Here is a 57,671-nt window from a genome sequence, read left to right on the forward strand (position 1 = left end):
ATAAATTATTTACATAGATAATACTAAATTTATCAGCGGATAGGAGACAATTATGATCAAAATTTCAGCAACTCTTATAAAAGAACTGCGATCTTTGACTGGCGCAGGATTTATGGAGTGTAAAAAAGCACTTTTAGAAGAAAAAGGAGATATTGAAAAATCAATTGATCATTTACGAAAATTAGGACATGCCAAAGCTCAAAAAAAAATACATAATATTACAAATTATGGTGTGATATTTGCTCATACTAAAGATAATTGCAGTGCTTTATTGGAATTAAATTGTGAAACAGATTTTGTGGCTAAAGACACTTTGTTTCAATCTTTTGGAAAAGAGGTAATTTCTACAGCTCTATCTCAGAACATAAGAGAGATTAATGAATTAAGATCTTTATTTAATAATAAAAGAATAGATTTAATTAATAGAATTAATGAAAATATAAATATATGTAATTTTTCTGCTATATATAATCAAAATGTTACTTCTTATGTGCATGATAATCGGATTGGTGTGTTAGTTTCTGTAGATAATTTGAACACAAAAATTAGTAAAAATATTGCAATGCATATTGCTGCAAGTAAACCAGAATATTTATGTGCAGAAGATGTACCACATTCTATTTTTGATAGAGAATATCAAATACAATTAGCATTGTTAAAAAATATTAACAAGCCCGATAACATATTAAAAAAAATTATGATAGGAAGAATGCAAAAATTTACTAATAGTATTTCTTTAATCGGTCAAGATTTTGTTATAGATCCTACAAAAACAGTAGGTCAATTGTTACAAGAATATAATGCAAAAGTAATATCTTTCATACGATTTGAAATAGGAGAAAAAGTTATTAACAGTCTTTTTATATAGTTATTTTATATAAAGACAATATTTTCAATATTAAAAAATTTTTTAAAAAAAAGATTACATTTATTTTTTATTTTTTTTTTTTTTTTTTTGCATACTAATATAACAATATATTTTGAGTTGATAAATATGTCTACCAATATGAATCTTATATACCAACGTATTTTATTAAAAATAAGCGGCGAAGTATTGCAAGGCATTAATAAATTTGGTATTGATATAAATTCTTTTATTAGAATAGCAAAAGAAGTGAAATGTTTAGTAGACATGGGTTTACAAGTTGGTTTAGTCATTGGTAGTGGTAATTTATTTCGCGGTGAAAAATTATCTAAAATAGGAATGAATCGAATAACATCTGACCATATCGGTATATTATCAACCGTCATTAATAGTCTCACAATGCAGGATATTATGCGTTCTATATCATTAAAGTCTTGTGTAATGTCAGCTATACCCATTCATGGTATATGTCAAATATATAATTGGGAAAAAGCTATTAATTTGTTGCGTAAAAACATTGTGGTTATTTTTTCAGCTGGAACTGGTAATCCTCTTTTTACTACTGATTCTGCAGCTTGTCTACGAAGTATTGAAACAAAAGTAGATATTTTATTAAAAGGTACAAAAGTAGATGGCGTTTATTCTTCAGATCCTCAAAAAAATAAACATGCTATTTTTTATAAAAAATTACAATATGAAGATGTTTTAAAGCGCGAATTAAGAGTCATGGACTTAACTGCTTTTACATTAGCTCGAGATCATAATTTACCCATGCGTGTTTTTAACATTAACAAACCAGGTTCTTTATACCGAATTCTTATAGGAAAAGATGAGGGCACATTAATCACTATATAAATTTTTTGATGACGCCACGACATCCATAAAGATTTTATGTTTATATTTAATATATCTTATAGGTATTATATATGCTTGATCAAATTCGCGAACAGAGTCATAAAAAAATGCAAATCTGTGTACAAACTTTTCAAAGTCATGTTAATACTATTCGGACAGGGCGGGCATCTCCCGATCTTCTAAATAGCATTTATGTTGAATATTTTGGTGTAAAAACCCCATTAAGAAAAGTGGCTAATATAATAGTAGAAGATTTTCACACGTTAAAAATTAATGTTTTTGATGATTCAATGACTAATATAATAAAAAAGTCTCTTTTGAATTCTAAACTCGATTTAAATCCCATATTACATGGCAAAGATATTCGAGTGCCTTTACCTGCACTGACAGAAGAAAGAAGAAAAAAATTAATTAAATTAGTTCGTGGAGATGCAGAAAATAGTCGTATTGTGATTCGTAATATTCGTAGAGATGCAAATGATAAAATTAAAAAATGTTTAAAAAATAAAATAATTAGTATAGATCAAGAACGTTCTGTACAAAATGCCATTCAAACAATAACAGATAAATTCATTCAAGAATTAGAAATTATTGTATTAAAAAAAGAAAAAGAACTAATGCAATTATAGTTAATATATTTTTAATGATGATTTAATAATTTATTTTTTATAACATAAGACTTTTTTTAATAATAAATAATAACGTAAAAAATCAATGATTTTAAAATTTTAAATTGATTGATATGCATATATATTTCTTAAGAATAGCTATTGTATACAATAGTATTAATATACGAGATTAACAATAGTAATTTTTATCTTTTAATTTTAATAAAATAAAAATAATAATCAATTAAAAAAAGAAATAATTATTGGTGATCAATAATGTTTTGAGATAATGCAAAGAATAATCATTGTTTCCGATTATCAAAATACAGTATTAATTTTATATGCATAAAATAGCTAATATTAGTATAGCTGCCAATGATAAAGAATAATATTAATGCATGGCTTATAGATGTAAAAAATCAGCATGCATTTTTTTAGAACAGTGTTTTATAAAAAATATTATAAAATATTACTATTTTATAAAAATTATTTTTTATTAAATATCTCTATTAATTATTATTTGCTCGTCTAATATGATCGAGACAAAATAATTCTAAAAATTAAAAAGGATTTAAAAGATAAAATAACATAAAAAAGCATTTTTTGATCTATTTTTTATTTATGAATTGATTAATAGCAAGATTTTTAAAAAATTAAGTAATTTTTTATCGTAGAAAATAAAATATGTTTTATTTTATTATTACTTATTTAAAAAATTAATTTTTAATAAGTATATTTTTAATATTGTCATTTTTATTATACGAATATCATTCGTACAGTGTTTATAAAAAGCATTGATGTTAAAAAATATTTTAAAAAATTACATTTTATTTCAATAATCAAATAATATTAAAATTTAATTTTTTAATAACTCTCACCGCGAGTATTGTTTCATTATTTTTTGTATTGCATAATATTTTAAATATATCAATGTCATTAATATATTATGTTCAATTATAGAGTATATCAGTAGGAATAAATGTAATCACAATGTTAATAAAAAATTGTATTGTAGCTTTTTTTATATTTTTAAGTTTTAATATTTGTGCAAATGAAATAGGAGTAATAGAAAAAATTCAGTTTCAAGGATTAAAATCTATTACCAAAGATGAGGCATTAAAGAATATTCCATTAAATATTGGAAAAACAATATCTGATGATGATATTCAAGAAAGTATTAATCTTTTATTTCAAACGGGTATATTTCAAGATATCCAAGTCTTTTATTCGGGAAAGACTGTTACTTTTAAAGTAAAAGAAAGACCTATTATTGCTGATATTATTATAGAAGGGAATAAAACTATTAGTACAGAAATACTCAATAAATATTTAACTCAATTAGGAATTAAAATAGGTAGTATATTCAATCCATTTATTAATCATATTTTTTTGAAAAAATTGGAAGATTTTTATAAAGATTTTGGTAAATATAAAGCCAATATTCAAATATTAACGAAAATTTCTTCTAGCAATGCGGTGTATTTAAAAATTATTATTCAAGAAAATTTAGCAACTAAAATTAAAGAAATAAAAATTATTGGAAATCGTATGTTTTCTGATAAGAAATTAATATCGTTATTTTACTTAAAATCTTGTAATCATTGTTGGAATATATGGGATAATTGTATTTATTATGCTAAAAGATTTCAACAAGATGTAGATAATTTAAGAAATTTTTATTTAAATCAAGGATATTTTTATTTTCATATTAATGAAGAAAAAATAAATTTTACACAGGATAAAAATAACGTGAATATTGTTCTTAATGTTTCTGAAGGAGAACAATATAAAATTTCTAAATTATTTGTTCATAGCGACTGTTTTGATCATAAAAAATTAATTAGAGATATTATTAAAATTCATAAAAATGAATTATATAGTAAAGAAAAAATTAATTTTTCTATTAATATGATAAAAGATATATTATCTAACTATGGATATATTAATGCTCAAGTTAATGTATATCTAGAAATGAATCATTCTAAAAAAACTATTGATTTAAAATTTTATATTTATAAGAAAAAACGTTATATTGTACATAATATATCTTTTAGAGGTAATGTAATTACTCAAGACATTACATTACGTCGCGCTATAAAACAAAAAGAAGGTGTATGGTTTAATAAACACTTAGTTGATCTTGGCAAACAATCATTAGAAAAAACACAATATTTCAGTGATATACAAATATTAACCAATTTAATTTCAAATGAATCTAATCAAATAGATATAATTTATGTAGTGAAAGAAAACCAGACAGGTGCAATAAACTTTAGTATGGGATATGGATTAGATACTGGCGTAAATAGTCAAATATCTTTTTCTCAAAATAATTTATTTGGATCTGGAAATTCTATTCAAGCCAAGATTATTAAAAGTAGTAATCAAAAATATTTAGATATGATAATAGAATATCCTTATTTTATATCTAATAATATCCATCTAAAAAGTCGTCTTTTTTATAATGACTATAAATATAATGCACAGAATATATCTAGTAGTATAAATAATAATTCTGGTATTGAAGCTAATTTAGGGTTATTTATTAATGATTTTCATGAATTAAATTTAGGTCTAGGATATACTCATAATAATATTTTTCAGCTTGTAAATAAAGCCAAAATTCAAAAATATACAAAAGTATCATATGAAAAATATTTTAAAAATGTTATCGAAAATGACATTACTTTACATTATTCATGGATATACGATGATTTAAAATATTTTTATTTTCCTATATCTGGTAAAAAAATTAGTATTAGTGCGAAAAATACTATTTTTAGTTCTGATAATTTTTTTTATAAATTGATGTTAGATAGTACATTTTTTACGCCCTTAAATAAAGACAATACATTTTTATTTTTAAATCATTTTTATTTTGGACTAACAAATTTTTTTAATTTAGAAAAATTACCTTTTTATGAAAAATTTTATGCTAACAATATCAATAATATCCGTGGTTTTAAATTAAATACTATTGGTCCAAAAAATGTAGATCATTGGTATGATAAGAATCTATGTCTGGGATATAAAAATAATAACTCTTGCGAATCTATTGAATCTGTAGGTGGTAATGCCATGATGATAATGAATGTAGAGTGTATTTTTCCTATGCCATGGATAGATAAAGAATATAGTAATTATTTAAGATCTTCTTTTTTCTTAGATTTTGGTAGTATCTGGAATACATCTGATAATCCAACACATCCCGTCAATACAGACAATCTTTTTAATCAAAATAAATTCAAAAATAATATTCATTTCTCTTCTGGTATAGCATTACGATGGTTATCTCCAATAGGACCTTTAGTTTTTTCTTATGCACATCCATTTTTCTTGCAAAAATATCATCATTATCAGATACAACCATTTCAGTTTAATATTGGAAAAGTGTGGTAATTTATATATTATTTTATAGTAAATGATAGTACTGATAAAAATTATTGTTGAAGAATATACTATATTAGTAATTATTTAAATAAGGATAACATTTCTTGTCTCTTCAAGACTATTCTTTAAGTATAAAAAATATTTTAAAGATTTTACCTCATCGATATCCTTTTTTACTTGTTGATCGTATTTTACATTATAAAAAATTAAAATATCTATATGCTCTTAAAAATTGCACTTTTAATGAATCTATTTTTCAGGGACATTTCTATAATGAGCCTATTTTTCCCGGTGTTTTAGTCTTGGAATCTATGGCGCAAGCATCTGGTTTACTTATTTATAAAAGCACAGGTGAATTAGATATTCAAAAATTATATTATTTTGTAGGTATTGATAGCGCTCGTTTTAAAAAAATAGTTATTCCCGGTGATCAAATAATTTTAGAAATTCAATGGTTTAAAAATACTAAAAATATACAAAAATTTAAAAGCATTGCTAGAGTAAATGAGTGTATTATTTGTCGAGCTATAATACTGTTTAATAAAAAATAATATTGTAAAATAATTTATTTTTAAAATTTTTATACATTTTCAGTTTAAATAATTTATCTACATAAAATTATCCTTTATAAATTACAATGTAAAACAGATGGAAAGCATATGATTGAATCAAAATTTGTTCATCTTCATGTACATACGGATTATTCTATGGTTGATGGTCTATCAAAGCCTGAAGATCTCATTAAGAAAGCTTTTTCTCTCAATATGTCTTCCCTTGCTATAACTGATTGCAATAACTTGTTTGGAGCAATCAAATTTTATAATGCAGCACATAAATTAGGCATAAAACCAATTATAGGTGCCACAGTACAATTTATTTCTGAATTTATTAAATTAGAATTAACAGAAATGACAATCTTAGCAGTTAATCAACAAGGATATAACAATCTTATTATATTAATTTCTCGTGCATATGAAAAAGGATATTTTGATCAATATAATGTGACTATAAAAAAAAAATGGTTGTTAGAACATCATCAAGGATTAATTTTGCTTTCAGGAGGGTGTCAAGGTGAAATTGGAAAAATATTATTAAAAGGTGATTGTTCTTTATTATCTAATTGTTTGCTTTTTTATAAAAAATATTTTGCTAATTATTTTTATTTAGAGTTAATGCGTACCGGGCGTACTGATGAAGAAAAATATTTAAATTTAGCAGTAGACTTATCATTAGTTCATGATATTCCAGTAGTAGCGACCAATGCTGTATGTTTTTTAAATAAAAAAGATTTTTCCATTCATCAAATCAGAGTAGCTATTAATAAAGGTCAAATATTAAATCATTCAAATATTAATAGTAATTATAGTGATCAACAGTTTTTAAAAACTGCAGAAGAAATGTGTGATTTATTTTCAGATATTCCAGAAGCTTTAATGAATAGTGTAGAAATTTCAAAGCGTTGTAATGTTTTTATAGAATCCGGTAAATATTTTTTACCACAATTTCCAACAGGTAAACAAAGTACAGAAAAATATTTAATTGCACAAGCAATAACAGGTCTACAAGAACGGTTAAAAAAAAATTATACAGATAAAAAAGAATATCATCGTATGTATAATATTTATAGAAATCGATTAGATGTAGAATTAAACATTATTAATAAAATGGGTTTTCCTGGTTATTTTTTAATTGTTATGGAATTTATACAATGGGCTAAAGATAACAATATACCTGTTGGACCGGGTAGAGGATCTGGTGCTAGCTCCTTAGTTGCTTATGCATTAAAAATTACAGAAGTAGATCCTTTTTTGTTTGATCTTTTATTTGAACGATTTTTAAATCCTGAACGCGTTTCTATGCCAGATTTAGATATTGATTTTTGTATGGATAAACGTGATAAGGTCATTGAACATGTTTCAGAAATATATGGTAGAAAATCTGTAGCACAAATTATTACTTTTGGCACAATGACAGCTAAAGCAGTAATTAGAGACGTAGGTAGAGTTTTGGGATATCCATATGGTTTTATTAATAAACTTTCAAAATTAATTCCTTTAGATCCGGGCATGACTTTAAAGGAGGCGTTTTCTAAAAATTCTGAATTGTTTCATTTGTATAACAGCAATGAGGATGTTAAAAGACTTATTGATATATCTAAAAAATTAGAAGGAACAAATCGAAATGTTGGTAAGCATGCTGGGGGAGTGGTAATTTCTCCCACTAAAATCAGTGATTTTTGTCCTTTATATTGTGATGAAAAAGGTGAAAATCCGGTTACACAGTTTGATAAAAACGATATAGAATATGTGGGATTAGTAAAATTTGATTTTCTTGGTTTAAGAACATTAACAGTGATTCATGATGCTGTAAAAATGATTAATATTAAATTAAAATTAAAAAATTGTTCATTACTAGATATTAATGCTATATCTTTGAATGACAGTGTATGTTTTGAATTATTAAAAAAATCAGAAACTAATGCGGTATTTCAGTTAGAATCGTATGGAATGAAAGATTTAATAAACAGACTACAACCAGATTGTTTTGAAGATATAGTAGCTCTAGTTGCTTTATTTCGGCCTGGTCCATTGCAATCTGGCATGGTAGATAATTTTATTAATCGTAAGCATGGAAGAGAAGAGATTTCATATCCTGATAAAAAATGGCAACATATATTACTAAAACCCATCTTAGAATCAACATATGGAATTATTTTATATCAAGAACAAGTAATGCAAATAGCGCAAGTATTAGCAGGTTATACTTTAGGAAGTGCAGATATTTTACGTAGAGCAATGAGTAAAAAAAATTTTAAAGATATGCAAAAACAACGATTTATATTTGAAAAAGGTGCTCAAAAAAATAATATCCGCAAGGAATTAGCAGTAAAAATATTTGATTTACTAGAAAAATTTGCAGGATATGGATTTAATAAATCTCATTCTGTGGCTTACGCATTAGTATCTTATCAAACTTTATGGTTAAAATATTATTATCCTTCTGAATTTATGGCTGCTGCAATGAATTCAGAAATAGACAATACAGATAAAATAGTAAATCTAGTTAATGAATCATTAAATATGGGATTAAAAATTATTCCGCCTAATATTAATTTAAGTCGATATAAATTTTATATACATAGTAAAAATAATATTATTTATGGTATGGGTGCTATTAAAGGTGTTGGAAAAAGTTCTATACAAAATATTGTTCAAGAACGTCAAAAAAATGGAAATTTCTCTGATTTATTTGATTTATGTATGCGTACCGATCCTCGAAAAATTACCCATAGAGTGTTAGAAAAGTTGGTAATGTCAGGAAGTTTTGATTGTTTTCATATGAACAGACAATATTTAATTACACAAATTGATAATATTATTAAATCGGCTAAAGAATATGTTAAAGTTAAAAAATGTAAGCAAAAAAATTTATTTGGTATATTAAAAAATGAGTTAAATCCATTAGAAAAAGATGCTTCTCTAATGAATTCATTGATTAATATGAGTAAAGTTTCATTAGATCAAGAATATCAAGTATTAGGTTTATATTTAACAGGACATCCTATTAATCAATATTTGTATGAGTTAAAACATTATGTCAATGGCATAAGGTTATCGGAATTAAAATTTTTTAAAAAACCCACAATAATATCGGTATCTGGAATTATTATATCGATTAAAATAAAAATAACAAAACATCAAAATCGCATTGTATTATTAACCATAGATGATAATACCAGTCATTTAGAAGTAGTAGTTTTTTCAAAATTATTCATTATATGTGAATCCTTTTTAAAATTAAATGAGGTTATCATTGTCGAGGGTAATGTTAGTATAAATAGTGTGAATAAAAAAGTTACCATGATCGCCAATACTATAATAAGTATGAATATGGCTCGAAAAAAATATGTACATAGATTAATAATTTTTTTAGATGTATCAACTACTGATCATTTATTATTAAATAAATTATATCAATTTTTAAAGAATGAAAAAAAAGGGTCTATTCCAGTTTTTATTTCATATTCAAAAAAAAATATTGTATTACATGCTAAATTAAATAGAAAATGGTCGGTATCTATCACAGATAATTTGTTAATACAGTTACATACAATCATTGGATTAAAAAAAATCAAACTAGATTTTCATAAAACGTCAATATAGTTTTATTTAACAACATGTCATCATCAATTTTAATCATTTTTTTAATATTTGGCTAATGAAAGACACTATTTCACATTGTGGAATTAGGGTGCTAAATTTATTTCTTCTTTGACGATATTCAATATTGCCATCTTTTATACAACGTTGACTGATAATGATTTGATGAGGTATTCCGATAAGATCAATTTCACTAAACATGATACCTGGTCTTTCGTTACGATCATCTAAAAGAACATCAATGTTTTTTATTTTGAAAATTTTATATAACATTTCTGAAGTTTTTTGAATTTGAATATTATTTTTAATATTAATAGGTAAAATAGCCACTTCAAACGGTGCTATTTCAACAGGCCATATAATACCATCATTATCGTGATTTTGTTCAATAATAGCAGCAATGATGCGTGTTATACCGATACCATAGCATCCCATATGCATATTTTTTTTATTTCCATTTTTTTCTTTAACAAAAGCATTCATTTTATTGGAGTACTCTTTACCAAGCTGAAAAATATGACCAATTTCAATACTTTTTCGAATTTTTAATTGCCCTTTACCATCAGGGCTTATATCTTTTTCTGTTACTTTTCTAATATCCTTGATAATAGGTATAGGTAAATCAGTATTCCAATTAACATTAGTAAAATATTGATTCTCAATATTTGATCCTATAGAAAAATTTTTCATTTTTATAACAGATATATCGGCAATAATAGGCATGATCAATCCTATAGGTCCTAAAAATTTCTTTTTTATGCCTAATCTCGTGAAAATTTCTTTTTCATTGATTAATGTTAATGGTTTAAAAATAATATCAATATTTTCTATTTTTTCTATATTAATTTCGTGATCTGCACGTATAAGTAAAGCGGCAATATTATTTTTTTTATCTATCTTTGTTTTAACTAAAATAGTTTTTATTTGATGATCAAGAGGTATATTTATATCATTTTTGTTTTGTAATTTTTTTGTACTAATTATATTGTTATTTATTTGATCTAATTTTTTTTTATCTTGAATAAATTCTATTACTTCCATAGATTTAGCTAAATGTATATTAGATGAGTATGATGAACGATTAGAAAAAACTATTTCATCTTCACCATTAGGAGATAATGCTTGAAATTCATGTGAAATATTACCTCCTATAGATCCTGAATTTGCTTTCACAATATAAAAATTGATTTTTATTTTTTTAAATATATTACAATAACTTTGATGCATTATATTGTATGTTTTTTCTAAACATGATTGATTAATATGAAAAGAGTAAGCATCTTTCATAACAAATTCTCGTGCTCGAATTACTCCACAGCGAGGTCTTATTTCATCACGAAATTTTTCTTGTATTTGATATATGATGATAGGTAGTTTTTTATATGAATCTATTTCATTACGAATAAAATGCGTAATCACTTCTTCGTTTGTTGGGCTGAGTACAAAAATATTTTTTCTTCGGTCAGATAATTTTAATAATTCTTTTCCATATATTTTTAAACGTCCACTTTCTTTCCATAAATATTCTGGTTGTATAACAGGCATAGATATTTCGTATGCATTAATTTTTTTCATTTCTATTTTTATAATTTTTTTTATTTTTTCTAATACTCTTATCCCTGTTGGAAGCCAAATGTATAAACCAGTAGATAACTGTCTAATCATACCACTTCTAAGCATTAATTGATGACTAATAATTTTTGCATCGTGAGGTGTTTCTTTTAAGGTATATAACAAATATTGAGTTGTGCGCATTGTAATTTTATTCTCATAGGAATATACATTTACTAAAAATATTTTTAATATTGAATATTTTAAAAATTGTACTTAGATTAATGAAATTTAACTTTGATGTATAATAAAAAATTTTTAAATATTTTTAAATAATAAGTACAAAAAATATTTAATATAGTGATAAAAATGTTCTTGTTTTTTTAAAAGATAGAAGTTTAATATATTTATATATATAAACAATTATGAGATATAATAAATATGAATGATAACATAAATGAAGACAAAACAGAGAAGCCTACCGAATATCATATTAAAAAATTTCGTAAAAAAGGAGAGACTAAATATTCTCGAGAATTAAATGCAGTACTTATTTTATTATGTAGTTCTGTTATTTTGTGGTGGTGTAAAGAAAAAATTTTTTTTCAGTTTTGTCAAATTATGTTACATAGCTTATCTTTTAATTCCGGTATTATTAAAAATAAAAAAGATATGATATTAGATTTTTTGTTTTATCTTAAAGAAGTCATCATTTCTTTTTTTCCTTTTTTTTTATGTATAGTATTAATTATTATATTTCCTTCAATATTTTTCAGTGGTATACAATTTAATTTTCGATCCTTAAAGTTTGATTTAAATAAGATTAATCCAATATTAGGTTTTAAAAAAATATTTTCTTTTAAAATAATAATAGAATTCTTTAAATTAATATTTAAAATACTTTTAATTGGTAGTATTGCTTATTGGTATTTATTTATATGTTTTTCTCAAGTGTTTATATTACTTTCAGAATATCCTCAAGATTCATTTTTGCATGGATTCCGTATAATTTGTAATTGCTGTGTGTTTATGATATTAGGATTAATTCCTATTGTTATTTTAGATGTTATATGGAAAGAATTTAGTTATTATAAAAAATTAAAAATGACTCATCAAGAAAAAAAAGATGAATATAAAGAAACTGAAGGTAATCCTAATATTAAAATGCGTATTCGGCAAAGAATGAAATTAATAGCAAATCGTAGAATGATGGCAGATATTCCTAAAGCAGATGTAATTATAACTAATCCTATACATTATTCTATTGCATTAAAGTATGATTACGAATGTATGAGTGCCCCGCAGGTTATTGCAAAAGGCACGGGAATAATAGCTGTACAAATACAAAAAATAGGTATGAAATATGATATATCTATTATTTCTGCCCCCTCTTTAGCTCGTTCTTTATATCGTTATTCTGAAATAGGACAGTATATTCCGGGTCCTTTGTATAAAGCAGTTGCGGAAGTTTTAGCATGGGTATGGAAAGTCAAGCAATGGAAAAAAGAAGGTGGAGTTGTTCCGAAAAAACCTAAAAATATATCAGTTCCATCGGATTTAAATTTTACAGGACAATATAAAAAGAATGGTTAATTTTTCTTATTTTTTTAGAATTATAAAAAATTTAAATATTTTTAAATGGCAAATATTAGCAGGGCCGATACTTATTATAATTATTTTATCTATGATGATATTACCATTATCACCATTTATATTAGATGTATTTTTTACTTTTAATATTGCATTATCTATTATGGTTTTGCTGGTTTCGATGTTTACTCGGCACACTTTAGAATTTTCTGCTTTTCCAACGATTTTACTTTTTTCTACATTATTACGATTAGCATTAAACGTCGCATCTACACGTATTATTTTTTTAAATGGACATACTGGAACAAATTCAGCGGGTCAAGTCATTGAATCTTTTGGTCACTTCTTAGTAGGTGGCAATTTTGCTATTGGAATAGTGGTATTTATTATTTTAGTAATCATTAATTTCATGGTTATTACAAAAGGGGCGGGTCGAATTGCAGAAGTAGGAGCTAGATTTATATTAGATGCAATGCCAGGAAAACAAATGGCAATAGATGCAGATTTAAATGCAGGTCTAATTGGTCAAGAACAAGCGAAAAAACGTCGCATTCAAGTTACACAAGAATCAGATTTTTATGGTGCAATGGATGGTGCTAGTAAATTTGTTCGTGGAGATGCTATTGCGGGTATATTGATTATGGTATTAAACGTTTTTGGAGGATTAATAATTGGATTGTTTCAACATGATATGTTGTTAGAAAAAGCAGCTGAAGTTTATACATTGTTAACTATTGGAGATGGTCTTGTGGCTCAAATTCCATCATTAGTCGTCTCTACTGCAGCAGGTGTAATAGTGACTCGAGTTAGTACTAATAAAAATGTAGGCGAGCAGATGATTAGTCAATTGTTTTGCAACTATCATATTATTTTATTAACTGGAGTAGTAATCGGTATATTAGGTTTAGTGCCTGGAATGCCTAATATTATTTTTTTAACGTTTACAATATTATTATTTTTTATCTCTTGGCAATTATATATAAAAAAAGATTACATGATAGAAAGAAAAATTCTATCTAAAGATAAAAAAACTTTAATAAAAGACTCTTTTGTAGAAGCCTCTTGGAATGATGTGGTATTAGAGGATCCTATTCGAATTGAGATCGGAAATAGTTTAATTCCCATGGTTGATATAAATCAAAAAGGTGATTTATTATATAAAATTCGTATTATGCGAAAAAAAAATGCTCAAGTTATTGGTTTTTTGCCACCTTTAGTACATATAAAAAATAATACAAATTTAGATGCATCCATGTATCGAATTCTTGTTCACGGTGTAGAGGTTGGACAAGGGCGGTGTTTTTATGAAAAGCTTATGGCTATTAATTCTGGACGAGAAGTAGAATCTTTACCTTTTAATAAAGTGCATGAACCTGCTTTTGGTTTATCTGGTTACTGGATTGATCTATCTTTTAAGCAAACAGCACAGAAAAAAGGCTATACCGTGATAGAGCCGAGCGCAATTATTTCAACTCATTTGCGTTTTTTGATAAATAAACATGTACATGAGTTATTTGGGCGTCAAGAACTTCAGCAGTTATTGGAGCATATTGAGAGTAAAATCCCTAAACTTACAGAAGATTTAATTCCTAATATCATCAGTTTAACGATACTGCATAAAATTCTTAAAAATTTATTATCAGAAAATATTTCTATACGTGACATGCGAAGCATCTTGGAGGCATTAACAGAGCATGCTGTTGTACAAAAAGATCCCAATGAACTTACTAGTATTATTCGTATAACTTTAGGAAAGTCGATTGTACAAAATTTGTTTTCTAATAATGAACATATTACTATTATTGGTTTAGATATGACTCTAGAAAATTTATTATTAAACAGTTTAAAGGGTGGTTCTAATGCAATCGAACCAAATTTATCTGATTCATTATTAATAAAAACGAAAGAAGCTATTACAAAACAAAAATCTTTAGGATATCCAATAGTATTGGTTGTAGCTCATCCTTTAAGACATTTTCTATCTTCTTTTTTGCGACAAAGCTTTCCGGAATTGAGTGTCTTATCACAATTAGAAATCATCACTGTTAAAACTATAAAAATGACAAGCGTTATTGGTTATACTGCATAAATATATCAGTTTTTTTAATACAAAAATAGTATTCTTGAAATTTACATTATAAAATATATATTATTTTTATATTTTTATACAATATTATAATAATATATATTATTATTAATAATAAAAAATTTTTTGTTATTAATATTTACATTTTTTTTACTGTCTTTATACCTAGTATATGTAATCCTTTTTTTATTGTTTTTGCTGTTAAAAAAGACAGTTTTAATCTGCTTTTACGAATGTTGATTTTTTCAGAAAATAAAATTGAACAATTTTCATAAAAGTTTGAAAAACTAGTTGCAAGATTATAGAGGTATTGGCATAAGATGTGAGGTGTTCCAAATTTAGATATCAATATAATAATTTCTTCAAATTCTAATATTTTTAAGGCTAATTTAATTTCACTATTGTGTGTTAAAAGAATATTTTCTTTAATTTTTAAAACAGAAATATTAGATTTTTTTAAAATAGACATAATTCTAGTGTAAGCATATTGTATATAAGGAGCTGTATTTCCTTCAAAACTTAATATTTTCTCCCAATCAAAAACGTAATCCGTATTTCTATTTTTTGATAAATCAGCGTATTTTATTGCACTAATACCTATAATATTAGATAATTTTATTTTTTTTCTTTTAGATAATGTAGGTTTTTTATAATTGATAATTTTTTCTGCTTTTTTTTGCGATTTATTAAGCAATGCAGTTAACTTAATAGTATTTCCATCACGAGTTTTAAAAGGACGTTTATCTTTATTTAACATCATCCCAAACATATGGTGTTCTAATGTTACTGTATTGGATACATAATTTGCTTTTTTTGCAATAGTCCATATTTGTATTAAATACTGATGTTGACGCGAATCGGTATAATATATGATACGATCTGCGTTGAACGTTTCACATCTATATTTTATACAAGCAATATCAATTGTAGAATATAAAAATCCTTTATCTTTTTTTTGTATTATCACCCCCATAGATTCGCCTAACCGGTTATTAAATTCCTTTAAATGAACAACAATTGCTCCATTTTTTTCTATAGCTATTTTTTTATTTTTTAAATCCATAACGATATCAGGTAGCATATCATTATATAAACTTTCTCCCATTACATCGGTATCTTTTAATGTAACATTTAATTTATTATATATTTTTTGGTTTTCTACCAGAGTAATATGTACTATTTTTTTCCATATAGAATAGCAAATAGGATCTTTATATTGTAATTTTACAACATAATATCGTGATTTTTTTGCAAACCACACATCATTATCATATTTTTTTTTGGCTTTAAAGTAGAATTGTTCTAATTGTATTAAAGAAATAGTATTTTTTTCTAATTTTTTTATAAGTTTTTTATGTTTTAAATATGCTATTAACATTCCAAATTGAGTACCCCAATCACCAACATGATTTGCTCTAATCACGTTATGACCTAAAAAGATTAAAACTCTTACCATAACATCACCGATTATTGTAGATCTTAAATGTCCTACGTGCATTTCTTTTGCGACATTTGGAGAAGAGTAATCTATTACAACATTTTTTTTATTACTATCCTGCGGAATACCTAAACGAAAAGAATGAAATATATTATTTAATTTTTTAGATAACCATAATAAATTAAGAAAAATATTAATAAATCCAGGCTGAGAAAATGTTATTTTTTGATATCGTTTCTTTTGTTGAATGTGAAATATTATTTTTTGGCTAAGTTCAAATGGTTTTATTTTTAATATTTTAGATATTTTTATTAGGTTATTTATTTGATAATGTCCTCTTTGTATTTTATTATTTAACTTAATAAAAGGGTCATAATCATAAACTTGTACAATTTTTTTTAGTGCATTTTTTATATCTTTTTTGATAATATTTTTAATATGCATAATAATCACTTAATTTTAAAAATGGATATAATAAAATCTTTTTGAAATTCTATGTAATAATATTTTTTAAACATTATACATTAGATAAGAATCTTTATTCTAATCATATATCTTTAACTTGAATAATAATTAAAAATTATTTTTGTAAAAAAGGTTGACAGAATAATAAAAAAAATGTAATCTCTTATTAAGTTTTAAATATAAATGCTCTTTAACAAAATATTAGATAATCTGTGTGGGCACAGAAAATTAAGTACAAAACGTCTTTTTATTTATTTATTAGTAATATTAAAGAAAATTATTATTTTTCTTTAATAATAGCTTTTTAAATTGAAGAGTTTGATCATGGCTCAGATTGAACGCTGGCGGCAAGCCTAACACATGCAAGTCGAGCGGCAGCGAAAGAAAGCTTGCTTTCTTGTCGGCGAGCGGCAAACGGGTGAGTAATATCTGGGGATCTACCCAAAAGAGGGGGATAACTACTAGAAATGGTAGCTAATACCGCATAAAGTTGAAAAACCAAAGTGGGGGACCTTTAGGCCTCATGCTTTTGGATGAACCCAGACGAGATTAGCTAGTTGGTAGGATAATAGCCTACCAAGGCAACGATCTCTAGCTGGTCTGAGAGGATAACCAGCCACACTGGAACTGAGACACGGTCCAGACTCCTACGGGAGGCAGCAGTGGGGAATATTGCACAATGGGCGAAAGCCTGATGCAGCTATGCCGCGTGTATGAAGAAGGCCTTAGGGTTGTAAAGTACTTTCAGCGGGGAAGAAAAAAATAAAACTAATAATTTTATTTCCTGACGTTACCCGCAAAAGAAGCACCGGCTAACTCCGTGCCAGCAGCCGCGGTAATACGGAGGGTGCTAGCGTTAATCAGAATTACTGGGCGTAAAGAGCGCGTAGGTGGTTTTTTAAGTCAGATGTGAAATCCCTAGGCTCAACCTAGGAACTGCATTTGAAACTAAAAAGCTAGAGTATCGTAGAGGGAGGTAGAATTCTAGGTGTAGCGGTGAAATGCGTAGATATCTGGAGGAATACCCGTGGCGAAAGCGGCCTCCTAAACGAATACTGACACTGAGGTGCGAAAGCATGGGGAGCAAACAGGATTAGATACCCTGGTAGTCCATGCCGTAAACGATGTCGACTTGGAGGTTGTTTCCAAGAGAAGTGACTTCCGAAGCTAACGCGTTAAGTCGACCGCCTGGGGAGTACGGCCGCAAGGCTAAAACTCAAATGAATTGACGGGGGCCCGCACAAGCGGTGGAGCATGTGGTTTAATTCGATGCAACGCGAAAAACCTTACCTGGTCTTGACATCCACAAAATTTCTTAGAAATAAGAAAGTGCCTTCGGGAATTGTGAGACAGGTGCTGCATGGCTGTCGTCAGCTCGTGTTGTGAAATGTTGGGTTAAGTCCCGCAACGAGCGCAACCCTTATCCCCTGTTGCCAGCGGTTCGGCCGGGAACTCAGAGGAGACTGCCGGTTATAAACCGGAGGAAGGTGGGGACGACGTCAAGTCATCATGGCCCTTACGACCAGGGCTACACACGTGCTACAATGGTTTATACAAAGAGAAGCAACTCTGCAAAGACAAGCAAACCTCATAAAGTAAATCGTAGTCCGGACTGGAGTCTGCAACTCGACTCCACGAAGTCGGAATCGCTAGTAATCGTGGATCAGAATGCCACGGTGAATACGTTCCCGGGCCTTGTACACACCGCCCGTCACACCATGGGAGTGGGTTGCAAAAGAAGCAGGTATCCTAACCCATTTATGGGAAGGCGTCTACCACTTTGTGATTCATGACTGGGGTGAAGTCGTAACAAGGTAACCGTAGGGGAACCTGCGGTTGGATCACCTCCTTAAAAAAATATACTTTTTTGAAAGTGCCCACACAAATTATCTAATAAATCTAAACAGGCTTGTAGCTCAGATGGTTAGAGCGCACCCCTGATAAGGGTGAGGTCGGTGGTTCAAATCCACTCAGGCCTACCAAAAAGATAATACTGGGGCTATAGCTCAGATGGTAGAGCGCCTGCCTTGCACGCAGGAGGTCAGCGGTTCGATGCCGCTTAGCTCCAAAATATTTTTTAATATAAATTTTTCATCAATCTTAATTTCACAAATGTTTCAAAAGAATTAGAATTTTTATCCATTCCAATTGATTGTTTTAAAAAAAATTCTCCAGTTCTTAAAAATAAATTAATTTTTTTTTCATAAAAAATTAAAGACGGTAAAGTGCATTGGTCAATTTTAATTTTTTTTTCAACCGATAAGTAGTATCTATTTAGTTCAATATCATTTGGTAATATAGATAAGGAAAACTTTATATTTGAAAAAGTATACTCATGTGTACAACATAAAAAAGTACTATTAGGTAATGATGAAATTTTTTTAATAGAATTATACATATCTAAATAATTATTTTTTTCAACATTACCACACCCTCCTGAAAAAAGAACATCTCCACAAAAAATGTATGGTGGACTATAATAAGAAACATGACCCATCGTATGTCCTGGTGTGAAAAAAACAAAAAAATTTCTTTTTAATATTCTTATAACTTCCCCCCCATTAACAATAATATTAATGTTATATTTTCTTGTTTCATAAGGGCCGTATACAATAATATTAGGATATTTTTTTTTAATGTTCAATACTCCGCCGGTATGATCAATATGCGCATGAGTAAGTAATATAGCCACGGGATGCCATTTATTTTTTTTAATAGTTTCTATTACACGATCAGAAGATCCCGGATCTATAATGATACAATATTTATCAGAGTCATAAAGAACCCAAACGTAATTATTATTTAGTATAGGTATTTTTTCTAAAATCATTCTTTTTATCTCTTTTAATAAAATATATTTTTTATATAGAAATATTTATATTTTTTCATAATAAAGATCTTTCATATATGGATTTTGAGCAGATTTACGAGCTATTTGATCACATCTTTCATTGTCTATATGTCCTTTATGAGCTTTTATCCAAAACCATTGAACCTTATGATATATTAAAATAGAATTTAAACGAATCCATAAATCTTTATTTTTTACAGGTTTTTTGTTAGCTGTTTTCCAGTGTTTTTGTTTCCATTTAAAAATCCAAGATGTTATGCCTTTTTTTACATATTGACTGTCAGTTGTAATATATACTAAACAGCGCTGATTCAGAGATTCCAAACCTACTATAACAGCCATTAACTCCATTCTATTATTTGTTGTATATATAAATCCGGCAGTTAATATTTTTTCGTGTAATTGATAACGTAATATTATACTATATCCTCCCGGGCCTGGATTTCCTAAACATGAACCATCTGTAAACATTTGAATTAATTTTAACATATTATTACTCTTCTAAAGCTCTTAAAATTATAGTGGAATAAATTTTATTATGATTAATAATAAAAGATTAGTTGTTCTTGATACTGAAACTACAGGTATTAATAATATAGGTTTGCCACATTACAATCATCGCATTATTGAAATTGGTGCTGTTGAGATCATGAACCGTCATTTTACAGAAAAAAATTTTCATGTTTATATTCAGCCAAATCGAAAAATAGATTCTAGTGCTTTTAAAATACATGGCATTACAGATCATTTTTTATTAAATAAACCAACATTTAAAGATATAGTTCAAGATTTTTTAAAATATATTAAAGATTGTACTCTAATTATTCATAATGCTACTTTTGATATTGGTTTTATAGAACAAGAAATGAGTTTTTTAAATATGAATATAAAAAAAATATCAGATTATTGTTCTGTAATTGACACATTAAAAATCGCACGAGAATTATTTCCAGGAAAAAAAAATACATTAGATGCCTTATGTACTCGATATAAAATTAATATATCTCAGAGAAATGTACATAGTGCAATTTTAGATGCTAGACTTTTAGGTAAATTATATCTTTTAATGACTGGTGGTCAAAAGTCAATGTTTTTTTTAGATAAAATAAACAATATAGACATTAATTTTTCAAAAAAAATGATGCGAAAAAATAATAGTAAATTAAAAGTAATTCATGCTAATGCAGAAGAAATCAAAAAGCATCGAGAATATATGAATATGATAAAAAAAATATTTTTATAAAATTAATTTTTTTTAATTAATTATTAAAAGATGATTGACTGATTTTTTGAAAATATGTACAATAAAATATAATAAAAGGTGCGGTAGTTCAGTCGGTTAGAATACCGGCCTGTCACGCCGGGGGTCGCGGGTTCGAATCCCGTCCGCACCGAAAAATATATTCAAATAAAAAGTTGTTATTATAAAAATTTATTAAAAATATTTATATGCTGTATATATGTAACTCGTAAATAATATTTATATTAAAAGTACTATTTAATAGTAATAAAAAAATTATATTTTTTATATAAAATATATAGTAATAAAAAATTATTTCTATTTTCCTAGTAAATATTGTTTAAATAGTTTCGGAATATTCTTTTATGAGTGAAAAATACGTTGTCACATGGGATATGCTGCAAATTTATACCCGAAAATTAGCTGTTCGATTGCTAGAAGTTAGATCATGGAGTGGAATCATTGCTGTTAGTCGAGGCGGGTTAGTGCCATCAGCATTATTAGCAAGAGAATTAGGTATTCGTTGTGTCGATACAGTTTGTATTTCTAGTTATAATGATAATTATTTACAGAAAAATAGAAAAATTATTAAAAAAGCAAATAGTCATGATGAAAAAATAATAGTAGTAGATGATTTAGTTGATACCGGCGGAACTGCAAAAATTATTCGAAATTTATATCCTAAGGCATATTTTGTTACTATTTTTGCTAAACCTATGGGTCGCCCGCTAGTTGACGATTACATTATAGATATTTCTCAAGATATATGGATAGAACAACCATGGGATATGTCAATATCTTATATTACTCCTCTCGTCAATAGTCACAATATCAAATAAAAAACACTCAATATATATGATTTTATTTATAAAATTTTGATCTAATCATTGCAATATAATCATATAGATTTAAAAAATTTTATTTTTATAAAATACATGTACCAAAAGGGTATTATTATGAAAAATAAAGAAGAAGATAATATAGAAAAAAAAATAGAAAATAATTTAGATATTAAAGACAATTGTATAAAAAATGATGAAAAAAATTATAATACTAGTGATTTAATAAAATTAAATTTGTTAAATTTTTTAAATCTTCAATGGCAAGAATATGCTTTAAAAGTAGAAGAAGAAAAAATAAATTTTCAAAAACAAAAGACACAATTAAAAAATAGATCCGAAAAAGATATTGATAAAAATAGAAAATTTTGTTTAGAAAAAATCATTCTTTCTTTTCTACCCACAATAGACAATATCGAGCGTGCATTGGATTTGTTAAAAACAAAAAAAGAAGAAGAAAAGTATATTTTAATTATTAAAAAATTAAATTTTATTCTTATTTTGTTTCAAAATATTTTTAGAGAATACAGCATAAAAAAAATAAATGATACAAATGTTTTATTTAATCCATCAATACATCAAGCCGTTTCAGTTCAATATAACAATGAAATACCATCTAATCAAGTAATAACAATAATGCAGTCCGGCTATATCTTCCATAATACTCGTTTATTACGCCCAGCTATGGTTGTTGTATCACAAAAAAAATGTTAAAAAAGAGTGTTTTCTATAAAAATTCAATAGTATTTGAATATTTTATAATACTATTGAATTTTAAAAAATAATTTCTATTTTATGACTTTTTTAAAAAAATTATTCTGTTACGTCTACGTTCTTTTGGATCTATAATTAAATCTCTATAAATTTCAATTCTATCTTCATTTTTAACTACATGTTTTAGTTTTACTATTTTATTATAAATTCCAATTTTGTTTTTATACAGACTAATTTCTTTAAATATATTTAGAACATTAGAATATATAATAGCTTCTCTAACTGTAGATCCCATTATTATATCTACTTTATGTATAAATTGATGATTAGCGCGAGCATAAATAATTGTTACTGAAATTTTTTTCATGATTTATATATGATATAATTTTTTTTAATTATTTATTTTCAAAAAACAAATTTTTTTTAAATTTCTTTTTTTCTATTATTAATATTTTTAAAATTAAGAGAAACTATGCTTAATAAAAAAAAACATCCTATAAAATTATCTAAAATTATTGTTAATAAAAAAGCATATTATAATTATAATATAGAAAAAAATTTTTTTTCAGGTCTAGTATTAGAGGGTTGGGAAATAAAATCGATTAGGTCTAAAAAAATAAATATTTCTGAAAGTTATATTCATTATTATCAAAATGAAATGTATCTTATGAATGCAACATTTCAGCCTTTGCATATTTCTTCACAATCTATTTTTTGTAACCCTACTAGAAAAAGAAAATTATTATTACATAGGCATGAAATTAACTTTCTATCCGCTCGAATAAAGAATACAGGATATACTTTAATTACACTATCTTTATTTTGGAAAAAATCTTGGTGTAAATTAGAATTTGGTATAGCAAAAGGCAAAACATTACGAGATAAAAGATTACATATCAAAAATAATGAATGGAAGAAAGAAAAATTAAATATTTTAAAAAAAAATAGGATAATAATATAAAACATAATGACATATTTTCAAGATAAAAAATGGATGGTAATAGCTTTACAATATGCAAATTATGCTAAAAATATCGGCGAAGTACCCATAGGCGCTGTATTAGTATTAAAAGAAAATATTATTGGAATCGGTTGGAATAGTTGTTTAACATATCATGATCCTACTGCTCATGCAGAAATTGTTGCATTGCGTAATGCTGGTCAATATTTAAAAAATTATCGTTTAATTAATGCTACACTATATGTTACATTAGAGCCATGTATTATGTGTTGCGGAGCTATCATACATAGTCGAATTAAACGTTTAGTTTTTGGTACTGAATATAAAAAGTTTTATAAAAATTGCTCATTAAAAAATATTTTTGTTAATTCAGAAACTGATTATAAATTAAGTATTAGAAAAAATATTATGAAACATGCCTGTGCAAAAATTTTAAGTAATTTTTTTTATGAAAAACGTAAAAATAAAATTAATTTTCTAAAATCACGGTAGAATAAGCATATTTTTTTTCATCTGTAATACTTACATGTATATATTGACAATTTATTTTTTTATATTGTGCTAAAGCATGTTTAAAAAATCGCATTTCAGGTTTTCCATAAACATTATGATATAACTCTAATTGATTAAACTGAATGCCGGAATTAATTCCCATTCCTAATGCTTTCGATGCTGCTTCTTTAACAGAAAATCTTTTAGAAATAAAAGCAATACAATTTTTACTGGTAATATATTCTTGCCATTCATATTTTGATAAAATACGTTTTGCAAATTTATCTCCGAAATTAAAAAATATTTTTTTTATTCTAGAAATTTCTACAATATCTATACCTATACTTATTATTGTCATAATGTCTTAACACTCGATTATATAAATTTATTGATCTTTTATTATTTTTTTTCTTTTACCCATAAGTAAAGATGCACTTTTATTTGAAATATTTTTTCTATTTTATATCTAGCTAACATACTGCATTTTTTAATTTTTTCACCATGCAATCCAATGATAATTTTTTTTTGTCTAATATTGTTTATAAAAATAATAGCTCTAATGTACAATTCTTTTTCTGTTTTATTCTCTAAAGATTCAATTTTTACTTTTAAAATAGATGGTATTTCGTCACCTAAAAATGATATAAATTGTTCACGTATGATTTCAGAAATAGTAAAAGAGTGAGAATTAGTTGTATAACTATTTTTACAAAATTCATGTGATTTTTCAGGTAAGTAAGAATTAATAATTTTATTTAGTAAAAAAATATTTTCATTATTTTTGGCAGAAATAGGAATAATATGAGCAACATTAATTGTTTTATTTAAAAAAGAAAGATAAGGTAATAAAATATTTTTATCGGATATTTTATCTATTTTATTAATGCATATAATAGTAGGAATTTTATATTTTTTAATATATTTAGAAATTACATCATTATTTTTTGTCCAAATATTACGATCTACCATAAAAACAATTAATACTGATTGGTTTATATATTTGTAAGAATTATTATATATTTCTAATATTGTTTTATTATTCTTACTCATATTAATACCGGGTGTATCTATATAAATAGATTGATACATTTTATCAGTTTTAATTCCCACTATATTAGTTTGTGTTGTATTTTTTTTTCGAGATATAATAGAAATTTTTTTTCCTATAATTTTATTTAATAAAGTAGATTTTCCTACATTGGATTCACCAATAATAGTTATATATCCACAATACTTTTTATCTTTATTCATTCGATATCCAATTGAATTAATGCTTTTTGTGCCGCGTCTTGTTCTGCTTTTCTTCTACTAGTGCCAATACCTATAAAATATTTTGATATTGTACTTATTATGCAGTGTATAGTAAATAATTGATTATGTGCTTCTCCATATACTTCAACAATTATATATGAAGGTAATGACAAATGCTTAGATTGCAGATATTCTTGTAATCTTGTTTTGGGATCTTTTTGTTTATCCCCTGGGCTAATTTTTTTTAAACGTTTTTCATACCATTTTAAAATTAATTTTGCCACGGTATTAATATTACTGTCTAAATAAATGCTTCCAATTAAAGCTTCGACAGTATTAGCTAATATAGATGCGCGACGAAATCCTCCACTATTTAATTCACCTTGACCTAATTGCAAATATTTTCCTAAGTGAAATTCACAAGCTATCTCTGCTAAGGTGTTGCCTCGTACTAATGTAGCTCTCATACGACTCATATCACCTTCATTAATATATGGAAAATACTGATATAGAGCACTAGCAATAACAAAACTTAAAATAGAATCACCTAAAAATTCTAGCCTTTCATTATGCTGACTACTAGCACTTCGATGGGTTAATGCCTGTCTTAAAAGATACTTATGATTAAAGGTATATCCTAGTATTTTTTGTATTTTTTTTATTACAATATGATTCATTTTATACCGATTTTGATAATATTTTAATTGTTTCTTAATATGATAGAAAAGTCAAAAAATTTATATTTTTAAAAAAGTTAAATTGCAATAATTTACTCTATTTTAGAGTATACATTTTTATTATCAATATATATTTCCAATTCTACTTATACGTATACCAATAGGCCATCCGTTTTCTTTTTTATTTAAACTAAACCATATTTTTGTAGCTTTTCCCAGCAAATTTTCTCTCGGTACAAATCCCCAATAACGACTATCTAAACTGTTATCACGGTTATCACCCATCATAAAATATTTGTTTTTAGGTACAATCCATATTATTTTTTTATTATTACCGTTTTGAGAATTATTTTTTATTACATTTTTTAGATTATCTAACAGTAAAATATTATGATATGTATTTTCTATTTTTTCTTTTATAGTATTCAGATATATAGAATTATATATGAGATTATTTTTTTGGTATTGTTTGTTAATGTTATTCTTATTTTCTATAGAAAAATATAATTTTTGAATAAAATGACTGGCTTTTTTATTAGAATAATGAATATATACTTTTTCTTTCTCATGATCCTGAATATAGTTTTTATAAACAACAATATTTTTATTATTAATATAATATTCTACTTTATCTCCAGGCAATCCAATTATTCTTTTAATATAATTTATATGTGAATTAATGGGGTGCTTAAAAACTACAATATCACCACGTTTAGGATCATCAATATGAATCAATAATGTCCTTGTAATTGGCTCTCTAATATCATAAGAAAATTTTTTTACTATAATAAAATCACCAACTAAAAGAGTTGGCATCATTGAACTAGAAGGAATTTGAAATGGTTCATATATAAAAGAACGAGTAACAAATACTATTAAAAATACAGGAAAAAAAGAAGCAAAAGATCTTAAAAAATGAAATTTTTTTATAATATTGGGATGTGCATGTTGTTTTTCTATTATTGTTTTATTATTAATATATTTTATAAGACTTTTAAGACGATAAAATATCCAGAATATTCCAGTAAATAGCGTGCTAATGAATAAAAAAATAGTAAACATATTATCCATTTTATTACCTATTATAGTTATTTTTTATTAATATTTAAAATAGAAAAAAACGCTGTTTTAGGTATATTGATATTACCTATTTTTTTCATTCTTTTTTTTCCATCTTTTTGTTTTTGTAGCAATTTTTTCTTTCTGCTTATATCACCGCCATAACATTTTGAGAGTACATTTTTCCTTAGCTGCTTGATAGTAGAACTGGCGATTATAATATTTCCAATAGTCGCTTGAATAACAATATTAAATTGATGTCGAGGTATCAATTCTTTTATTTTATGTACTATTTCACGTGCTCGAAAATGTGCGCTCTTATAATAAGAAATGATAGTCAATGCGTCTATTTTTTCTGCATTAATGAATATATCTACACAGACTATTTTAGAAGTTTTAAAATGCTTAAAATTATATTCTAAAGAAGCATAACCTTTAGAAATCGATTTTAGTTGATCAAAAAAATTTAATACCACTTCATTCATGGGAATATGATATACTAATAAAATTTGATGTTTATGATAAATCATATTTATTTGTATACCTCTTTTTGAAACACATAATTCAATCACTACACCCAGAAATTGGGAAGGTAAAAGAATATTGCATTCTACAATCGGTTCTTTTATTTTTCTGATCTGGTTTGCATTCGGAAAATTAGTAGCGCTATCTAAATATATAGTTTTTCCATTAATTAGTTCAATTTGATAAATTACTGTTGGCATAGTAGAAATTAAATCAATACAGTATTCTCGCTCTAATCTTTCTTGAGTGATTTCCATATGAAGTAAACCTAAAAAACCACATCGAAAACCAAATCCAAGTGCAGCAGAATTTTCTGGTTCAAAAAACAAAGCGGAATCATTTAAACTAAGCTTACCTAGTGCATCTCTAAATTTCTCATATTGTTCTGATAATATAGGAAAAAGACCTGCATAAATTTGTGGTTTTATTTTTTTAAAGCTCGTGAGGACCTGCATAGCAGGATTATTAGTTTTTGTTAAAGTGTCGCCAACAGGAGCTGCAACTATACTTTTAATTCCACAAATAATCCATCCGACTTCGCCGCATTTTAATTGATCACGTTCTATTTTTTTAGGGGTAAAAATTCCAATTTTTTCTACAATATAATTTTTTTTAGTACTCATTACTTGAATTTTTTCTTTTTTAGATAGGGTTCCATTTTTAACCCTTATTAATGATACAACACCTAAATAATTATCAAACCAAGAATCAATAATAATAGCTTGCAAGGGCGCATTATATCTACCTTTTGGCGGTGGAATATCTGAGATAATACGCTCAAGTAAATTCTCAATCCCTTCTCCTGTTTTAGCGGAACATCTCACAGCATTAAATGCAGATATCCCTATAATATCTTCAATTTCTTGTGCTACTCGTTCGGGATTAGCATTGGGTAAATCAATTTTATTTAATACTGGGACGACTTCTATATTCATATCTATAGCAGTATAGCAATTGGCCAATGTTTGAGCTTCAACACCTTGACTGGAATCTACAATAAGTAATGCGCCTTCACACGCTGCTAATGAACGTGATACTTCATAAGAAAAATTGACATGACCAGGTGTATCAATAAAATTTAAATGAAATATAGAGCCTGTTTGGGATTTATAATTAATCATAACACTTTGTGCTTTGATAGTAATGCCTCTTTCTTTTTCAAGATCCATTGAATCCAATACTTGCTGAGACATTTCTCTATTAGATAAACCACCACATATTTGTATTAAACGATCAGATAAAGTTGATTTTCCATGATCAATATGAGCAATAATAGAAAAATTTCTTATATGTTTCATATTTTTATTTACCATAAATATTTATTTTATACATTTTAACATGTGATAAAAAAATATTTATATAAATTCTTTATTATTTTGATGAATAGACACAATTAAATAATAAATAAAATTGTTTTAGATGTTAAAATGGTAATATATAAAAATATTTTTATAAATAATTTTTTGTTCGTTTTTAATATGCACAATATGATTTCATTTGTATAAATGAGTTAGTATAATTTTAAAATTACAATTTATTACGCGAAGAGTATTTATGGTTATAGTAAAAAGTAAAAAAAAAGTAATTATAGCTATGTCCGGAGGAGTAGATTCATCAGTTTCTGCTTGGTTATTAAAACAAAAAAATTATCAAGTAGAAGGTTTATTTATGAAAAATTGGGAAGAAGATGACACAAGTATGTACTGTAATTCTACTCAAGATTTATATGATACTGAAGAAGTATGTAATAAATTGAATATTTATTTGCATAAAATAAATTTTTCTCAAGAATATTGGGAGTTAGTTTTTGAAAATTTTTTAGACGAATGTAAAAAAGGCAATACACCTAATCCTGACATTTTATGTAATAAAGAAATTAAATTTAAAGTTCTTTTTAATTATTGTATGAAAGAGTTAAAAGCAGATTATATTGCTACAGGGCATTACGCTTGTATAAAAAAAATAAATCGTAAAATATCTCTTTTAAAGAGTTATGATATGAATAAGGATCAAAGTTATTTCTTATATACTTTAAATGAAAAAAAATTAAAAAAAATTTTATTTCCTATTGGTCATTTAAAAAAAATACAAGTTCGGAAAATTGCTCAAAATATTTCCATAAAAATAGCGAAGAAAAAAGATTCTACTGGTATTTGCTTTATTGGACCTAAAAAAATGCAATCTTTTCTTAAACGTTATATCTCTGAAAAAAAAGGTAATATTACAGATATTAATGGAAATATTCTAGGCACTCATGATGGTATTTTTTATTATACTCTAGGTCAACGTAAAGGATTGGGTATTGGTGGTATAAAAGGGAATAGTGGTAATCCATGGTATGTTGTGGAAAAAAAAGTCAAAACTAACACTTTGATCGTGGCACAAGGATCTCAAAATAAATATTTAATGTCTATAGGTTTAATTGTTCAAAATTGTCATTGGATTAACCAAAAAAAAATATTGTTTCCTTTTTCTTGTTCAATTAAAACTCGATATCGTCAAAAAGATATATTATGTAGATTGGAATATATTGATGATATTTTTTTGAAAGTATTTTTTATCAAACCTATTTTATCTATTACTCCCGGTCAATCAGCAGTTTTTTATGATGAACATATCTGTATGGGTGGAGGTATTATTCATTCTAGAATACCATTATTATAGTTAATATAGAAAATGTAATATAACCAAAAAAATATTTATTTTTTGAAAATAGTATATAAAAAATTTTATTACATAAAATAGAATAGATATTATTTTGATAAGTTTTTAATGACTTTTCAAAATATTTTTATAATAATTTTTAATGCAGGCTATAAATTTTTATTAACATAAAATGAGAAATATTTATTTCGTAACAATAAAATATTAAAACTTAAATTATTAAATTTTGAATGCTTTTTAAAAGAATAATTTTATTTGTAAATTATACATTAAATAAAAAATTTTAAGTAATCATCTTATCAGTAATAAAATAATCGGTGTTTTTTGATATTTTTATATATTAAAATAGGAATGGTAAAGCAAAAATTTATTACAGTTATTTTTTTTATAAATATGGTATTATTGACATTATATAAAAATTATATTGTTTTAGGAGAAAAATATGAATTTAACATCTCTAAATGCCATTTCACCAATAGATGGTCGATATAGTAATTCTACGGTATTATTAAAAAATATTTTTAGTGAATTTAGTTTTTTAAAATATCGTATTTATGTAGAAATTCAATGGTTTAAAAAAATAATTAGTATGTCAAAAGAGTTAAATATTCCATGTATTGATAAAAAATCAATATCATTGCTTGACGATATTTTTTTTTCATTTACTGAAAAAGATGCACTTTTAATTAAGAGTATAGAAAAAAAAACTAATCACGATGTTAAAGCAATAGAATATTTTCTTAAAAAAAAAATTTCTGTATCTAAATCTTTATCTAAAATTTCAGAATTTATTCATTTTGGTTGTACTTCTGATGATATTAACAATATAGCATACGCTTTAATGTTAAAAGAGTCTCGTAAAACAGTTATTTTACCTTTATGGCGTAAATTAATAGACGTTTTACACGATATGATATGTCAATATCAAGATATTTCTATATTATCTCTAACACATGGTCAACCCGCTACTCCATCTACGATCGGTAAAGAAATTGCTAATTTTTATTATCGTATGCAACGACAGTACATAAAATTTAAAAACATAGAAATATTAGGAAAAATTAATGGTACTACTGGAAATTATAACGCTCATTTAGCCGCATATCCTTTAGTCAATTGGCATCATATCAGCGAAGAATTTATAATTTCTTTAGGTATCACTTGGAACCCCTATACCACTCAAATTGAACCCCATGATTATATCGCAGAATTATTTCATTGTATTTCTCTTTTTAATACAATATTAATTAATTTTAATCGAGATTTTTGGGGTTATATATCATTGGATTATTTTAAACAGAAATTAGTAAAAGAAGAAGTTGGTTCATCTGTAATGCCACATAAAATTAATCCTATTGATTTTGAGAAGTCAGAAGGAAATTTAGGATTATCTAATGCTTTAATGCATTACATGATTGAAAAATTACCTATTTCTCGTTGGCAAAGAGATTTAAGTGATTCTACAGTTTTACGAAATATAGGAGTATCTATTGCTTATGCAATTATTGCATACCAATCTTTACTGGCGGGTATTAATAAATTAGAAATTAATAAATTACAATTATTGAAAAAATTGAATGAAAATTGGTCTATTTTATCAGAGCCTATTCAAACAGTCATGCGTCGCTATGGCATTAAAGATTCTTATGAAAAAGTAAAACAATTTACAAGAGGCAAAAAAATTAATAAAAATATTATTCATGCTTTTATTCAAAAATTAAATATTCCTGAAAAAGAAAAAGAAAAATTAAAATATATTACACCAGAGAATTATATTGGAGCTGCAAGTAAAATAATTAAAAATCTAACAAAAATAGATTAATTTTAATCTTTCTCTTTATCTTTAAAAAAATTCAATATTTTAAAAAGTAAAATAGTTTATATGGTATATAAAAAAAATAAAATCAATTTGTTAAAATCATCTAATTAATAAAAAAATTAAATTTTTTATGAATATTTAATTCAAAAATATCATTTTATAAAATACTACAGTAGAATATTAATTCTAATATAATAAACTGTATATATATTGCATTTTCATATTCTGAAAAAATATTATTGAAATTATAAAAATATTTTTTATAAAAAATTGATGCCATCTTGATCTAAATATTAGATTATCTTTATGAAATTTTTATTAATATTTTTAATTTCACATTGATGATACAGGTGTAATAAATATGTTATAATTACTTTATATTTTAAAAACAGAAGTGCAATATTTGAAATATTCTTTGTAATTATATACAGGTTACTGTTAATAAAATTACAAATATCCATTCCTTTTTATAATAATAATTATATCAATTAAAATATTTTTCTAATGATCTAAAAAATTAATAATTTTGTATAGTATGTTGAATATTAAATAAAACATGTAAAATGTATCTTTGAGGATAAAAATGGGGTTTTTGAAAGGAAAAAAAATTTTAATAAGTGGTATATCTAATGAAAAATCTGTTGCATTTGGTATTTTTGAGGCAATGTCCAAGCAAAAAGCAGAATTGGGATTAATTTGTCAAAATAAAAAAATTATTAATAAAATAAAACCTTTAGTTCCAGATGTGCCATCTAATCTATTTTTTTCGTGTGATGTTTCAAATGATAATAGTATTAAAGAATTATTTTATAATGTGCGTAATGTATGGAAAAAATTTGATGGTTTCGTTCATGCCATTGCTTATTGTCCGCGAAAACAATTATCTGATAATTTCATAAATCATATTAATAAAGTTGATTTTAATATTACTAATGAAATTAGTGTATATAGTTTTTTAGCCATGATAAAAGAATGTAAAGATATGCTTAATAAAGATTCTTCTCTACTTACTTTAACTTCTATTGGTGCTCAGCAGGTTGTTTCTAATTATAATTTAATGGGTATAGCTAAAGCATCTTTAGAATCTAGTGTACGTTATATAGCTAGTATTTTAGGTAAATATTATATAAGAGTTAATGCTATTTCATGCGGACCTGTGAGAACTAGATCTTCTTATGTTATTAAAAATTTTAATCAATTCAAAAAAAATTGTAAATCCCGCGCATTTATTAAAAAAGATATTACTAGTTTAGACATTGGGAATATAGCATCATTTTTATCTTCTAATTTATCAAAAGGAATTACTGGTTCAATTATTTATGTAGATCATGGTTTTCACGCTAGTAGAAAGAATGGTCTAATATAATTTTTCTTATATTTTCTTCATGAAAAATTTTAAAAAAAACATTAACTATGCTAACTTATAAATAAGTTATATATTGAAACAATTGTTCAATTTATACAATTATTATTTTTTCTACTATGAAAATTAGGTTCTATTATTATGTTTCAAAATAATCCATTACTTGCACAGTTAAAGAAAAGTCTACATGCTAAAACCCCAAGAGCAGAAGGAATAGTGAAAAGCACGGAAAGAGGATTTGGATTTTTAGAAATTGACATGCAAAAAAGTTATTTTATACCTCCAAAAAATATGAAAAAAGTAATGCATGGAGATAGAATAATAGCAAAATTAAAAATTGAAAAAGATCGTGAAATTGCAGAACCAGAAAAATTAATTGAACCATTTTTAAGAAGATTTGTTGGTAAAATTGAAATCAAAGATAATAAATGTTTTATCATACCTGATTATCCTTTTCTGAAAGATTTAATAATATGCAATGCTAATAAAATACTTTTGGACAATTTACGAACTGGAGACTGGGTTGAAGCTCAATTGATCAAACATAAATTAAAAGGAGATCAAATATTTTATGCAGAATTAATTAAAAAAATTGCAAAAAAAAATGATTCTATGGTGCCATGGTTAGTTACTTTAGCACGACATAATCTTGATAAAAAACAACCTTCTGTACAAAAAAATGATATTTCTTTTCAGGATACTTCTAATCGAAAAGATTTAACACATTTAGATTTTATCACTATAGATAATGGTCATACTAAAGATATTGACGATGCTCTTTTTATTGAAGAAAATAGTGATGGAAATTTATGTTTAACGGTAGCGATTGCAGATCCCACCGCTTATATAGAAGAAGATAGTAGATTAGATGTCATTGCTTCGCAAAGAATGTTTACGAATTATTTACCGGGATTAAATATTCCAATGTTACCTCGGTATTTATCAGAAGATATTTGCTCGTTAAATCCATATAAAAATCGTCCAATATTAGGGTGTCAAACTATTATTCTCAAAGATGGTAGTATATCTAAAAATACTAATTTTTTTTTAGGATGGATAAAATCAAAAGCAAAGTTATCTTATGATAATGTATCAGATTGGATTGAAAAATCAGGTGCATGGATACCGGAAAATAAATCAATTGCGAATCAAATTGTTCTTTTACATCGTCTTTGTTTATTAAGAATCAAATGGCGTAGATTGCATGCAATATTATTTAAAGATAGTATAGAGTATCGATTTGATTTATCAGAAACAGGCCAAGTGCTAAATGTATTAGTCGAAAAAAGACGTATTGCACATAAAATTATTGAAGAATCGATGATTATAGCCAATGTTTCTGCGGCTGAGTTGTTGTCTAAAAAATTAGGTTTTGGTATATATAATGTTCATGCAGGATTTGATTCTATTAATGCTGAACACGTAGTATCTTTTTTAAAAAATTATCAATTAAAATTTACATCTAAAGAAATTACTACATTACCAGGTTTTTGTAAATTAAGACAAGTATTAAATATTTTGTCAAACACATATATTGATAGCCGTATTCGGCGTTTTCAATCTTTTGGTGATTTTAGCATCGTACCTGCTCCGCATTTTGCATTAGGATTTCCAGTATACGCCACGTGGACATCTCCTATTCGTAAATATAGTGATATGATTAATCATCGTTTGTTAAAATCAATTATACAAAACAAAAAAGCCAGACAGCCAAATGAAGAAATTAAATTTAAGATAAATGATCAAAGACGTCGTAACAGAATAGCAGAAAGAGAAGTATCAGATTGGCTTTATGTTCTTTTTTTACAACAAAAAGAATATAGAGATAATAAATTTAATGCTGAAATAATAGATATCACTAGAAGTGGTATGCGAGCGCGATTAATAGAAAATGGTGCTAATGTATTTATTCCTGGAACATTTTTGCATTCAGTAAGGGAAGAATTACATTTTAATATAGAAAAAGGAATCGTATTAATTAATGGTTCTGTACAGTATCAGGTATCTGATATAATTTCCGTGGTATTACAAGATATTCGATTAGAAAATCGTAATATTATTGCAAAACCAAATTTTTAATTTTTTATTTTAAAATATTTTTTAAAAACCAATATATATTATAAAATAATAATAATGTGAGAAAACAGTATAATATGAATATTTCAATTTTTGATTTATCTATATATATAAAATTTTTTGTTAGTTTATGTGCGCTAGTTAATCCGATTGGAATGATTCCTCTTTTTACCAGTATGACTCATTATCAAACGATTGCAGAAAAAACAAAAACAAATTTCATTGCTAATTCTTCAGCGGCTTTAATTTTATTAATATCACTTTTTTTTGGAAATTCAATTTTAAATTTTTTTGGAATTTCCGTTAATTCATTTCGTATTGCTGGAGGAATATTAATTATTAGTATTGCTTATTCTATGATTACAGGATCTTTTACAAAGAAAATATCCATACAAAATAATAATAATGAAAAAAAAGATACAGAAAATATCAGTGTAGTGCCTTTGGCAATGCCTTTAATTGCAGGGCCTGGTGCTATTAGTTCAACTATTGCTTGGAGTATTAATTATTCTACATGGACAAATTTAATAGGATGTAGTTTAGTTATTATCTTTTTTTCGTTTTTTTGCTGGCTATGTTTTCGCGCCGCTCCGTGTGCAATAAAAATTTTAGGAAAAACTGGAATCAATATTGTAACACGCATTATGGGTCTTTTATTAATGTCTTTAGGAATAGAATTTATTAGTGTCGGTATTAAATCTATAATATCAGGAATTCTAGGATAACAAAAAATTCATTATAAATATTAAATATTTTAACAAATTATAATTTAGTATTGGATCTTTATTTGAAAAATAATATTATTTTATTACGCGATTTAGGAAGAAAACATTGGCTAGATACATTTTACAGAATGCATTTTTTTACAAAAAATCGTGATTTTAATACTGTAGATGAGATTTGGTTTGTAGAACATTATCCTATTTTTACTCATGGTCAAATTCCAAAAAAAGAAAATGTAATTTTTTCACATAACATCCCAATAGTACAATCAGATCGAGGTGGACAAATTACATATCATGGCCCTGGACAACAAGTAATTTATTTTTTAATTAATATTAGACGCCGAAAAATGGGAATTCGGCATTTGATTAATATTATGCAAGATGTTGTTAAAGATACATTAAATAATTTTTTAATTTATGCATATACACAAAAAAAATTACCAGGTGTATATGTAAAGAATAAAAAAATTTCTTCTATCGGATTAAGGATAACAAATGGACATACATTGCATGGATTATCATTAAATATTGATATGGATTTAATACCGTTTAATTATATTTATCCCTGTGGTGATAGAGATGTAAAAATGACACAAATAAAAGATTTGAATTGTCAGATTACAGTGGAAGATGTCAAAATACTCCTTATAAAACAATTGTCTTATCATTTTCAAGCTGAAATAGTTAATATACAATAAAAAATTTTTATATCATTACATTATCAAAAAATATAAAGATATTAATTTATATAATAAATACTACATGTAATGTATTACAATAATTATTATTCAATACAAAATCATATTTACACGAACAATAAAGACAATATAATTTATGAATATAAAAAAAAAGATTTTATTTATTAATAAAAATATTAATATTCCAGTTAAAAATATTGAAAATATAAAATCATCTAAAAAACCTAACTGGATAAAAGTCAAAATTCCTCTTATATCTTCAAAAATATATCAGATAAAAAAAGCTTTACGAGAAAATAATCTTCATTCTGTATGTGAAGAGGCTAATTGTCCTAATTTACCAGAATGCTTTAATAAAGGCACAGCAACATTTATGATTTTAGGCTCTATCTGTACAAGAAATTGTCCTTTTTGTGCAGTCAAACATGGTAAACCAGATATTATCAATATACACGAACCGATAAAATTAGCTAATACTATATTTGATATGAATATTAAGTATGTAGTAATTACTTCTGTAGTACGTGATGATTTATATGATGGAGGTGCACAACATTTCGTGGATTGCATGAAATCAATTAGAGACAAAAATAATGTTCAAATAGAAATATTAGTACCTGATTTTAGAGGTCGAATAAATCTTATTTTAAATATTTTTAATAAAGAATTACCTAATGTTTTCAATCATAATATTGAAAATGTACCTCGATTATATAAAATTATTCGACCTGGAGCAAACTATTCTAAATCTTTAATTTTACTCCAATCTTTTAAAAAAAAATATTCAAATATTCCCACAAAATCAGGTCTAATGGTTGGTTTAGGCGAAACAGAACAAGAACTTATTGCAGTGATGAAAGATTTATATTCTAGTGGTGTTTCTTTATTGACAATTGGACAATATCTACAACCTAGTTCTGAACATTTTCCTGTTCAAAGATATATATCACCTCTCGAATTTGAAGATATTAGAAAAGAAGCATTGTCTATTGGTTTTACGCATGCATTTTGTGGACCTTTAGTACGTTCATCATATCATGCTGATATTCAAGCAAATGCATTTATTAAATAAGAATAAATTTTATTGTGATGAATATATAATAGAGGTTATATAGTATTGAATATTAATATCACTGCATCTCCAAAAATTATTGTTGCATTAGATTTTTATGAAAAAAAAACAGCTATGAAAATTGTAGATATTCTTGACCCATCTATTTTTTATTTAAAAATCGGAAAAGAAATGTTTACTATATTAGGATATAAATTTATAAAAGAATTAAATCAATTAGGGTTTAGTATATTTTTAGACTTAAAATTTCACGATATTCCTAATACTGTATTTAATGCCACTAAAGCTGCCGCAGATTTGGGTATATGGATGTTGAGTATTCATGCATCTGGTGGAAAAAAAATGCTTATGTCTGCAAAAAAAGCTGTTAAATCTTTTAAAAAACAAGCGCCGTTATTAATTGCAGTTACTGCATTAACAAGTTTAAAAGAAAAAGAATTGCATGAAATAGGTGTTAACATGTCATTGTATGAATATATTTTAATTTTATCTAAGTTGTCTTATAATTGTGGATTAGATGGTATAGTATGCCCTGGAAAAGAAGCGAAGAAAATAAAATTATTACTAGGAGATCAATTTAAGATTGTAACTCCAGGAGTTCGATTGAGTACAGATAATTTATATGATCAAAGTAACATTATTACTCCAGTTCAAGCTAAAGAATCAAGAATAGATTATATAGTTATTGGACGTTCTATTACTTTAGCAAAGTGCCCAAAAAAAAAATTAGATGTAATAATTAAATCTATAAGATAAAAATAAATATAGAAAAAAATAAAAATCTTTTAAAAACTATACATAAATTTTTAATAATATTTTGGAGAAAATATGCAATTAATTGAAGTAGAAAAAGCTATTTTGCCTACACGTTGGGGAGAATTTATTATATTTGGTTTTGAAGAGAAAAATAATGGGAAAAATCATATCGCTCTAGTACATGGTAAAATAAATTCAGATATTCCTATACTAGCAAGAGTTCATTCCGAATGTTTAACTGGAGATGCTTTTTTTAGTTTGAGATGTGATTGTGGTATTCAACTGGAAATGGCATTAAGAAGAATTACTCAAGAAGGGATTGGTGTTTTAATATATCATCGTCAAGAGGGAAGAAATATAGGATTATTAAATAAAATTAAAGCGTATGCTTTACAAGATACAGGTTTAGATACAGTCGAAGCGAATCAGAAATTAGGATTTTCTGCAGATGAAAGAGATTTTTCATTATGTGCTGATATATTTAATATTTTAAAAATAAAAAAAGTGCGTTTATTAACAAACAATCCATTAAAAGTTAAAATGCTTATTCAGTCTGGTATTAAAATTGTGCAAAGAGTGCCATTAATTGCAGAAAAAAATTCTAAAAATTCCTATTATTTAAAAACCAAAGCAAATAAAATGGGTCATTTATTAAAAAAATAATATTTTTATATATAATGAAAAATTTTTGTTATTTAGGGGTTTTTTAATGAACCCCCGAAAAATAAAAATTTTTTTATCTTTAAAGTATATTGATAGTTATCTTAAATATAGATTAAATTAAATTAATTTTATCAAGATTGCCTCCTTTATTAAAATATTTATATTTTTTTAATAATATATTTTATAACAATTATTTTATATAATACACGAAGTTTATAATAGTATATTTTTATTTTTTTAAAAAAATATTACATAATATAAAAATATTGTTAAATATTTTATTAATACTATACGTGTATAGCAATTTTAAAATATTATATTGCATTAATAAAATATAAATTTTATTAAAAATATAATATATTATTCTTATTACAATAATGGACTAAAAAAATAAAATATTTTCTCTAAAATACGCGTCCAATATGCACGCATAGACCACGTTTTTTTATCTAATAATTCAGAATCAGAAATATATTGATATTGTATATTGGCTAATTTATTGCCAAAAATACTATCATCAATCGCTATAGTAATTTCAAAATTTAACCATAGACTACGCATATCAAAATTAGCAGTTCCTACTAAACTAAGCTGTTGATCTACTAGTATACTTTTACTATGCAATACACCTTTTTTAAATTGATAAATTTTTACACCAGAATCTAACAATTCACTAAAAAATGCTCTACTTGCCCATTTTACTAATATAGAATCGTGATATAAAGGAATAATAATACTTACATTTACACCTCTTTTGGAAGCTTTGCAAATAGCATGTAATAAATCTTCACTGGGTACTAAATAAGGAGTAGTGATGATTAATTCTTTTCGTGCTGAATAAATAGCAGTTAATAATGCTTGATGAATCATATTATCTGGAAAACCGCGTCCCGATGCAATTACTTGAATATTTGATGTCATATTATTTAAATCATTTTTTAAAATTTTTTTATCCGGTAATGAAGGGAGTATTTTGCATCCGGTTTCATTTTCCCAGTCATATGAATAAACAATGCCCATAGTCATCGCAACAGGACCTTCTATTCGAGCCATTAAATCAATCCATTGACCTAGACCTAAAGATTTTTTAAATAAAAAGGGATCTGCAAGATTCATACTGCCTGTATACGTAATATAATTATCAATTAATACAATTTTTCTATGTTGTCTAATATCTATGCGTTTTAAAAAAAATCTTAAGAAATTAATTTTTAATGCCTCTACCACTTCAATTCCCGCTTCTCGCATTATTTTTACCCATGGACTACGAAAAAATTTAATACTTCCTGCGGAATCTAACATTAATCTACAGTGTATTCCACGTTTTGCAGAGTTAATAAGGGCAATGGCTACATCATCAGCTAATCCACCTGGCTGCCAAATATAAAAAACCATTTCAATGTTTGTACGAGCTAAACGAATATCACGTATTAAAAGTTGAATAGTTTTTTTAGTATTAGTCAACAATTCGAGACTATTGCTCTTAATACCATAAATACCTTGTCTATTTTTACATAATTGAAATATGGAATTTGCTACTTCGCTATTTTTATTTTGAAAAATATTTTTATAGGTTTTTAGTTCATCAAGACATTTATTAGATATATATCTTATTCTATTAGCAATTTTTTGATGTTTTTTTTCTAAGTAAAATTCACCGCAAAACAACCAAATAGAAACTCCAAAAGATGGAATAATATAAATTGTTAATAATAAAGATATGAAAGAGGATAGACTTCGACGTTGAGTGAAACTTCTAAAAGTGGTGTTAGCAATAAATAACCAGTATACAAACGAAACTAGACATTTTGCTGAATTGTAGAAAGTATTCATCCATTAAAAGCCTTATGTATATTTTATAAAAGTTTATTTATATACTACAAAATATTTTTCAATATTTAATATAATATAATGTATAATTTTTAGTATTTAATTTTTTTTGTAGTATTTACCTCTTAAAAAGTATTATATTTTAAAATATATTAAAAATAATAGATGATAACGGTAATATTTAAACTCATATATAATATATAATCAGTCATGAGAAAATTAATTTTTTATTTGAGTAGAAAAAGTATATATAATATATACATCAAATATCATATTCTTTATTCTAAAATAATTTATTATTTTTTTATTTTTTTATACAATACTCATCGGTAAAAGTTTTCGAGACCTTCCTAAGGTATCGATAGCAACATATATAACAGAAGCGTAGGCTGCACAGTAAAATTGACCTAATGGTTGTGAGTCAATATTTTTAATCCATATTTCTATATCAATAGTCATAGAACTAACTCCTATTTTGACACATTTTGTATAACAATACATAATATCACCAACATATATAGGTTTTAGAAAAGTTATGCTATTAACTTGTACTGTGACAACTTTACCACCTGAAATCTCCTTTGCTAATATTGCTCCCCCAATATCTATTTGTGACATAATCCAGCCGCCAAAAATATTTCCATTAGAATTAGTATTAGAAGGCATAGTTAATGTTTTTAGTGATATTATTCCTGTTGGTAGAATATATTGTTTTGACATATTTAAATATTTACTCTTTTCGGATTGTATTTTTTTTGTAAATATAAATTATTGTAACAAAAAATGATAAAAATATTATTGTTGTAAATCCAAAAATTTTAAAATTTACCCAAAATATTTCTGATAAATAAAATGATATATACATATTTAGAAGACTGCATAATAAAAAAAATATTGCCCAATATAAATTAATTTTTTTCCAATATAGATCCGCAATTATAATATTTTGTTCTAAAAATTTCTTTGCAAAAATTTTTTTTATTAAAAATTTATTTATAAATAATATAATAGAAAAAAATATATAAATAATTGTTGTTTTTAACTTTATAAATTGACTGTTATGAAAAAAAATTGTTAATGAAGAAAATATTAAAATGAAAATAAAACTTAATAAATAATTTTTTTCTATTTTATGATAAAAAATAATTTGTATTATCAATGATAATATGGAAGAAAGTATTAAATATTTAGATGCTATAAAAATATCATATTGATGATAATAGATAAAAAATATTACTATTGGAAAGATATGCATTATAAATTTCATAAGTACAACCTAAATATTTCAAGCATGTCTGGATTGCATAAAAATCATATAAAAACGAAATAAATATATATTTAGAATAGCATATAGAATATTAATGCTTGTATTTAATATAAAAAAATACAATGTTTGATTAAAAATTATATGAGATAATATTGTTATTAAAAAAAATTTGCTTAATATCCATAGAATAATAGCAGGTCCTATTATTTTAATATTCTTCCAAGAAGTATGAATACTAAAATATATTGTATCAAACAATTTATTCTTGTTAAAAGAGAATATTATTGGAGACAAAAGTAACAAACAAGACAACATAATTCCAGGTAGAATAAAAAAAATACTACTTGTATGAACAATTAACATACTAATAAAATGTATCAAAAAAATACTAGGAAACAATTGATATATCATTTGCGTATATAACATAATTGATTTTTTTTTGTTAGATACAATAGAAATAAGTGCAATGATATTGGTTAATAAAAATGTTTTACTGATTAGAGATTCTATTATTTTAAATATAGAATATTTTAATATCTCTCTTTTTTCATAATGATTCATACTATTAATAATAGACATGACTGAATCAATATCACTAAATTTATTTTTTTCTATTAGTGATATTATATACATGTTAGGTTTAATAATAACGCCTATCATACCACTAATTAATGTAGTAACAATAGATATAAAAAAAATAGCACCTATGTTTTTAATGACAAAATAATGCGTATCATAGTATATTCCTTTTATTTTTGTTAACATGTCTGAATTCCTTAACAAAAGATATATGAATTTTAATCATTACATACGTGAGACACTAGTTTATATTTTATTGTATATAATAATTATTAAATTATAAAATATTTTTAAAAAATGTAAATTTTTTATATTGAATATGATTGAGATCATAAAAAATATTCTTCAAAATAATATACTGTATATAATATGTTTTATATTACATATTATGTTAATTTAGTAGATTTTTTTAATACATAGCTCAAATTTTTCAGTTCATATAACATTTTTTCTGTATTATTGAGATTTTTTTCAATTATGTTAACAATCACCGATCCACATATTACTCCAGACGCACCAGATTTCATAATTTTATTAATTTGTATAGAATTAGATATACCAAACCCTTGTATTATTGGAATAAATATTTGAGAATGAATTTTTTTTATTATATCTCTTGAAGATAATAGTGCATTATTTTCTAGACCAGTGACTCCGGCGCGAGATAATAGATAAATATATCCCTTCGCATATTTAATAATTTTAGATAATAGAATATCATTAGCATCTGGAGGGCAGATAAAAATAGAATCTATTTTATATTTGTTAGCTGTTTGATAAAAAATTTTGTATTCTTCAATGGGAATATCAGCAATTAATACAGAATCAATACCAGCATCACAACATTTTAAATAAAATTTTTCAATCCCTTGATTGTATATAATATTTGCATATATTAAAATACCAATTGGTAATGTTATATATTTTTTACGTAATTTCTTTAATATTTCAAAATACTGTATAATATTGTTATTATTAAATAAAGATCTTTTATTAGCTTTTTGAATAGTCGGTCCGTCAGCTAAAGGATCTGAAAAAGGTAATCCGATTTCTATTGCATCTGCACCATTTTCTATTAAAGTTTCTATAATTTTTATTGATATGTCTATATTAGGATCTCCTATTACAACAAAAGGAATAAAAAATCCTTCTTGTTTACAAGATAACTTTTTAAATACGTTTTTATAGCGATTCATTATATGATTCCTGATCATTTAAAATTTTATTGACTGTAAATATATCTTTATCTCCCCTTCCTGAAAGATTGACAACAAAAATTTGCTTTTTCTGTGGATTTTTATGCATTAGTTTTAAAGCATATGCTAATGCATGCGAGGATTCTAATGCAGGTATAATACCCTCTTTTTTACATAAAATTTGAAATGCATTTATAGCTTCTTTATCTGTAATAGATACATATTGAGCTCGTTGAATATTATTTAACCAAGCATGTTCAGGTCCTACTGATGGAAAATCTAATCCTGCAGAAATAGACCAAGATTCTTGTATTTGTCCTTCAGTATTTTGCATTAACTTCGATTTCATGCCAAAATAAATACCAGTTTTTCCATGTGTAATAGGCGCTCCATGTTTACCAGTACTGATGCCTTGACCAGCAGGTTCTACACCAATTAAATTAACTGTTTTATTATCAATGAACTCAGAAAAAATTCCAATAGCATTGGATCCACCGCCAACACATGCAATAATTGAATCTGGAAGTTTATTTTCATGTTCTAAAATTTGTTTTTTAGTTTCTTTTCCAATTATGCTCTGAAATTCTCGAACTATTGTTGGATACGGATGTGGTCCAGCTGCTGTTCCTAACATATAATGAGATGTTTTATAACTACTAGACCAATCGCGTAATGCTTCGTTACATGCATCTTTTAAAGTTCCTAAACCATTATTAACTGATATTACTTTTGCCCCCATTAATTTCATTCGAAATACGTTAGGACTTTGTCTTTTTATATCTTGAGCACCCATATAAATTCTGCATTTTAAATTTAATAATGCACATGCTATTGCAGCAGCTACTCCATGTTGTCCGGCGCCAGTTTCTGCAATAATTTCTTTTTTTTTCATTTTTATTGCTAACATAGCTTGACCTAAAACTTGGTTTGTTTTATGAGCGCCTCCATGTAATAAATCTTCTCTTTTTAAATAAATTCGAGTATTTGTTCCTTTAGTTAAATTAGCACATAAAGTTAGTGGAGTTGGTCTACCTGCATAATTTTTTAATAAACAATGTAATTTTTTTTGAAAATGTAAATCTTTTTGACAATAAAAAAATTGCTCTTCTAATTCATATAGTGCCGGCATTAATATTTGTGGTACGTACATACCACCAAATTTTCCGAAATAAGGATTGATTAAATTCATATTTTTCTCTTGGTTTTTATAAACATATGTATTAAAAATAATATCTTAATTTTTGAAAAATTCTTTTCATTTTTTTATGATTTTTAATGCCTGGTTCAATTTCTATACCAGAATTTAAATCTAAACCTAAACAATTGAGTTTAGATGCTTCAATACAGTTGTTTGTATTAATTCCGCCGGCTAATATAACATTATCTAAAATTTGATTGCGTAAAAGAGACCAATTAAAAGATTGATTATTACCAGGAGAACAGGAATCAAATATATATATATCAACATTCTCCCAATTTCTTTCAGGAAGAGTAGTATCTATTGAAAATGCTTTCCAAATTTGTGTTTCTATTGGTAATATAGAACGTAAAGAATTTATATATCTCTGATTTTCATTACCATGTAATTGAACAGCATATAATGATAATTGAATAGATATATCAATAATTTTTTTTATTTTTTCATTCTGAAATACACCAACATATTTTAAATTGTTATTATTCACGATATTTTTTGCTATTTTAAGAGTAATATTTCTTTTAGAACTCGGGATAAAAATTAATCCACCATAAACAGCTCCATATTTTATCGCATATTTAGCGTCTACAGAACGAGTTAAACCGCACACTTTATTTTTACCGTACATAATGGAGCGAATTCCCTCGTCAAGATTCGGCTGCACCATTAAAGAAGAACCAATTAAAAACCCATGTACAAATTGACTTAATTCTCTAACATGACAATATTGTTTTATGCCCGATTCGCTAATTATGACAATATTTTTTGAAATCAAAGATGCTAAATAGCGTGTACGATTTAAATCTATAGATAAATCATGGAGATTGCGATTGTTAATACCAATAACAGGTACTTGTAATTCTAAAGCTCTTTCTAATTCTTTAGTATTATTGATTTCAGTGAGAACGCCCATATTATTTTTTTTTGCTAATTTAGAAAGAGTGATATATTGTTCATTATTTAATATAGATAACATCAATAAAATAGCATCAGCTTGATAATATCGTGCTAAATAAATTTGATATACATCAATAAAAAAATCTTTACAGAGCACTGGTTGAGTAATATTATTACGCACTTGAGTAATAAATTTAAAATGACCATGAAAATATTTTTCATCTGTTAAAACTGAAATAACAGAAGCATATTTTTGATAGATATGGGATATTTTTAATAGGTTAAAATTCTTCCGTATAACACCTAAAGAAGGAGATTTTTTTTTACATTCTAATATAAAAAAAGGTTTTTTAAGTTTGATTGCAGAATAAAAATCTCGTGTTTTATTATTAATTTTATGTTTAAAAGAAATTAAAGGTTTTTGAATCTTCTTTTCCTTAATCCAAATTTTTTTGTTATATATGATATTATTTAGTATTGTGTCTTTCATAATGATCTTCTTTTAAGATATGAGAGACATTCATTATACGATGATAAACAGCTCCACTGCGAATTTTTTTTAATGCGAATTGTACATTTTTTTTTAAATCTTCGTTTCCAAAAATTTTTAACAGCATAGCTACATTAACTGCTATTAATTCTTCATATAAAGAATCTCCATTTCCTTGCATAATCTTTTTGATAATAAAATGATTTTCTTCTGGTGAATGTTCTTGGTATTTTTTTATAAGATGAGTTTTGATACCAAAATCTTCTGGTTTTAATTGATATGAAAAAATTTTTTTATTATGCCATTCAGTGACATAAGTAATTCCATGCAATGTCACTTCATCAGTCTGATTACCATGTAGAACAATGCCTCTTTGATAATTTAAATTACTTAGAATTTTTGCAAAAGGATATATCCATTTTTTATGGTATACACCCAGAACTATAAATGGAGGAATGGCGGGATTCAAAAAAGGCCCTAATAAATTAAAAATAGTTTTGTTTTTTATCATCTTACGTGCATTGATAGAATTTTTAAATCCATTGTTATATTTCTGTGCGAATAGAAAGCAAATATTAAATTCATCTAATGATTGACGTGATCTTTCAGGTGAAGCATTTAAATTAATATTAAATTTTTTTAGAAGATCAGATGATCCTGATTTACTTGAAATACCTTTATTGCAGTGTTTAACAATTTTTAATCCACATTCAGCAGCCACAAATGCACTAGCAGTAGAAATATTAATTGTATTATTAATATCTCCTCCAGTTCCAACTATATCAGAAAAAAGATAATTTGGCCGGGGGAAATGGTTTGTATTTTCTAAACATGCATATATAGCTCCTATTATTTCATCAGTAGTTTCATTTCGTGCAGACATTATTTTTAATATAGATATGAGTTGTATATGTGTTATTTTACCAGCAATAATAGACTGAAATAACTGATAACTTTCTAGTTGACTTAAACTTTGAAGGTTATTTAACTTATGAAAAATATTTTTCATATTATACCTTTTGTAATATTTTTTTATATAGAATAGTCTATACTTTATATTTATTTTTAAAATTGTTATTAATTTTTATAATTTAAAGAATTTTAAAATAATTTATGTGCTGGTATAGTTCAATAAAAATTTTTAATAATTTATTTTCCTGTAATATACTTAAAAATAAAAAAATATTATGTCATATAGATATAATTCATTATTTCGGAATGATTTAAATGAAAAAAACAATAGTAATTATGTTATTTACGTTAGTTTCTATTACATGGGGGACTACATTAATAGCAATGAAAATCGCCGTAGAAACTATTCCTCCGCTATTTGCTACTGGTATGCGATTTTTATTAGCTTCACCATTACTAATTTTATTATCTTTTTTGACAAAATCACCTTTATTGTTTCCATCGGGACAAAGATATTTTCAAATATTAGTTTCTATTTTTTATTTTTCTATACCATTTACTTTGATGTTATATGGAGGTTCATATGTGAGCTCTTCCATTAGCTCAATAATTTTTGCCAATATGCCTGTTGTGGTTTTAATTGTGTCTCATTTATATTTAAAGAAAAAATTATTTTTTATTCAAAAAGTAGGTATATTAATATCTTTAATAACTTTGTTTATTATATTATTTTTAGAATTAAAGACACAATATTTTTATCCCTGGAAAGGTATTTTATCTTTATTATTGGCTCTTTTTTTTCATGCTTTAGTATACGCGGAATGTCAAAAAAAATGTTGTCATGTATCTGTTTTAACTTTTAATGCTATTCCTTCATTAATTTCTGGAATATTACTATCGACTTTAGCATGGTTTATAGAATATCCTAATATTAATCATTTTTCTTATCGTTCTATTATATCTGTCGTTTATCTTGGAGATTTTTCAGGAATTTGTGGTATTTTATCTTATTTTTATTTGCAAAAAAAAGTAAGCGCATTCTATGCATCTACTGTGTTTCTTGTTTTGCCATTCATTTCAGGAACATTAGAATATTTTATATATGAATACAAAATTTTATTGTGTGAAGCAATATTTGTGATTCCACTTATAATAGGAATATTATTAACATTAATGCCTATGCCTTATTATAATAAAAATATTATTAATTAATATGTCATCAATAATATATCTTATCATTGTTATTCTATAAATATTAATATAAAAATAAAGCTTATAATAAAGATAATTTTCTTAAGGTGTCAAAGTGACTGAAAAAATTCAAAAATTACTTTCTCGCTCGGGATATGGTTCTCGTCGATATATCGAAAAATTAATTCAGTATGGCGATATATTAGTAAATGGAAAAAAAGCGATTATTGGGCAAAGACTATATAAAAATTATCCAGGAGAAATATTAATTCAGGGTCAATTAGCAGTTATAAAAAATCAAACATCAAAATCATCTGTTTTATTATATAATAAATCTGAAGGAGAAATATGTACAAGATGTGATAGTCAAAACCGTAAAACTATATTTGATAATTTACCAAAATTAATTCACAATCGCTGGATTAGTGTAGGAAGATTAGATTTAAATACTAGAGGATTATTATTATTTACCAATGATGGTCTTTTAGCTTATAGACTAATGCATCCTAAATATGCTATAGAAAGAGAATATTATATTCGAGTTTTTGGTAATATAAATCAAAATAAAATAAATATTTTAAAAAATGGAGTAAAAATTAAAAATAAATATCTTGTTTTTAAAAAAATAGAAATGCTTAATACAAATAAAATAAAAAAAAATACATGGTTCAAGGGTGTTTTATGTGAAGGTCATAATCGTGAAATAAGATCTTTATTCGAATTTTTGCAATGTCAAGTTAGTCGTTTAATAAGAATACGATATGGAAATATTATTTTACCTAAAAATTTAAAATTAAACCGTTTTATTAGTCTAAATTCCAAAGTTATTAGTGATTTATACAATTTAGTGGGTATTTAAAAAATTATTTGTATGTTATACGGATGAAATAATATCATTTATATTATCAATTAGTTAGATTTATATATATATATATATAAGATATATATCTTTAATTTATTTCAATTTTAAAATACAAATTTATATACCATATGTGAATAAGATGTTCTATTTAATAGTTATTTTGTAAAATTTTATCATATTAAATATAATTATTCATTCAATGATTTGATGCAGTATGATACTGTTTTATATAAATAAAATGTCCTTTAATGTTTTTATGGAATTGTATCATAAATAATGCTATTTTATAAATTATAAATTTTCATTTTATCATGTGCTTCTATAAGACATACTTATCTACTTGATATATGTCTTATGGTAAAATTATATTTATTCATTAAACTATCCAAGATGTTTTATATGTAATAAATATTCTTATATTCATATATAATATATTATATACATTTTTTAAACAACTGTAATATAAAAATATAGTGATATTTTTATAATTTTTTTATATAATAAATACACAGAATAAAATTAGTAGTATTAAATCTTTATATAATAACCAATATTATTTTAATATTTACAAATAATTATATATTATAAATATTAATATTTATAATAAAAATAAAAAAATTCAATATTTATATGCAAAATATTAATTTTTTGTACACTTTATATAATTATTTTTATACTTTCGTTATGCACGGCAATATTCACGTATTTTTTCCATGACTAATCTGATACATTTTGGACTACTAATAATATTAGAAGAATGATCAGTAATACTTTCATGACCTCCTTTTAAATTACTAATTAAACATCCAGCTTCGCGAGCTTGTAATTTTCCTGCAACAAAACTACCCGAATGCAGATTAAAATCAAATAAGCAATCTATTCTTCCAGCAGCTACATATGCTAAATCGAGTACGGTAGATCCGGTACATAAAAAAGATATACCAGATAAAATTAATATTTTGTATATTTCAAAATAAGCAAAGGATGAATGTTTGAGATAATGTGGTAAATTTACAGCTGCAGTAGTAGATTCTAATCCATTTATATTGGTACAGCGAATCCGACGACCATTAAGCTGAGTACCTTGGCCTTTAACCGATGTAAATAAATCATTTCTTATTGGATCGTATATAACAGAAATTTCTGTAATATTTTTAATAACAATTGCAATCGATACACAAAAATGTGGAAAATTTTTTAAAAAATTGTATTGTCCATCTAACTCGTTGACGATCCAGTAAATATTTTCATTTTTTTTCATTGGTGTATAAATATTTTTATTTAAAATCACATGATGCGGATATGATTTGCTAATAATATCACTAATAATTTTATTTGTTTTATACATGATATCTTGAACAATATTTTGTTTTTTTTCGATACTATCTTGAAAAAAATTATAAGTATCATAATTCTGTATAACAAAATTTCCTCCTTTTCTTACTGCGCGAATAGCGATATTAAGCATAGGATGCATAAGATTCTCCGAAATATATAGAAAATATAAGAATATTAATGTTTAATTAATATATATAATATCACAAAGAAAATATCTTTAATATTTTCATATAAATTTTTCCATAAATTATATTAATATAACTAGTATGTATTCAATAAAAAATAATGTCATAATTCAATTTTTTGATTAATAATAAATTTATTTATTCATTGAAGATTTTCCCAATATTTATAAATATAAAATATAAAATTAGTCATTATATAGGAAATAGATATGAATAAAGATATTAATATATTAAATATTTTTACTAACAAGATTAATTTATTAGATTTAAATCGTACAGAAATAGAACATTTTATAGAATCATTAGGATATAAAGAATTCGTTGCTAAACAAATTATGAGGTGGATTTATAAATATTATTGTTCTGATTTTAAAGAAATGTTAAATCTGAATAAAAAATTAAGGCGTCAATTAGAAGAAACAGCTTGTATATTTGCTCCGAAATTTACACGAGAAAAAATTTCTTGTGATGGTACAATTAAATGGATTACATCTCTGGATAACAATCACAATATAGAAACTGTTTATATACCCGATAAAAATAGATCTACATTGTGTATTTCTTCACAAATAGGATGTGTTTTAAATTGTCATTTTTGTGCCACAGGAAAAATAAATTTTAAACGAAATTTAAAAGTATCAGAAATTATTGCTCAAATATGGCAAGCAAATAAAACTCTAAAAAGTCGAAACATTAATACAAGCATTACTAATGTTGTTTTTATGGGCATGGGTGAACCTTTATTTAATTTAAAAAATGTTGTTTCTGCATTAAAAATAATTTTGGATATATATGCTTTTAATTTATCTAAACGTCGTATTACAATATCTACTTCTGGTATAGTTCCAGCATTAAATAAACTTGTGAATATGGTTGATGTTAATTTAGCTATCTCTCTGCATGCATCTAATGATGTTACTCGAAATATTATTATGCCCATTAATACAAAATATAATATTGCATCTTTATTATCTTCTGTATCTCAATATTTAAAAAAATCTAACGCAAACCATGGTGGCGTGACAATTGAATATGTAATGCTGCATGGAATTAACGATTCGAGACAAAATGCTGAAGAATTAGCGCGTTTGTTAAAACGTCTACCAAGTAAAATAAACTTAATACCTTGGAATACTTTTCAAGGTGCACATTTTTTATGTAGTACTGATAATCACATTAATATTTTTGCTAATGTTTTAAGAAAAAACGGATTTACAACTATTATAAGAAAAAATAGAGGCCAAGATATTAATGCTGCATGCGGTCAGTTAACGGGTGATAATACTAAAAATATTAATTTTAATAATAAAATATAAAAATATATTTCATATTTTTAAAATAAAATACTGTATTAACTATTGAATATGTTTTCAATCTATACTATATATCATTTTTTTGTTTATTAATTTATATATAGGATATTTTAATATATTATTTCTTCTGTTAGATAAAACAATAAAATATTTTTTTTAAATATATTTTTTTATGTGAATAATCTATATAATCTAGAATAAATAAATAATAAAAATTATTAGATAAAAAAATTTTTTAATAATTTTTACAAAAATAATATTTTGTTTGGAATCCAAAATATAATATAAAAATATTTAAATTATAAAATTATTTTTGATTTCTGTATTTAAATGCATGTCATGATTGATATCAAAAATAAATAAAAAATAAAAAGAGAAAATAGTGCAAAAAACAATTAAATCCGTCAGAGGTATGCATGATTACTTACCAGAAGAATTGCAATTATGGAATTATATAGAAAATATTATTAAAGAAATTTTAAACAGTTATTGCTACTTAGAAATTAGGTTACCTATAGTAGAAAAAACAGAAATTTTTCAAAGAGCCATTGGAAACATTACTGATATTATTGAAAAAGAAATGTATTCTTTTCAAGATCGAAAAGGAAATAATATTACTTTACGTCCAGAAGGCACTGTAGGCTGCGTACGTGCTATTATACAAAATAACTTAGCGCATAAAAACAATAAATTTTGGTATTTTGGTCCTATGTTTAGGTATGAAAGACCACAAAAAGGACGATATAGACAATTTTATCAATTTGGTGCAGAAGTTTTTGGACTCGATTACAGCGAAATTGATTTAGAAATAATGATACTTACTAGTCGTATATGGAAGGTATTAGGTATAGATAAAGATATAAAATTAGAAATCAATTCTATTGGCTCTCAGAATGATAGGATAAAATATAAAAAAGAACTAATATTTTTCTTAAAACAGTACGAGTCTTTGCTAGATGATGATTCTAAACGTCGTTTATATACCAATCCCTTACGCATTTTAGATTCTAAAAATGAAGATATAAAAAAAATATTAAAAAAAGCACCATTGTTATACAATTATTTAGACAAAAAATCAAAAAATTATTTTAAAACATTATGCACAATGCTTAATGACTGTGGAATACAATATTATCATAATAAATTTTTAATCAGAGGATTAGATTATTATAATAGTACTGTATTTGAATGGAGAAGTAATCAATTAGGTGCGCAAGATGCTATTTGTGCAGGAGGTAGATATAATTTTTTTCTTGATAACAAGGGCATCAAAAAAATATCTGGAATTGGATTTGCTATTGGAATGGAGCGATTAATACTATTAGCACAAAATAGTAATATTTTTTTTCCTGATCAAAGAGGGATTGATATTTACATTATTTTTATAGGAGATAGCAATAAGCGTTATGCTATTGCTTTATCAGAAGAAATTCATGATGTGTATCCTAAATTAAAAGTATTTACTGATTTTTCTAATTGTACTCTTGCAAAAAAAATAACACATGCTGTTAACTTTCCATCACATATTGCTATTTTAATAGGAGACGATGAAGTAAAAAGGGGATTATTTTTAGTAAAAGATTTAAAATACAACAAGCAATATTATATTTTTAAAAATGAAATTTTAATAAAAATTAATTCTTTTTTTTAAAAAATTAAAAATATAAAATATTAAAAAATTTTTTTATAAAATAAAATATTTATTTTTAACAGAGTATTTAGGAAAAACATGCTTAATAATAAAACAACATTATCAAAATATGATATAGAATTATGGACTGCTATAAAAAATGAAAAAATAAGACAAGAAAATCATATTGAATTGATAGCCTCAGAAAACTACACTAGTCAATATGTTATGTTAGCTCAAGGATCTCAGCTAACTAATAAATATGCTGAAGGATATCCTGGAAAAAGATATTATGGTGGTTGTGAATATGTAGACATCATAGAAACATTAGCAATTAATCGTGCAAAAATATTATTTGATGCGGATTATGCCAATGTTCAACCGCATTCAGGATCTCAAGCAAATTTTTCTGTCTATGCAGCATTATTGAAACCTGGAGATACAATATTAGGTATGAGATTATTGGACGGTGGTCACTTAACACATGGTGCTACAGTCAATTTCTCAGGTAAAATGTACAATACTATTTCATATGGCATTAATGCATCAGGTCAAATTGATTATGAAGAATTGTCATCTTTAGCATATAAATATAAACCAAAAATGATTATTGGTGGTTTTTCTGCATATTCCGGGATATGTAATTGGAAAAAAATGCGTGATATTGCAGATAGTATTAATGCATATTTTGTGGTGGACATGGCTCATATTGCTGGTTTAGTAGCGGCAAAAATTTATCCTAATCCTATATACTATGCTCATGTAGTAACAAGTACTACTCATAAAACATTAGCAGGGCCGCGTGGTGGATTAATTATCTCCAAGTATGGTGATAGTACATTATATAAAAAATTGGATTTGTCTGTTTTTCCTGGAAGCCAAGGTGGACCCTTGATGCATGTTATTGCTGGAAAAGCTATTGCATTTAAAGAAGCATTAGAGCCTAGCTTTCTTATTTATCAAAAACAAATAATAAAAAATGCACAATTGATGACTGATATTTTTCTTCAGGAAGGATATAAAATAATTTCTGGAGGCACTTTTAATCATTTATTTTTAATCGATTTAACAGATAAAAATATCACAGGAAAAGAAGCAGATATTATATTAAGTCAAGCAAATATCACTATTAATAAAAATAATATTCCCAATGATCCAAAAAGTTCATTTATTACCTCAGGAATACGAATTGGTACGCCTGCTGTCACTAGACGCGGCTTTAAAGAAAAAGAAATATCTCTTGTTGCATATTGGATTATCAGCATTTTAAATGACATTAAAGATACAAAAAATATTTTACAAATAAGAAATAAAGTACTTGATTTGTGCGCTGAATATCCAGTATATATTTAAGGCAACCTGATATTAATATTTTGTGTTTTTATTATTTTATAATTTTTCATATAAGGAACTATCCCTAACAATGGAGATTGTATATAACTTAATAAAGTAGACATATATTCTATTTGATATTTTTCTTGAGGTAATAAGATGTTTGCAATCCATCCAGCACATATCGTTTTATCTGATAAAATAGCTTTTTCGGTTAAAATAGCATGATTAATACATCCTAATTTTATTCCTATAATTAAAATAACGATTAATTTTTCATCTTGTACCCAGTCTGCAAAAGTATTACAATATGATATTGGCGTATACCAACCACCAGCACCTTCAATTAATATCCAATTAGATTTTTGAGTTAATTTATATAAACCTAATGATAAAGATTGTTTATTGATATTTTTCCCTAATACATTATTTAATATATGAGGCGGTGAATTTTCATAAAAACAGAACGGATTCACTTCTTTATATTTTAGTGATACAGAGCTATTTTCTTGAAGAATTATGGCATCTTTGTTTTTTAAGCCATATTTTTTTGTATAATTTCCAGATGCAATAGGCTTATATCCTGCAGTTTGATATCCATATTTGTTTGCTGTGCGTAATAAAATTCTACTCACAAATGTTTTTCCAATGTTTGTATCAGTGCCGGTGATGAAATATTTTTTAATCATAATTAATTGTCATTAATAAAAGGTATTATTTTTTTATATACGCGAATATATTATTATGTGAATAAAATTGTTTACATATTAACTATTATTGCGTGTACGACTCTATGTCATATCATTGAGACATAGAGTATTAAAATCAATAATATTTTAAAATAAAATAAATAAAAAATTATATTATATAATTATGATGCATTATTTTTATTTTTTCAAAAAAATTTTTTTTATTTATTATTATTGCAAATTAAATAATTTAAAATATTTTTTATATCTAAATATTGTATAAACATTTCGCTATACTATAATATATATATGTATTTATATCTAGTACATATTGATAACAGTATGTTTTCTTATGTATTAGAAAGATTATACAAAATAATTTTTTAATATATTATATATAATTATATAGCCGCATTATAATATTGATTTTTTTTTATTTTTACAGTTTTAAATTCAGAATTAGTGTTTTGTTTTTTTGAAAAATTTATTTTTTTATGTGCAGTATGCAAGTCTAATTGTTTAAAAAGTTTTAAATCATGTTCTTTTTCTGGATTACTAGCCGTTAATAATTTGCATCCATAAAAAATAGAATTAGCACCAGACATAAAGCACATAGCTTGGGTTTGATCGTTCATTTGTTGTCGACCAGCCGATAATCGAATATAAGATTTAGGCATCATAATACGAGCTGCTGCAACTATACGAATAAAATCAAAAGGATTTACATTTTTATTATTTTCCATTGGCGTGCCTGGAATTTTTACTAACATATTTATTGGTACACTTTCGGGATGGTGTGGTAAATTAGATAATTCTATTAATAATTGCATACGATCAGTTATTTTTTCTCCCATGCCAATAATGCCCCCAGAACAAATTTTCATTCCAGCATCACGTACTTTGTCTAAAGTATTTAATCGTTCTTGATATGTTCTTGTGGTGACAATATTTTTATAAAAATTTTCGGATGTATCTAAATTATGATTATAAAAATCTAGTCCTGCATCTGATAATTTTTGTGCTTGTATAGAACTTAAAGTTCCTAAAGTCATGCAAGTTTCCATACCCATTGCTTTTATTTCTTTAATAATTTTTTCTAAATAAGGCATATCTCTATCTTTTGGATTTTTCCATGCCGCACCCATACAAAAACGACTAGATCCTGCAGATTGTGCTTCTTTAGCAGCATTTAAAATTTGTTCTATTTTTAATAAAGATTCTTTCTTTAAACCTGTTTTATATCTAGAACTTTGCGGGCAATATTTACAATCTTCAGGACAAGAACCGGTTTTGATAGATAATAATGTGC

Annotated in this window: 48 protein-coding genes, 3 tRNA genes and 1 rRNA gene (1 of these 52 cut by a window edge); 31 read left to right on the forward strand and 21 right to left on the reverse strand. The window is 25.3% G+C overall.

Going from position 1 to position 57,671, the window contains the following annotated elements; genetic code table 11:
* The first annotated feature begins 52 nt into the window (after positions 1–52).
* The 6 genes from tsf to dnaE all read left to right on the forward strand — a co-directional run bounded on the left by tsf (position 53) and on the right by dnaE (position 9,881).
* Positions 53–868, forward strand: coding sequence for a translation elongation factor Ts (gene tsf / locus AB4W59_RS01005; RefSeq protein ID WP_367673278.1), 816 nt, complete (start codon positions 53–55; stop codon positions 866–868).
* Between the two features lie 126 nt (positions 869–994).
* A complete protein-coding gene (pyrH, locus tag AB4W59_RS01010) occupies positions 995–1,720 on the forward strand; it encodes a UMP kinase (RefSeq protein ID WP_367673279.1) in 726 nt (241 codons plus the stop codon).
* 71 nt (positions 1,721–1,791) lie between these two features.
* Positions 1,792–2,349, forward strand: coding sequence for a ribosome recycling factor (gene frr, locus AB4W59_RS01015; RefSeq protein WP_367673280.1), 558 nt, complete (start codon positions 1,792–1,794; stop codon positions 2,347–2,349).
* A 969-nt stretch (positions 2,350–3,318) separates the two neighbouring features.
* Positions 3,319–5,727, forward strand: a complete 2,409-nt coding sequence (gene bamA, locus AB4W59_RS01020) for an outer membrane protein assembly factor BamA (RefSeq protein ID WP_367673281.1) — start codon at positions 3,319–3,321, stop codon at positions 5,725–5,727.
* A gap of 95 nt (positions 5,728–5,822) precedes the next feature.
* Positions 5,823–6,269 carry a 3-hydroxyacyl-ACP dehydratase FabZ gene (fabZ, locus tag AB4W59_RS01025; RefSeq protein ID WP_367673282.1) on the forward strand — a complete coding sequence of 149 codons (447 nt, stop codon included), beginning with the start codon at positions 5,823–5,825 and terminating at the stop codon, positions 6,267–6,269.
* A 108-nt stretch (positions 6,270–6,377) separates the two neighbouring features.
* Complete coding sequence (gene dnaE / locus AB4W59_RS01030; RefSeq protein WP_367673283.1) at positions 6,378–9,881, forward strand: DNA polymerase III subunit alpha; 3,504 nt, start codon at positions 6,378–6,380, stop codon at positions 9,879–9,881.
* 33 nt (positions 9,882–9,914) lie between these two features.
* Here dnaE and AB4W59_RS01035 read toward each other — a convergent pair whose 3' ends face one another.
* A complete protein-coding gene (locus AB4W59_RS01035; RefSeq protein WP_367673284.1) occupies positions 9,915–11,633 on the reverse strand; it encodes a proline--tRNA ligase in 1,719 nt (572 codons plus the stop codon).
* A 237-nt stretch (positions 11,634–11,870) separates the two neighbouring features.
* Between AB4W59_RS01035 and flhB the strand changes: the two genes are divergently transcribed.
* On the forward strand, positions 11,871–13,022 hold the full coding sequence (gene flhB, locus AB4W59_RS01040; protein ID WP_367673285.1) for a flagellar biosynthesis protein FlhB: 1,152 nt from the start codon (positions 11,871–11,873) through the stop codon (positions 13,020–13,022).
* Positions 13,015–15,108 (forward strand): flagellar biosynthesis protein FlhA, encoded by a 2,094-nt coding sequence (gene flhA / locus AB4W59_RS01045; protein WP_367673286.1) that lies wholly within the window; start codon positions 13,015–13,017, stop codon positions 15,106–15,108. The genes flhB and flhA overlap by 8 nt, the downstream gene beginning before the upstream one ends.
* Positions 15,109–15,244: 136 nt before the next feature.
* Here flhA and argS read toward each other — a convergent pair whose 3' ends face one another.
* The gene (gene argS / locus AB4W59_RS01050) at positions 15,245–16,987 is read right to left on the reverse strand and encodes an arginine--tRNA ligase (RefSeq protein WP_367673287.1); all 1,743 of its coding nucleotides are present in this window, start codon (positions 16,985–16,987) and stop codon (positions 15,245–15,247) included.
* A gap of 327 nt (positions 16,988–17,314) precedes the next feature.
* Between argS and AB4W59_RS01055 the strand changes: the two genes are divergently transcribed.
* The 3 genes from AB4W59_RS01055 (at position 17,315) to AB4W59_RS01065 (ending at position 19,076) form a co-directional block, all read left to right on the forward strand.
* Positions 17,315–18,860, forward strand: a 16S ribosomal RNA gene (locus tag AB4W59_RS01055).
* Between the two features lie 53 nt (positions 18,861–18,913).
* A tRNA-Ile gene (locus AB4W59_RS01060) sits at positions 18,914–18,990 on the forward strand.
* 13 nt (positions 18,991–19,003) lie between these two features.
* Positions 19,004–19,076, forward strand: a tRNA-Ala gene (locus tag AB4W59_RS01065).
* Positions 19,077–19,085: 9 nt separating this feature from the next.
* Here AB4W59_RS01065 and gloB read toward each other — a convergent pair.
* Together gloB and rnhA are read right to left on the reverse strand one after the other, a co-directional pair.
* A complete protein-coding gene (gloB, locus tag AB4W59_RS01070) occupies positions 19,086–19,838 on the reverse strand; it encodes a hydroxyacylglutathione hydrolase (protein ID WP_367673288.1) in 753 nt (250 codons plus the stop codon).
* 45 nt (positions 19,839–19,883) lie between these two features.
* Positions 19,884–20,348 carry a ribonuclease HI gene (gene rnhA, locus AB4W59_RS01075; RefSeq protein ID WP_367673289.1) on the reverse strand — a complete coding sequence of 155 codons (465 nt, stop codon included), beginning with the start codon at positions 20,346–20,348 and terminating at the stop codon, positions 19,884–19,886.
* Positions 20,349–20,400: 52 nt separating this feature from the next.
* Here rnhA and dnaQ point away from each other — a divergent pair, with 52 nt between their 5' ends.
* The 4 genes from dnaQ to grpE all read left to right on the forward strand — a co-directional run bounded on the left by dnaQ (position 20,401) and on the right by grpE (position 22,652).
* Positions 20,401–21,102, forward strand: a complete 702-nt coding sequence (dnaQ, locus tag AB4W59_RS01080) for a DNA polymerase III subunit epsilon (protein ID WP_367673336.1) — start codon at positions 20,401–20,403, stop codon at positions 21,100–21,102.
* Between the two features lie 77 nt (positions 21,103–21,179).
* Positions 21,180–21,253 (forward strand) — tRNA-Asp (locus AB4W59_RS01085).
* A gap of 211 nt (positions 21,254–21,464) precedes the next feature.
* The gene (gene gpt / locus AB4W59_RS01090; protein ID WP_367673290.1) at positions 21,465–21,938 is read left to right on the forward strand and encodes a xanthine phosphoribosyltransferase; all 474 of its coding nucleotides are present in this window, start codon (positions 21,465–21,467) and stop codon (positions 21,936–21,938) included.
* A gap of 117 nt (positions 21,939–22,055) precedes the next feature.
* Entirely contained in the window at positions 22,056–22,652 is a 597-nt protein-coding gene (gene grpE, locus AB4W59_RS01095) for a nucleotide exchange factor GrpE (RefSeq protein WP_367673291.1), read from the forward strand.
* A 79-nt stretch (positions 22,653–22,731) separates the two neighbouring features.
* Here grpE and AB4W59_RS01100 read toward each other — a convergent pair whose 3' ends face one another.
* Positions 22,732–23,019 (reverse strand): RnfH family protein, encoded by a 288-nt coding sequence (locus AB4W59_RS01100; RefSeq protein WP_367673292.1) that lies wholly within the window; start codon positions 23,017–23,019, stop codon positions 22,732–22,734.
* 105 nt (positions 23,020–23,124) lie between these two features.
* Here AB4W59_RS01100 and smpB point away from each other — a divergent pair, with 105 nt between their 5' ends.
* Both smpB and tadA read left to right on the forward strand, forming a co-directional pair.
* Positions 23,125–23,613, forward strand: coding sequence for an SsrA-binding protein SmpB (gene smpB, locus AB4W59_RS01105; protein ID WP_367673293.1), 489 nt, complete (start codon positions 23,125–23,127; stop codon positions 23,611–23,613).
* Between the two features lie 6 nt (positions 23,614–23,619).
* Positions 23,620–24,105 (forward strand): tRNA adenosine(34) deaminase TadA, encoded by a 486-nt coding sequence (gene tadA, locus AB4W59_RS01110; RefSeq protein WP_367673294.1) that lies wholly within the window; start codon positions 23,620–23,622, stop codon positions 24,103–24,105.
* Here the strand turns inward: tadA and acpS are convergent.
* The 5 genes from acpS to lepA form a co-directional block, all read right to left on the reverse strand.
* Positions 24,083–24,463 carry a holo-ACP synthase gene (acpS, locus tag AB4W59_RS01115; RefSeq protein WP_367673295.1) on the reverse strand — a complete coding sequence of 127 codons (381 nt, stop codon included), beginning with the start codon at positions 24,461–24,463 and terminating at the stop codon, positions 24,083–24,085. The genes tadA and acpS overlap by 23 nt on opposite strands.
* Positions 24,464–24,504: 41 nt before the next feature.
* Positions 24,505–25,356, reverse strand: a complete 852-nt coding sequence (era, locus tag AB4W59_RS01120) for a GTPase Era (RefSeq protein ID WP_367673296.1) — start codon at positions 25,354–25,356, stop codon at positions 24,505–24,507.
* Complete coding sequence (gene rnc, locus AB4W59_RS01125) at positions 25,353–26,033, reverse strand: ribonuclease III (RefSeq protein WP_367673297.1); 681 nt, start codon at positions 26,031–26,033, stop codon at positions 25,353–25,355. The genes era and rnc overlap by 4 nt, the downstream gene beginning before the upstream one ends.
* A gap of 123 nt (positions 26,034–26,156) precedes the next feature.
* Positions 26,157–27,104 carry a signal peptidase I gene (gene lepB / locus AB4W59_RS01130; protein WP_367673298.1) on the reverse strand — a complete coding sequence of 316 codons (948 nt, stop codon included), beginning with the start codon at positions 27,102–27,104 and terminating at the stop codon, positions 26,157–26,159.
* A 17-nt stretch (positions 27,105–27,121) separates the two neighbouring features.
* Positions 27,122–28,915: a translation elongation factor 4 gene (gene lepA, locus AB4W59_RS01135; protein ID WP_367673299.1), complete on the reverse strand. Its 1,794-nt coding sequence runs from the start codon at positions 28,913–28,915 to the stop codon at positions 27,122–27,124.
* Between the two features lie 256 nt (positions 28,916–29,171).
* Here lepA and mnmA point away from each other — a divergent pair, with 256 nt between their 5' ends.
* The 9 genes from mnmA to ribA all read left to right on the forward strand — a co-directional run bounded on the left by mnmA (position 29,172) and on the right by ribA (position 39,453).
* A complete protein-coding gene (mnmA, locus tag AB4W59_RS01140; RefSeq protein WP_367673300.1) occupies positions 29,172–30,281 on the forward strand; it encodes a tRNA 2-thiouridine(34) synthase MnmA in 1,110 nt (369 codons plus the stop codon).
* A gap of 442 nt (positions 30,282–30,723) precedes the next feature.
* A complete protein-coding gene (purB, locus tag AB4W59_RS01145; RefSeq protein ID WP_367673301.1) occupies positions 30,724–32,103 on the forward strand; it encodes an adenylosuccinate lyase in 1,380 nt (459 codons plus the stop codon).
* A gap of 580 nt (positions 32,104–32,683) precedes the next feature.
* On the forward strand, positions 32,684–33,466 hold the full coding sequence (locus AB4W59_RS01150; protein WP_367673302.1) for an enoyl-ACP reductase: 783 nt from the start codon (positions 32,684–32,686) through the stop codon (positions 33,464–33,466).
* Positions 33,467–33,604: 138 nt separating this feature from the next.
* The gene (gene rnb / locus AB4W59_RS01155) at positions 33,605–35,542 is read left to right on the forward strand and encodes an exoribonuclease II (RefSeq protein WP_367673303.1); all 1,938 of its coding nucleotides are present in this window, start codon (positions 33,605–33,607) and stop codon (positions 35,540–35,542) included.
* Positions 35,543–35,616: 74 nt separating this feature from the next.
* Positions 35,617–36,264, forward strand: coding sequence for a YchE family NAAT transporter (locus AB4W59_RS01160; RefSeq protein ID WP_367673304.1), 648 nt, complete (start codon positions 35,617–35,619; stop codon positions 36,262–36,264).
* A 62-nt stretch (positions 36,265–36,326) separates the two neighbouring features.
* Entirely contained in the window at positions 36,327–36,962 is a 636-nt protein-coding gene (lipB, locus tag AB4W59_RS01165; protein WP_367673305.1) for a lipoyl(octanoyl) transferase LipB, read from the forward strand.
* A gap of 136 nt (positions 36,963–37,098) precedes the next feature.
* Positions 37,099–38,034: a lipoyl synthase gene (gene lipA / locus AB4W59_RS01170; RefSeq protein ID WP_367673306.1), complete on the forward strand. Its 936-nt coding sequence runs from the start codon at positions 37,099–37,101 to the stop codon at positions 38,032–38,034.
* Between the two features lie 39 nt (positions 38,035–38,073).
* A complete protein-coding gene (pyrF, locus tag AB4W59_RS01175) occupies positions 38,074–38,790 on the forward strand; it encodes an orotidine-5'-phosphate decarboxylase (protein ID WP_367673337.1) in 717 nt (238 codons plus the stop codon).
* A 72-nt stretch (positions 38,791–38,862) separates the two neighbouring features.
* The gene (ribA, locus tag AB4W59_RS01180) at positions 38,863–39,453 is read left to right on the forward strand and encodes a GTP cyclohydrolase II (protein ID WP_367673307.1); all 591 of its coding nucleotides are present in this window, start codon (positions 38,863–38,865) and stop codon (positions 39,451–39,453) included.
* 369 nt (positions 39,454–39,822) lie between these two features.
* Here ribA and cls read toward each other — a convergent pair whose 3' ends face one another.
* From cls to trpD, 8 genes are all read right to left on the reverse strand, one after another.
* Complete coding sequence (cls, locus tag AB4W59_RS01185) at positions 39,823–41,286, reverse strand: cardiolipin synthase (RefSeq protein WP_367673308.1); 1,464 nt, start codon at positions 41,284–41,286, stop codon at positions 39,823–39,825.
* A gap of 309 nt (positions 41,287–41,595) precedes the next feature.
* Positions 41,596–42,003, reverse strand: coding sequence for an acyl-CoA thioester hydrolase YciA (gene yciA, locus AB4W59_RS01190; protein WP_367673309.1), 408 nt, complete (start codon positions 42,001–42,003; stop codon positions 41,596–41,598).
* A gap of 10 nt (positions 42,004–42,013) precedes the next feature.
* Entirely contained in the window at positions 42,014–42,550 is a 537-nt protein-coding gene (locus AB4W59_RS01195; protein ID WP_367673310.1) for a septation protein IspZ, read from the reverse strand.
* Positions 42,551–42,568: 18 nt separating this feature from the next.
* Positions 42,569–43,315, reverse strand: coding sequence for a YciC family protein (locus AB4W59_RS01200; protein WP_367673311.1), 747 nt, complete (start codon positions 43,313–43,315; stop codon positions 42,569–42,571).
* A 200-nt stretch (positions 43,316–43,515) separates the two neighbouring features.
* On the reverse strand, positions 43,516–44,325 hold the full coding sequence (trpA, locus tag AB4W59_RS01205; protein WP_367673312.1) for a tryptophan synthase subunit alpha: 810 nt from the start codon (positions 44,323–44,325) through the stop codon (positions 43,516–43,518).
* Positions 44,312–45,514: a tryptophan synthase subunit beta gene (gene trpB, locus AB4W59_RS01210; protein ID WP_367673313.1), complete on the reverse strand. Its 1,203-nt coding sequence runs from the start codon at positions 45,512–45,514 to the stop codon at positions 44,312–44,314. The genes trpA and trpB overlap by 14 nt, the downstream gene beginning before the upstream one ends.
* A 31-nt stretch (positions 45,515–45,545) precedes the next feature.
* Positions 45,546–46,910 carry a bifunctional indole-3-glycerol-phosphate synthase TrpC/phosphoribosylanthranilate isomerase TrpF gene (gene trpCF / locus AB4W59_RS01215; RefSeq protein WP_367673314.1) on the reverse strand — a complete coding sequence of 455 codons (1,365 nt, stop codon included), beginning with the start codon at positions 46,908–46,910 and terminating at the stop codon, positions 45,546–45,548.
* The gene (gene trpD / locus AB4W59_RS01220; protein ID WP_367673315.1) at positions 46,888–47,919 is read right to left on the reverse strand and encodes an anthranilate phosphoribosyltransferase; all 1,032 of its coding nucleotides are present in this window, start codon (positions 47,917–47,919) and stop codon (positions 46,888–46,890) included. Before trpD ends, trpCF begins: the two co-directional genes overlap by 23 nt.
* A gap of 218 nt (positions 47,920–48,137) precedes the next feature.
* Here trpD and AB4W59_RS01225 point away from each other — a divergent pair, with 218 nt between their 5' ends.
* Together AB4W59_RS01225 and AB4W59_RS01230 are read left to right on the forward strand one after the other, a co-directional pair.
* Complete coding sequence (locus AB4W59_RS01225; protein ID WP_367673316.1) at positions 48,138–49,034, forward strand: DMT family transporter; 897 nt, start codon at positions 48,138–48,140, stop codon at positions 49,032–49,034.
* Between the two features lie 94 nt (positions 49,035–49,128).
* Positions 49,129–49,872 (forward strand): pseudouridine synthase, encoded by a 744-nt coding sequence (locus AB4W59_RS01230; RefSeq protein ID WP_367673317.1) that lies wholly within the window; start codon positions 49,129–49,131, stop codon positions 49,870–49,872.
* A gap of 685 nt (positions 49,873–50,557) precedes the next feature.
* On the opposite strand, the gene AB4W59_RS01235 is transcribed toward AB4W59_RS01230, so the two are convergent.
* Complete coding sequence (locus tag AB4W59_RS01235) at positions 50,558–51,352, reverse strand: inositol monophosphatase family protein (protein WP_367673318.1); 795 nt, start codon at positions 51,350–51,352, stop codon at positions 50,558–50,560.
* A gap of 255 nt (positions 51,353–51,607) precedes the next feature.
* Between AB4W59_RS01235 and rlmN the strand changes: the two genes are divergently transcribed.
* The 3 genes from rlmN (at position 51,608) to glyA (ending at position 55,694) form a co-directional block, all read left to right on the forward strand.
* A complete protein-coding gene (gene rlmN, locus AB4W59_RS01240; protein WP_367673319.1) occupies positions 51,608–52,714 on the forward strand; it encodes a 23S rRNA (adenine(2503)-C(2))-methyltransferase RlmN in 1,107 nt (368 codons plus the stop codon).
* A gap of 379 nt (positions 52,715–53,093) precedes the next feature.
* Positions 53,094–54,362, forward strand: coding sequence for a histidine--tRNA ligase (hisS, locus tag AB4W59_RS01245; protein WP_367673320.1), 1,269 nt, complete (start codon positions 53,094–53,096; stop codon positions 54,360–54,362).
* A 78-nt stretch (positions 54,363–54,440) separates the two neighbouring features.
* Entirely contained in the window at positions 54,441–55,694 is a 1,254-nt protein-coding gene (gene glyA / locus AB4W59_RS01250) for a serine hydroxymethyltransferase (protein WP_367673321.1), read from the forward strand.
* Here glyA and bioD read toward each other — a convergent pair.
* The gene (gene bioD / locus AB4W59_RS01255) at positions 55,691–56,362 is read right to left on the reverse strand and encodes a dethiobiotin synthase (RefSeq protein WP_367673322.1); all 672 of its coding nucleotides are present in this window, start codon (positions 56,360–56,362) and stop codon (positions 55,691–55,693) included. The genes glyA and bioD overlap by 4 nt on opposite strands.
* 401 nt (positions 56,363–56,763) lie before the next feature.
* Positions 56,764–57,671, reverse strand: partial view of a biotin synthase BioB gene (gene bioB / locus AB4W59_RS01260; protein ID WP_367673323.1) — the 3' portion only. 121 nt of this gene lie beyond the right edge of the window; only the last 908 of its 1,029 coding nucleotides appear in the window; its start codon lies beyond the right edge, outside the window — the gene reads right to left on this strand; it ends in the stop codon at positions 56,764–56,766.

The sequence above is a fragment of the Buchnera aphidicola (Cavariella theobaldi) genome, from assembly GCF_964059165.1.
Taxonomy (GTDB): Bacteria; Pseudomonadota; Gammaproteobacteria; order Enterobacterales; family Enterobacteriaceae; genus Buchnera; species Buchnera aphidicola_BO.

Excerpts from the sequence above, each read along its gene's own strand:
- AB4W59_RS01160 (WP_367673304.1), top strand. The coding sequence starts at position 35,617 with ATGAATATTTCAATTTTTGATTTATCTATATATATAAAATTTTTTGTT.
- gpt (WP_367673290.1), top strand. The coding sequence starts at position 21,465 with ATGAGTGAAAAATACGTTGTCACATGGGATATGCTGCAAATTTATACC.
- yciA (WP_367673309.1), bottom strand. The coding sequence starts at position 42,003 with ATGTCAAAACAATATATTCTACCAACAGGAATAATATCACTAAAAACA.
- AB4W59_RS01035 (WP_367673284.1), bottom strand. The coding sequence starts at position 11,633 with ATGCGCACAACTCAATATTTGTTATATACCTTAAAAGAAACACCTCAC.
- lipA (WP_367673306.1), top strand. The coding sequence starts at position 37,099 with ATGAATATAAAAAAAAAGATTTTATTTATTAATAAAAATATTAATATT.
- grpE (WP_367673291.1), top strand. The coding sequence starts at position 22,056 with ATGAAAAATAAAGAAGAAGATAATATAGAAAAAAAAATAGAAAATAAT.
- purB (WP_367673301.1), top strand. The coding sequence starts at position 30,724 with ATGAATTTAACATCTCTAAATGCCATTTCACCAATAGATGGTCGATAT.
- AB4W59_RS01150 (WP_367673302.1), top strand. The coding sequence starts at position 32,684 with ATGGGGTTTTTGAAAGGAAAAAAAATTTTAATAAGTGGTATATCTAAT.
- cls (WP_367673308.1), bottom strand. The coding sequence starts at position 41,286 with ATGAATACTTTCTACAATTCAGCAAAATGTCTAGTTTCGTTTGTATAC.
- pyrH (WP_367673279.1), top strand. The coding sequence starts at position 995 with ATGTCTACCAATATGAATCTTATATACCAACGTATTTTATTAAAAATA.
- AB4W59_RS01100 (WP_367673292.1), bottom strand. The coding sequence starts at position 23,019 with ATGAAAAAAATTTCAGTAACAATTATTTATGCTCGCGCTAATCATCAA.
- tsf (WP_367673278.1), top strand. The coding sequence starts at position 53 with ATGATCAAAATTTCAGCAACTCTTATAAAAGAACTGCGATCTTTGACT.
- trpA (WP_367673312.1), bottom strand. The coding sequence starts at position 44,325 with ATGAATCGCTATAAAAACGTATTTAAAAAGTTATCTTGTAAACAAGAA.
- era (WP_367673296.1), bottom strand. The coding sequence starts at position 25,356 with ATGAATAAAGATAAAAAGTATTGTGGATATATAACTATTATTGGTGAA.
- bioD (WP_367673322.1), bottom strand. The coding sequence starts at position 56,362 with ATGATTAAAAAATATTTCATCACCGGCACTGATACAAACATTGGAAAA.
- trpCF (WP_367673314.1), bottom strand. The coding sequence starts at position 46,910 with ATGAAAGACACAATACTAAATAATATCATATATAACAAAAAAATTTGG.
- glyA (WP_367673321.1), top strand. The coding sequence starts at position 54,441 with ATGCTTAATAATAAAACAACATTATCAAAATATGATATAGAATTATGG.
- ribA (WP_367673307.1), top strand. The coding sequence starts at position 38,863 with ATGCAATTAATTGAAGTAGAAAAAGCTATTTTGCCTACACGTTGGGGA.
- flhB (WP_367673285.1), top strand. The coding sequence starts at position 11,871 with ATGAATGATAACATAAATGAAGACAAAACAGAGAAGCCTACCGAATAT.
- bamA (WP_367673281.1), top strand. The coding sequence starts at position 3,319 with ATGTTAATAAAAAATTGTATTGTAGCTTTTTTTATATTTTTAAGTTTT.
- lepB (WP_367673298.1), bottom strand. The coding sequence starts at position 27,104 with ATGGATAATATGTTTACTATTTTTTTATTCATTAGCACGCTATTTACT.
- trpD (WP_367673315.1), bottom strand. The coding sequence starts at position 47,919 with ATGAAAAATATTTTTCATAAGTTAAATAACCTTCAAAGTTTAAGTCAA.
- AB4W59_RS01195 (WP_367673310.1), bottom strand. The coding sequence starts at position 42,550 with ATGAAATTTATAATGCATATCTTTCCAATAGTAATATTTTTTATCTAT.
- rlmN (WP_367673319.1), top strand. The coding sequence starts at position 51,608 with ATGAATAAAGATATTAATATATTAAATATTTTTACTAACAAGATTAAT.
- smpB (WP_367673293.1), top strand. The coding sequence starts at position 23,125 with ATGCTTAATAAAAAAAAACATCCTATAAAATTATCTAAAATTATTGTT.
- lepA (WP_367673299.1), bottom strand. The coding sequence starts at position 28,915 with ATGAAACATATAAGAAATTTTTCTATTATTGCTCATATTGATCATGGA.
- AB4W59_RS01200 (WP_367673311.1), bottom strand. The coding sequence starts at position 43,315 with ATGTTAACAAAAATAAAAGGAATATACTATGATACGCATTATTTTGTC.
- frr (WP_367673280.1), top strand. The coding sequence starts at position 1,792 with ATGCTTGATCAAATTCGCGAACAGAGTCATAAAAAAATGCAAATCTGT.
- acpS (WP_367673295.1), bottom strand. The coding sequence starts at position 24,463 with ATGACAATAATAAGTATAGGTATAGATATTGTAGAAATTTCTAGAATA.
- AB4W59_RS01235 (WP_367673318.1), bottom strand. The coding sequence starts at position 51,352 with ATGCATCCTATGCTTAATATCGCTATTCGCGCAGTAAGAAAAGGAGGA.
- rnb (WP_367673303.1), top strand. The coding sequence starts at position 33,605 with ATGTTTCAAAATAATCCATTACTTGCACAGTTAAAGAAAAGTCTACAT.
- argS (WP_367673287.1), bottom strand. The coding sequence starts at position 16,987 with ATGCATATTAAAAATATTATCAAAAAAGATATAAAAAATGCACTAAAA.
- gloB (WP_367673288.1), bottom strand. The coding sequence starts at position 19,838 with ATGATTTTAGAAAAAATACCTATACTAAATAATAATTACGTTTGGGTT.
- rnhA (WP_367673289.1), bottom strand. The coding sequence starts at position 20,348 with ATGTTAAAATTAATTCAAATGTTTACAGATGGTTCATGTTTAGGAAAT.
- tadA (WP_367673294.1), top strand. The coding sequence starts at position 23,620 with ATGACATATTTTCAAGATAAAAAATGGATGGTAATAGCTTTACAATAT.
- AB4W59_RS01225 (WP_367673316.1), top strand. The coding sequence starts at position 48,138 with ATGAAAAAAACAATAGTAATTATGTTATTTACGTTAGTTTCTATTACA.
- rnc (WP_367673297.1), bottom strand. The coding sequence starts at position 26,033 with ATGAATCATATTGTAATAAAAAAAATACAAAAAATACTAGGATATACC.
- mnmA (WP_367673300.1), top strand. The coding sequence starts at position 29,172 with ATGGTTATAGTAAAAAGTAAAAAAAAAGTAATTATAGCTATGTCCGGA.
- dnaE (WP_367673283.1), top strand. The coding sequence starts at position 6,378 with ATGATTGAATCAAAATTTGTTCATCTTCATGTACATACGGATTATTCT.
- trpB (WP_367673313.1), bottom strand. The coding sequence starts at position 45,514 with ATGAATTTAATCAATCCTTATTTCGGAAAATTTGGTGGTATGTACGTA.
- flhA (WP_367673286.1), top strand. The coding sequence starts at position 13,015 with ATGGTTAATTTTTCTTATTTTTTTAGAATTATAAAAAATTTAAATATT.